The organism is Microbacterium schleiferi (genome assembly GCF_020781975.1).
GTDB lineage: Bacteria > Actinomycetota > Actinomycetes > Actinomycetales > Microbacteriaceae > Microbacterium.
The window spans coordinates 1-57671 of record NZ_JAJGNI010000004.1 but is presented as its reverse complement, the minus strand read 5'-3'; the positions used below and the strand labels follow the sequence as shown (position 1 = coordinate 57671).

Annotated in this window: 52 protein-coding genes (1 of these 52 running past the window's edge); 17 read left to right on the top strand and 35 right to left on the bottom strand. The window is 67.7% G+C overall.

Annotated features, from left to right (window positions below; all coding sequences use genetic code 11):
- Positions 1-964, top strand: partial view of an isochorismate synthase gene (locus LL236_RS05935; RefSeq protein WP_228177881.1) — the 3' portion only. It extends 317 nt beyond the left edge of the window; only the last 964 of its 1281 coding nucleotides appear in the window; its start codon lies beyond the left edge, outside the window; its stop codon occupies positions 962-964.
- 15 nt (positions 965-979) lie between these two features.
- Here the strand turns inward: LL236_RS05935 and mgtE are convergent, their stop codons facing one another.
- The 4 genes from mgtE to LL236_RS05915 form a co-directional block, all read right to left on the bottom strand.
- Complete coding sequence (gene mgtE / locus LL236_RS05930; protein WP_228177880.1) at positions 980-2329, bottom strand: magnesium transporter; 1350 nt, start codon at positions 2327-2329, stop codon at positions 980-982.
- Positions 2330-2492: 163 nt separating this feature from the next.
- Positions 2493-3356: a PPK2 family polyphosphate kinase gene (locus LL236_RS05925; protein WP_228177879.1), complete on the bottom strand. Its 864-nt coding sequence runs from the start codon at positions 3354-3356 to the stop codon at positions 2493-2495.
- Between the two features lie 27 nt (positions 3357-3383).
- Entirely contained in the window at positions 3384-5246 is a 1863-nt protein-coding gene (menD, locus tag LL236_RS05920; protein ID WP_228177878.1) for a 2-succinyl-5-enolpyruvyl-6-hydroxy-3-cyclohexene-1-carboxylic-acid synthase, read from the bottom strand.
- The gene (locus tag LL236_RS05915; protein WP_228177877.1) at positions 5206-5625 is read right to left on the bottom strand and encodes a PLD nuclease N-terminal domain-containing protein; all 420 of its coding nucleotides are present in this window, start codon (positions 5623-5625) and stop codon (positions 5206-5208) included. The genes menD and LL236_RS05915 overlap by 41 nt, the downstream gene beginning before the upstream one ends.
- A 94-nt stretch (positions 5626-5719) precedes the next feature.
- Between LL236_RS05915 and LL236_RS05910 the strand changes: the two genes are divergently transcribed.
- Positions 5720-6061 (top strand): DUF4229 domain-containing protein, encoded by a 342-nt coding sequence (locus LL236_RS05910; RefSeq protein WP_228177876.1) that lies wholly within the window; start codon positions 5720-5722, stop codon positions 6059-6061.
- Here LL236_RS05910 and LL236_RS05905 read toward each other — a convergent pair.
- From LL236_RS05905 to LL236_RS05890, 4 genes are all read right to left on the bottom strand, one after another.
- A complete protein-coding gene (locus LL236_RS05905) occupies positions 6008-6988 on the bottom strand; it encodes a 1,4-dihydroxy-2-naphthoate polyprenyltransferase (RefSeq protein ID WP_374198010.1) in 981 nt (326 codons plus the stop codon). The genes LL236_RS05910 and LL236_RS05905 overlap by 54 nt on opposite strands.
- 11 nt (positions 6989-6999) lie before the next feature.
- Positions 7000-8130: an AMP-binding protein gene (locus LL236_RS05900; protein ID WP_308017247.1), complete on the bottom strand. Its 1131-nt coding sequence runs from the start codon at positions 8128-8130 to the stop codon at positions 7000-7002.
- Positions 8131-8151: 21 nt separating this feature from the next.
- Complete coding sequence (locus tag LL236_RS05895) at positions 8152-9054, bottom strand: 1,4-dihydroxy-2-naphthoyl-CoA synthase (protein WP_228177875.1); 903 nt, start codon at positions 9052-9054, stop codon at positions 8152-8154.
- Positions 9055-9741: 687 nt separating this feature from the next.
- Positions 9742-10545: an LLM class F420-dependent oxidoreductase gene (locus tag LL236_RS05890; protein WP_228177874.1), complete on the bottom strand. Its 804-nt coding sequence runs from the start codon at positions 10543-10545 to the stop codon at positions 9742-9744.
- 81 nt (positions 10546-10626) lie between these two features.
- Here LL236_RS05890 and LL236_RS05885 point away from each other — a divergent pair, with 81 nt between their 5' ends.
- Complete coding sequence (locus tag LL236_RS05885) at positions 10627-11640, top strand: o-succinylbenzoate synthase (protein WP_228177873.1); 1014 nt, start codon at positions 10627-10629, stop codon at positions 11638-11640.
- A gap of 27 nt (positions 11641-11667) precedes the next feature.
- Here LL236_RS05885 and LL236_RS05880 read toward each other — a convergent pair whose 3' ends face one another.
- Complete coding sequence (locus tag LL236_RS05880; RefSeq protein ID WP_228177872.1) at positions 11668-12342, bottom strand: TetR/AcrR family transcriptional regulator; 675 nt, start codon at positions 12340-12342, stop codon at positions 11668-11670.
- A gap of 131 nt (positions 12343-12473) precedes the next feature.
- On the opposite strand from LL236_RS05880, the gene LL236_RS05875 reads away from it, so the two are divergent.
- Complete coding sequence (locus LL236_RS05875; protein WP_228177871.1) at positions 12474-15374, top strand: MMPL family transporter; 2901 nt, start codon at positions 12474-12476, stop codon at positions 15372-15374.
- The gene (locus LL236_RS05870) at positions 15371-17428 is read left to right on the top strand and encodes a YhgE/Pip domain-containing protein (RefSeq protein ID WP_228177870.1); all 2058 of its coding nucleotides are present in this window, start codon (positions 15371-15373) and stop codon (positions 17426-17428) included. The genes LL236_RS05875 and LL236_RS05870 overlap by 4 nt, the downstream gene beginning before the upstream one ends.
- A 346-nt stretch (positions 17429-17774) precedes the next feature.
- Here the strand turns inward: LL236_RS05870 and ccsB are convergent, their stop codons facing one another.
- From ccsB to LL236_RS05835, 7 genes are all read right to left on the bottom strand, one after another.
- Complete coding sequence (ccsB, locus tag LL236_RS05865) at positions 17775-18839, bottom strand: c-type cytochrome biogenesis protein CcsB (protein ID WP_228177869.1); 1065 nt, start codon at positions 18837-18839, stop codon at positions 17775-17777.
- A gap of 9 nt (positions 18840-18848) precedes the next feature.
- Positions 18849-20582, bottom strand: coding sequence for a cytochrome c biogenesis protein ResB (resB, locus tag LL236_RS05860; RefSeq protein WP_228177868.1), 1734 nt, complete (start codon positions 20580-20582; stop codon positions 18849-18851).
- A complete protein-coding gene (locus LL236_RS05855; protein WP_228177867.1) occupies positions 20563-21318 on the bottom strand; it encodes a cytochrome c biogenesis CcdA family protein in 756 nt (251 codons plus the stop codon). The genes resB and LL236_RS05855 overlap by 20 nt, the downstream gene beginning before the upstream one ends.
- Positions 21315-21935, bottom strand: coding sequence for a TlpA family protein disulfide reductase (locus LL236_RS05850; RefSeq protein WP_228177866.1), 621 nt, complete (start codon positions 21933-21935; stop codon positions 21315-21317). Before LL236_RS05850 ends, LL236_RS05855 begins: the two co-directional genes overlap by 4 nt.
- Before the next feature lies 1 nt (position 21936).
- Positions 21937-22566, bottom strand: a complete 630-nt coding sequence (locus tag LL236_RS05845; RefSeq protein ID WP_228177865.1) for a histidine phosphatase family protein — start codon at positions 22564-22566, stop codon at positions 21937-21939.
- A 67-nt stretch (positions 22567-22633) separates the two neighbouring features.
- Positions 22634-23242, bottom strand: a complete 609-nt coding sequence (locus LL236_RS05840) for a DedA family protein (protein ID WP_374198016.1) — start codon at positions 23240-23242, stop codon at positions 22634-22636.
- Positions 23243-23368: 126 nt separating this feature from the next.
- Positions 23369-23869 carry a DUF6264 family protein gene (locus LL236_RS05835; RefSeq protein ID WP_228177864.1) on the bottom strand — a complete coding sequence of 167 codons (501 nt, stop codon included), beginning with the start codon at positions 23867-23869 and terminating at the stop codon, positions 23369-23371.
- A 57-nt stretch (positions 23870-23926) separates the two neighbouring features.
- Between LL236_RS05835 and aspS the strand changes: the two genes are divergently transcribed.
- Positions 23927-25270 (top strand): aspartate--tRNA(Asn) ligase, encoded by a 1344-nt coding sequence (gene aspS, locus LL236_RS05830; RefSeq protein ID WP_228177863.1) that lies wholly within the window; start codon positions 23927-23929, stop codon positions 25268-25270.
- 31 nt (positions 25271-25301) lie between these two features.
- Entirely contained in the window at positions 25302-26120 is an 819-nt protein-coding gene (locus tag LL236_RS05825) for a tyrosine-protein phosphatase (protein ID WP_228177862.1), read from the top strand.
- Between the two features lie 17 nt (positions 26121-26137).
- Here LL236_RS05825 and LL236_RS05820 read toward each other — a convergent pair whose 3' ends face one another.
- Both LL236_RS05820 and LL236_RS05815 read right to left on the bottom strand, forming a co-directional pair.
- Complete coding sequence (locus LL236_RS05820) at positions 26138-26440, bottom strand: Dabb family protein (protein WP_228177861.1); 303 nt, start codon at positions 26438-26440, stop codon at positions 26138-26140.
- Positions 26437-26727, bottom strand: coding sequence for a glutaredoxin family protein (locus LL236_RS05815; protein WP_228177860.1), 291 nt, complete (start codon positions 26725-26727; stop codon positions 26437-26439). Before LL236_RS05815 ends, LL236_RS05820 begins: the two co-directional genes overlap by 4 nt.
- 113 nt (positions 26728-26840) lie before the next feature.
- Between LL236_RS05815 and LL236_RS05810 the strand changes: the two genes are divergently transcribed.
- Positions 26841-28127 carry a mechanosensitive ion channel family protein gene (locus tag LL236_RS05810; RefSeq protein ID WP_228177859.1) on the top strand — a complete coding sequence of 429 codons (1287 nt, stop codon included), beginning with the start codon at positions 26841-26843 and terminating at the stop codon, positions 28125-28127.
- A gap of 175 nt (positions 28128-28302) precedes the next feature.
- Here the strand turns inward: LL236_RS05810 and LL236_RS05805 are convergent, their stop codons facing one another.
- The 3 genes from LL236_RS05805 to LL236_RS05795 all read right to left on the bottom strand — a co-directional run bounded on the left by LL236_RS05805 (position 28303) and on the right by LL236_RS05795 (position 29204).
- Entirely contained in the window at positions 28303-28401 is a 99-nt protein-coding gene (locus LL236_RS05805; RefSeq protein WP_003792170.1) for a 30S ribosomal protein bS22, read from the bottom strand.
- A gap of 92 nt (positions 28402-28493) precedes the next feature.
- Entirely contained in the window at positions 28494-28685 is a 192-nt protein-coding gene (locus LL236_RS05800) for a helix-turn-helix domain-containing protein (protein WP_195692293.1), read from the bottom strand.
- Positions 28686-28796: 111 nt separating this feature from the next.
- Positions 28797-29204, bottom strand: a complete 408-nt coding sequence (locus LL236_RS05795; RefSeq protein WP_228177858.1) for an ArsR/SmtB family transcription factor — start codon at positions 29202-29204, stop codon at positions 28797-28799.
- A gap of 104 nt (positions 29205-29308) precedes the next feature.
- Here LL236_RS05795 and LL236_RS05790 point away from each other — a divergent pair, with 104 nt between their 5' ends.
- Positions 29309-30745, top strand: coding sequence for a TrkH family potassium uptake protein (locus LL236_RS05790; protein WP_228177857.1), 1437 nt, complete (start codon positions 29309-29311; stop codon positions 30743-30745).
- Positions 30738-31409, top strand: a complete 672-nt coding sequence (locus LL236_RS05785) for a potassium channel family protein (protein ID WP_195692296.1) — start codon at positions 30738-30740, stop codon at positions 31407-31409. The genes LL236_RS05790 and LL236_RS05785 overlap by 8 nt, the downstream gene beginning before the upstream one ends.
- Before the next feature lie 39 nt (positions 31410-31448).
- Here LL236_RS05785 and LL236_RS05780 read toward each other — a convergent pair whose 3' ends face one another.
- From LL236_RS05780 to proC, 3 genes are all read right to left on the bottom strand, one after another.
- Positions 31449-32144, bottom strand: a complete 696-nt coding sequence (locus tag LL236_RS05780) for a potassium channel family protein (RefSeq protein ID WP_228177856.1) — start codon at positions 32142-32144, stop codon at positions 31449-31451.
- Positions 32137-33504, bottom strand: a complete 1368-nt coding sequence (locus LL236_RS05775) for a TrkH family potassium uptake protein (protein ID WP_228177855.1) — start codon at positions 33502-33504, stop codon at positions 32137-32139. Before LL236_RS05775 ends, LL236_RS05780 begins: the two co-directional genes overlap by 8 nt.
- 78 nt (positions 33505-33582) lie before the next feature.
- On the bottom strand, positions 33583-34422 hold the full coding sequence (gene proC, locus LL236_RS05770) for a pyrroline-5-carboxylate reductase (RefSeq protein ID WP_228177852.1): 840 nt from the start codon (positions 34420-34422) through the stop codon (positions 33583-33585).
- A 159-nt stretch (positions 34423-34581) separates the two neighbouring features.
- Here proC and LL236_RS05765 point away from each other — a divergent pair, with 159 nt between their 5' ends.
- From LL236_RS05765 to LL236_RS05755, 3 genes are read left to right on the top strand one after another with little or no spacing between them, the layout of a single operon-like run.
- The gene (locus LL236_RS05765; protein WP_228177851.1) at positions 34582-35694 is read left to right on the top strand and encodes an alpha/beta fold hydrolase; all 1113 of its coding nucleotides are present in this window, start codon (positions 34582-34584) and stop codon (positions 35692-35694) included.
- Between the two features lie 41 nt (positions 35695-35735).
- A complete protein-coding gene (locus LL236_RS05760; protein ID WP_228177850.1) occupies positions 35736-36719 on the top strand; it encodes a cation diffusion facilitator family transporter in 984 nt (327 codons plus the stop codon).
- Between the two features lie 11 nt (positions 36720-36730).
- The gene (locus LL236_RS05755; protein WP_228177849.1) at positions 36731-37660 is read left to right on the top strand and encodes an LLM class F420-dependent oxidoreductase; all 930 of its coding nucleotides are present in this window, start codon (positions 36731-36733) and stop codon (positions 37658-37660) included.
- A 94-nt stretch (positions 37661-37754) separates the two neighbouring features.
- Here the strand turns inward: LL236_RS05755 and LL236_RS05750 are convergent, their stop codons facing one another.
- Complete coding sequence (locus LL236_RS05750) at positions 37755-38222, bottom strand: nucleoside deaminase (RefSeq protein WP_308017246.1); 468 nt, start codon at positions 38220-38222, stop codon at positions 37755-37757.
- A 29-nt stretch (positions 38223-38251) separates the two neighbouring features.
- On the opposite strand from LL236_RS05750, the gene upp reads away from it, so the two are divergent.
- Positions 38252-38884, top strand: a complete 633-nt coding sequence (gene upp / locus LL236_RS05745) for a uracil phosphoribosyltransferase (RefSeq protein ID WP_228177848.1) — start codon at positions 38252-38254, stop codon at positions 38882-38884.
- A 40-nt stretch (positions 38885-38924) separates the two neighbouring features.
- On the opposite strand, the gene LL236_RS05740 is transcribed toward upp, so the two are convergent.
- Both LL236_RS05740 and LL236_RS05735 read right to left on the bottom strand, forming a co-directional pair.
- Complete coding sequence (locus LL236_RS05740; RefSeq protein WP_228177847.1) at positions 38925-39926, bottom strand: magnesium and cobalt transport protein CorA; 1002 nt, start codon at positions 39924-39926, stop codon at positions 38925-38927.
- Between the two features lie 45 nt (positions 39927-39971).
- The gene (locus LL236_RS05735) at positions 39972-43616 is read right to left on the bottom strand and encodes a TM0106 family RecB-like putative nuclease (protein WP_228177846.1); all 3645 of its coding nucleotides are present in this window, start codon (positions 43614-43616) and stop codon (positions 39972-39974) included.
- Positions 43617-43810: 194 nt separating this feature from the next.
- On the opposite strand from LL236_RS05735, the gene LL236_RS05730 reads away from it, so the two are divergent.
- On the top strand, positions 43811-45883 hold the full coding sequence (locus LL236_RS05730) for an NAD(+) synthase (RefSeq protein ID WP_228178026.1): 2073 nt from the start codon (positions 43811-43813) through the stop codon (positions 45881-45883).
- 20 nt (positions 45884-45903) lie between these two features.
- Here the strand turns inward: LL236_RS05730 and LL236_RS05725 are convergent, their stop codons facing one another.
- Positions 45904-46497: a hypothetical protein gene (locus tag LL236_RS05725; protein WP_228177845.1), complete on the bottom strand. Its 594-nt coding sequence runs from the start codon at positions 46495-46497 to the stop codon at positions 45904-45906.
- Positions 46498-46577: 80 nt separating this feature from the next.
- Here LL236_RS05725 and LL236_RS05720 point away from each other — a divergent pair, with 80 nt between their 5' ends.
- Positions 46578-47135, top strand: coding sequence for a phosphorylase family protein (locus LL236_RS05720; RefSeq protein ID WP_228177844.1), 558 nt, complete (start codon positions 46578-46580; stop codon positions 47133-47135).
- Between the two features lie 134 nt (positions 47136-47269).
- On the opposite strand, the gene LL236_RS05715 is transcribed toward LL236_RS05720, so the two are convergent.
- The 7 genes from LL236_RS05715 to LL236_RS05685 all read right to left on the bottom strand — a co-directional run bounded on the left by LL236_RS05715 (position 47270) and on the right by LL236_RS05685 (position 56467).
- Entirely contained in the window at positions 47270-48796 is a 1527-nt protein-coding gene (locus LL236_RS05715) for an MFS transporter (RefSeq protein WP_374198009.1), read from the bottom strand.
- Positions 48797-48852: 56 nt separating this feature from the next.
- Entirely contained in the window at positions 48853-51816 is a 2964-nt protein-coding gene (locus LL236_RS14985) for an AAA family ATPase (RefSeq protein ID WP_228177843.1), read from the bottom strand.
- Between the two features lie 11 nt (positions 51817-51827).
- Entirely contained in the window at positions 51828-52982 is a 1155-nt protein-coding gene (locus LL236_RS05705) for an exonuclease SbcCD subunit D (protein ID WP_228177842.1), read from the bottom strand.
- A 41-nt stretch (positions 52983-53023) separates the two neighbouring features.
- Entirely contained in the window at positions 53024-54133 is a 1110-nt protein-coding gene (locus LL236_RS05700; RefSeq protein ID WP_228177841.1) for a LacI family DNA-binding transcriptional regulator, read from the bottom strand.
- Between the two features lie 185 nt (positions 54134-54318).
- Positions 54319-54612 carry a GNAT family N-acetyltransferase gene (locus LL236_RS05695; protein ID WP_228177840.1) on the bottom strand — a complete coding sequence of 98 codons (294 nt, stop codon included), beginning with the start codon at positions 54610-54612 and terminating at the stop codon, positions 54319-54321.
- A gap of 65 nt (positions 54613-54677) precedes the next feature.
- Complete coding sequence (locus tag LL236_RS05690; RefSeq protein ID WP_228177839.1) at positions 54678-56105, bottom strand: GH1 family beta-glucosidase; 1428 nt, start codon at positions 56103-56105, stop codon at positions 54678-54680.
- Between the two features lie 17 nt (positions 56106-56122).
- A complete protein-coding gene (locus tag LL236_RS05685) occupies positions 56123-56467 on the bottom strand; it encodes a hypothetical protein (RefSeq protein WP_349675954.1) in 345 nt (114 codons plus the stop codon).
- A 365-nt stretch (positions 56468-56832) separates the two neighbouring features.
- Between LL236_RS05685 and LL236_RS05680 the strand changes: the two genes are divergently transcribed.
- On the top strand, positions 56833-57522 hold the full coding sequence (locus tag LL236_RS05680; protein WP_228177838.1) for a winged helix-turn-helix domain-containing protein: 690 nt from the start codon (positions 56833-56835) through the stop codon (positions 57520-57522).
- The last annotated feature ends 149 nt before the right edge of the window (positions 57523-57671 follow it).

Sequence of the window (57671 nt, the reverse complement as noted above, 5' to 3'; positions counted from 1 at the left end):
GGTCGTTCCGCAGACCATCACCGGCGTGCACGACGGACGGGCGTGGGTCACAACGATCCGTCACGAGAGCGATCCTGAGCCGCCGCAGCCTACGTCCGTTCCCCACGGCCCCCACTGGTCCGCAACGCTCGGACCCGGCTCGCTCGACCCCGACGGTTACCAACACGCTGTGCGCTCCGGGATCGAGGCGATCACGGCGGGCGAGGTCGAGAAGGTCGTTCTCGCACGGGACCTCGTCGGGACGATTCCGGCGGGCGCAGATCTGCGTCGGCTGGTGCGCGCGCTTGCCACGAATTACCCCGACACCTGGACCTTCGCCGTCGACGGCCTCATCGGCGCGAGTCCCGAAACCCTCATCACGGTGAACCAGGGCGCCGTGACCGCGCGCGTGCTCGCCGGAACCACGGCGCGCGGCGCCGATGCCGACGAGGACGTCGCCGCAGCGAAGGCACTCGGGACGAGCCGCAAAGACCTCGACGAGCACCGGTTCGCGGTCACGAGCGTGGTTGACGCACTGGCACCGCTCACCCGTGACCTCGTCGCTCCCGGCGAGCCGCACCTGCTCGAGCTTCCGAATCTGTGGCACTTGGCAACCGATGTCTCCGGACGACTGTCGAACGGGGCTTCCGCGCTCGACCTCGTCACGGTGCTGCATCCGACGGCTGCGGTCGCGGGCACCCCGACGGATGCCGCACTCGACGTCATCCGTCGACTCGAGCCGTTCGACAGGGGCCGGTACGCCGGACCCGTCGGCTGGATCGACGCCAACGGCGACGGCGAGTGGGCGATCGCCCTGCGCTGCGCCCAGATCGGCGCCGAGCCGCAGCGGGACGCCGCCAGATACAGCGACACGATTCCGGTCATCGCGCACGCCGGCGCCGGCATCGTGGCAGCAAGCGACCCCGAGGCCGAGCTTCTCGAGACGCGCGTGAAGTTCCGGCCCATCGTCGACGCCCTCGCCTGAGCTCCGCTGGCAGACTCAGCCCAGCTGCAGGATCCAGGTCGCGACGGCGAAGTAGATGATCAGGCTCGTCGCGTCACAGAACGTCGAGATGAACGGTGTGCTGAACACCGCCGGATCGGCGCGGACCGCCATCGCGAGGATCGGCATGAGCCCGCCCACTGTCGCTGCCAGCGTGCAGATGAACAGCAGCGTCAGGCCGATCACGGCCCCCAGGGCGAGATCGAACACGAGGCTCGCCAAAGCGAAGCCGAGGACGCCCAGAAGGCCTCCGAGGAAGGCGCCGACCCGCACCTCGCGCCACATCACCGTGAGTGCATCCCGTTTTCGCACCTCCCCCATCGCGAGGGCGCGGGTGACGGTGGTCGCCGCCTGCGAACCGGTGTTACCCGCTGTGCCGGTCAGCAGCGGAATGAACAGGGCGAGGGTCACGACCTGCTCGAGTGTTGCCTCGAAGATCCCGAGCACCTGAACCGTGAGCAGCGCCGAGACGGCGAGCACCAGGAGCCACACCACACGGGCGCGCACAATCCGCAGCACGGGCGTTGTGAGGTAGGGGCGCCCCAGCGGCTCGGAGGCACCTTGGCGTGCGGCATCCGTGTCTTCTGCCTCCTCGAGGATGCGGGCCGCGTCGTCGACGGTGAGGATGCCGAGCAGGCGGTCTTCGCTGTCGACGATCGGCATGGCGAGCAGTCCGGAGTCGACCAGCGATCGCGCGGCGGTCTCTGCGGCATCCGTTGCCCGAGCAGTCCGCGCCTCGGTCATGAGCTCCTCGACCGTGACGTCGGAGCGCCCCATCACGAGCTCCCGCAAACCGACGACGCCCAGCAAGCGACGGTGCGGTGAGGTCACCGGGAGCATGTAGACGGTCTCGGCATCCACACCGCGGTGACGCACGTGGCTGAGCGCGTCCCCGACCGTGAGCTGGGGCGAAAGCCGGACATACTCCGTGCTCATGAAGCGGCCCACGCTGTTCTTCGGGTACCCGAGCATCGGGGCCGTCAGCTCGCGCTCGGCGGGTGAGAGGCCCCGCATGAGCTGCCGTGCGACGCCCGCCGGGAGTTCGTCGATCAGCTGCGCACGATCGTCGGGGTCGAGTTCCTCGAAGACCTTCGCGACGTCGTCCTCCCGCAGGCCGCCGATGAGCTCAGCCCGCATCCCCGGATCGAGCAGTTCGAAGGCCTCGAGCGCCTGGTCGCGGCGCAGCAGTCGATACAGCACCGCGCGGTCGCGCGCATCCTCCCGCTCCAGGAGCTGAGCGATATCGGCGGCATCCTGCTCGGCCAGCAACTCGCGCAGCTCATCGAGCCGGCGGTCCCGCAGAAGCGGAGTCACTGTCTCGAGGAATCCCTCAAACTCGTCATCCATGGAGCGCATCCTTGCAGACGGTGGGCGCGCGTCAGTTAACACTCACCGCGCGGTCGACGGGGAGGACAACTCGGCTAAACCAAGGACAACTCGGCTGAACCAGGGACAACTCGGCTGAACCAGGGACAACTCGGCTGAGGGAAGGACAACTCGGCGGAGGGGGTCAGGTTGCGGCGAGGCGTTCGCGTTCGAGGGCGACGTCGTAGCTGGCGGTGGGCCACTGGGGATCAATGTTCTCCAGCGCCTCCAGCAGCAGGTGCTGGATCGCCAGTCGGGCATACCACTTGCGATTGGCGGGCACCACGTACCACGGTGCATGCTCGGTGGACGTCCGCTCGAAGACCGTCTGATACGCGGCCATGTAGTGCGGCCAGCGCATCCGCTCGTCGACATCACTGGGCGTGAACTTCCAGTGCTTCTCGGGGCGATCCAAGCGCTCCATGAGCCGCGCCTTCTGCTCGGCGTACGAGATGTGCAGCATGACCTTGATGATCCGCGTTCCGGATGCCGCGACCTGACGCTCGAACTCGTTGATCGCTCCATACCTGCGCTCGATCTCATCGGCATCCGCGAGCTCCCGGACCCGTCCGATCAGAACGTCCTCGTAGTGCGACCGGTCGAACACACCGATCCGGCCGGCGGCCGGCAGCTTGCGCTGGATGCGCCACAGGAAGTCTTGCGAGCGCTCCTCCTCGGTCGGCGCGGCGAAGGATGCGAGCGAAACACCCTGCGGGTCGACCGAGCCGACGACGTGACGCACGATCCCGCCCTTGCCCGACGAGTCCATCCCTTGCAGGACAAGTAGCACCGAAGCGTCCGTGGCGCCCACCCGGCTCTGGGCGAAAAGCTTCTCTTGCAAGAGGTCGAGCTCCGCAACGCCCGCAGCAAGGTCCTGCGCTGCCTGCTGCTTGTCGCTGCCATAGCCGGGTGTCGAGCCGGGGTCGACCCCCGAAAGGACGAAGCCCTCCCGGACTCGCAGCAGTTCGGCAACGTCGCCGGTCCAATAGGTCTGACTTCTCGCGGTCACCCGTCCATCATGGACCCGGCCCGTCGCTCAGCGCGGGAGCGGCACTTCGATCAGTTGCGGGCCCACCACCGGCGAGGTGAGCGCTTGGTCGAGCGCGGCTCGGGTCTCGATGCGCGCATAGGTCCAGCCGTAGGCGGTCGCCAGCGCCTCGAGATCGGCATCCTGGGGTGTGTAGAGCACGCGATCGCGCTGCTGCGAGGAGCCGAGCGCGGCGACCTCAAGGCCGTCGAAGATCGTGCCGCCGGAATCGTTCCCGACGATCACCTGGATCCGCGGCGCCGTCTCCCCCGGCACGAGCAACAGGGCTCCGACGTCGTGCAGCAAGGCCAGATCACCCAGCAGCACGCGGGTCACTCCTGCCGCACCCTCGGCCTGGCTCGCGATGGCGACCCCGAAGGCCGTCGCCACTGTTCCGTCGATTCCAGCCAAACCCCGATTGGCGTGCACGGTCACCTTCTTGCCCGGCAGCACGGCGTCGGCCACCCGAACCAGGCGCGAAGAGCCGAACACGAGCCGGTCGTGTGGCCACGTCGCCCGCCACGCCGCATCGACGAGGGCCACGCGGTCGAGCTTTTCTCGCAGCACCGCAAGCTCCGCCGAGATCGCCCCCAGCCGCGTCTGCGGGTCGGCCGACGCGAGCGCCTCACCGTCGGGAGCCGGCACTGACAGGTCGACGGATGCCGCACGCGAGGCCCGCATCCATTCTCCGAGCCATGCGCGATCAGCCGCGATCGCCTCTGTCGTCGACGCGGCGGTTGGGGCCGGGGCCACGGCTGCAACGGCGACTGTCGCGCCGTTGAGGTTGACCGTCTCTCCGGGACCGCGCAGCGCAATCACCTCGACGTCGTCGCGGGAGAGAAGCGCGCTGGTCTCGCGCGCGAGCGTGGGGTGACCCAGCACGACGACGCGCTCGATCGGGTCGCTGAGCTCCGGCCGACGCAGCAGCTCCCGGTAGGAATGGACGAGCTGACGGCCGAAACGGGCGCCACTGACGATCTCAGCGACAAGCGGCCATCCGCCCTCCCACGCCAGCGCCTCGGCGCGTGGCCCCGCTCCTTCGCCTGCCAGAACGATCGTCCGGATGCCGCGAGGCAGCACGAGCGGCTCCTCGTCGGCTGCGAGAGCCTCGTCGGCATCACCGATGCCGCCCCCGCCCTGATACAGCGCGCCCGACTGGTCGTTCTCGAGCGGCGCATCGACCGTGTGGGCTCCCTCTCCGGCATCCGCGCCCCACCACGGCGGGAGCGATCCGGCCAGCGGCTCGCGAAACGGCAGGTTGAGATGGACGGGACCGGCCGGACGCACCGCGTCACCGAGCGCCGCGCTCACTGCCTGGTCGGCGATATCGCGCAGCATCACGGATTGGTCGCCCTCACCGGTGTCGTCGATCTCGGTCGGCGTCGGCACGTCGAGCTCGAACCGCGTGTTGGGGGCGAAGATGCCAGGTTGACGCGTCGTCTGGTTCGCCCCGACTCCCCGCAGCTCCGGGGGTCGGTCGGCGGTCAGCAGAAGCAGGGGCACCCCGGAGTGGTGGGCCTCAAGGACGGCGGGCGCGAGGTTTGCCACCGCAGTGCCGGAGGTGCAGACGATAGCTGCCGGCATCCGTGTCTCGCGACCGATTCCCAGGGCGGTGAACCCGGCGACCCGCTCGTCGATGCGCACGTGCAACCGCAGGAGGCCCCGTTCCTCGGCGTCGGCAACGGCGAGCGCCAGAGCCTGCGAGCGCGAACCCGGGCTGAGAACGACATCGCGCACTCCCCGCGCGATCAGCTGATCGAGCAGGGCCGCTGCAGCATCCGTCGCGGGCGAACGGGTGCCCCCACCGACCAGGTCGCTCACGGGATGCCCGTCAGGCGGCGCCGCGAGACCCGCGGGGCTCGTCGTCGTCATCGCGGGGCGCGGATGCCGCTTCGTGATCGGTCACGGTGTCAGCATCCGTCGGACCGTCCAACGCATCTTCGGCATCCAGCAGTGCGAGCTCTTCCTCGAGCCGGCGAATTCGTTCGTCTTGATCCGAGATCGTGCCGATGCGGCCCAGGAACTCGGGGTCATCATCCGGGGCGCGCGTGGCGTGAACCGCGGACCGTCGTGCGCGACCGACCAGCAACCACAGCACCCCGCCGATCACGGGAAGCACGAGGACGATGACGATCCACAGCGGCTTGCTCACGCCGCGGTGCCGCGTCGGCGGCTGCACAGCGCAATCGACGATGGTGTAGACCCAGAACGCGGTCGCCACCAACGCCAGAATCAACAGCACGCGGGGCACACCTCCATCCTAGGTCGGTTCGACACGCCGGGGCTGGTTGCGGGCGCTGACCGGGGCGGACGGCGGCAGGGCGCCCGACGCCTACGATGGAGGGGTGAACGCGCGCTCCTTCTGGCTCTATACGGTGCTGCGCATCCTGTTCTTCCTCGTCCCGTTCGGCATCCTGATGCTGTTGCCCATCGGCCGCGAGTTCTACTGGCTGTCGGCGATCTTCGCCGCGCTCATCGGACTGAGCCTCTCGGTGATCTTCCTGCGCCGCCCCCTCGATGAGGTGTCGGCATCGCTTGCCGAGCGCAGGGCGCGCCGTACTGACCCGACCGACGAGCAGGTTGAGGATGCCACCCTCGAAGACGCACCGGCTGCCGACGAAGCACCCGCGCCGTCAGCCGGCGAAGGCCCAGAAGAGGAAAGCTCCGAAAGCGAGCGACGTTCCTGACGTCAACGCCAGGGCGATGACGAGCTCGCGCGGCTGCCGGTAGGTCCACACGATGAGGATCGCGGGAAGCGCGAGCAGCAACGCCATCGCGGTCAACCACGCGATCGGGTAGAAGACCGCAAGGTAGCCCGCGATCCCGAACGGGACCAGCACGAACACGGTGTACAGCACCTGCGTGGCGCGGCGCCCGATCAGAACACTGAGCGTGCGCTTACCGGCGACGCGATCCTGATCGATGTCGCGCAGGTTGTTTGCGAGCAGCACGGCGCACGCGAGCAGGCCCGCCCCGACCGCACCGAACCAGGCCTCCTGCGGCAGCGCGAACACCTGCACCCACGTCGTGCCGAGCGTTGCTACGAGGCCGAAGAAGACGAACACGAACAGTTCACCGAGGCCCGCATAGCCATAGGGGCGCTTGCCGCCCGTGTAGAACCAAGCAGCGAGGATGCAGGCGGTACCGACCGCGAGGAACCACCACTGTTCGGTGCGGATCGTGATGGCGAGGCCCGCAAGACCGGCAATCGCGAAGTACACGAGCGCGACGATCAGCACCGTCCGGGGCTTCGCCTTGCCGGCTCCGGTCAGGCGAGCCGGCCCCACCCGGTAGGCATCCGTGCCGCGCACGCCATCGCTGTAGTCATTGGCGTAGTTCACCCCGATCTGCAGGCTCACCGACACCACGAGGCACGCCAGAGCGATGACCCAGTGCATCGGACGCTCGATCAGAAGTGCTGCTCCTGTGCCGATGAGGATCGGGGTGACTGCCAGCGGGAGCGTCCGCAGGCGGGCTGCACCGATCCAGTCACGCAGCGTCGCAGGCTTGGGGGCGGCGACGGGCGAACGGTGGTCGCGACGAGCGTGATTGGTCGAACCCGGATGCGGCTTCGTGCGAGACCGCGAGCGCTTCTTCTTGGAGGGTGCTGCCACGGGGAGCAATCCTAGAGCGTCGTGATCTGCTCGCGGAGCCGGACGCGGTCAGGCTTGCCCGAGGGCAGGAGCGGCATCCGTTCGACCCTGACGATGGCGCGGGGCCGCGCCGGGGCACCGATCTCGCACTCCACCCGCGTGCGTGCCTCGGCGAGCGCGTCATCCACGGCCGCGCCGCTCCCTTCGACGACGATGACGGAGGCCTGTCCCCAGCGGGCATCCGTCACGGGAACCACCACCGCAGCTTCGAGTCCCGGGACTGTGCGCACGACGCGCTCCACGCGGTCGAGCGACACGTTGATGCCACCGCTGACAATGACGTTGTCGCGGCGCCCGGTCACCCGGAGGGTGCCGTCGAACGTGCCCGTATCGCCGGTGCGGTACCAGCGGGTGCCGTCGGCATCCGTGACGAAGGCCTTCGCGGTTCGCTCGTCATCGTCGAGGTACCCGGACGCGAGAACCGGTCCCGCGATCTGCACCTCGCCGCCCTCGACACGTATGCTCACTCCGGCCAGCGGCACGCCGTCGTACACACATCCGCCGCTGGTCTCGCTGGAGCCGTACGTGCGCACGATCCGGATGCCGAGAGCGGCGCTACGCTGCAACTCCGCCGCTGGCAGCGCTTGGCCGCCGACGAGGATCGCTTCGAACCCGCGCAGGCAGTCTGCGACCGCGGGATCGCGGGCTGCGGCATCCAGGAGCCGGGTGAGTTGGGCGGGCACGAGCGACGTGTACCGGGGAGCGTCGAGTCCCGCGGCGGCCTCGAAGAACTGCTCGGGCGTGAACGAGGCAGGGATGACGGCCGGGTCGGTCCCCGCCAGGATGCTGCGCACGAGCACCTGGAGACCGGCGACATACGTCGGTTCGAGCGCGAGCACCCAGGACCCGGACCCGATCCGTTCTGCCGTCGCTGTGGCGCTGGCGCGCAGCGCGCCGATCGGAAGCACGACCGACTTGGGGTAGCCCGACGAGCCGGAGGTCTCGACGATCACCGCCGGCTCGAGATCTGACCCCGGAACCTCGGCGAGCGCGTCGCGCACTGTTTCCACGAGCGCCTGCGCGTCCCGATTGCAGGAGGAACTCAGCCGGATGAGCCGCCAGAGCGTCGGCTGCGGCGTGTCATCCTGCAATCGGTTCGTCACGACGGCGGTCCGGGCCCGGGTTCAGTAGTGCCAGGGATACGGCGACCAGTCGGGGTCACGCTTCTGCAGGAACGCGTCCTTGCCCTCGACGGCCTCATCGGTGCCGTATGCGAGCCGGGTCGCTTCCCCCGCGAACACCTGCTGGCCCACGAGCCCGTCATCGACGGCGTTGAACGCGAACTTCAGCATCCGGATCGCGGTCGGCGACTTGGTGAGGATCGTGCGGGCCATCGCGATGGCCTCGCGCTCGAGCTGCGCATGCTCGACGACGCGGTTGACCGCGCCCATCTCGTACGCCCGCTGCGCCGCGTACTCCTCCGCGAGGAAGAACACCTCGCGCGCGAACTTCTGGCCGATCTGGCGGGCGAAGTACGCCGAGCCGTAGCCCGCGTCGAAGGAGCCGACGTCGGCATCCGTCTGTTTGAACCTGCCGTGCTCGCGGCTCGCGATCGACAGGTCGCACACGACGTGCAGCGAGTGTCCGCCGCCCGCAGCCCAGCCCGGGATCACCGCGATCACGACCTTCGGCATGAACCGGATGAGCCGTTGCACCTCAAGGATGTGCAGGCGCCCCGAGCGGGCCGGGTCCGGTGCCGTCGCGTCGTCGGCCGCATAGGTGTAGCCATCGCGACCACGGATGCGCTGGTCGCCGCCGGAGCAGAACGCCCAGCCGCCGTCCTTCGGACTCGGGCCGTTGCCGGTCAGGAGCACGACGCCGATCTTCGAGTCCTGCCGTGCGATGTCGAGGGCGCGGTACAGCTCGTCGACGGTGTGTGGGCGGAACGCGTTGCGAACCTCGGGCCGGTCGAACGCGATCCGGGCGATCCGGCCGTCCGGCGAGACGTGGGAGGTGATGTCGGTGTACCCCTCAGCACCGGGGGCAAGAACCCAGGCATCCGGATCGAACAGCTCGGAAACGCTCACGGCACCAGCCTACGCGGGCGCTTAGCCCGTCTGGCGGGCCACACCTTCACGCGAGTTGTCCCTCCTTCACGCGAGTTGTCCTTGCCCGGCGCGAGTTGTCCTTGCCTAGCGCAAGGGACAACTCGACGCAGCAAGGGACAACTCAGCACAGCGAAGGACAACTCGGCGGGGAGAGGGACAACTCGGCGGGAGGAAGGACAACTCGGCGGAGAGAGGGACAACTCGGCGCGGGTAGCCTGGAGGAGAGGACAGGGAGATATACGGATGCAGATCAGGACATCGTCTGACTGGCGGGACGCGCTCCCGTTCGAGACCCCCGTCCTGGCCTCCGAGGCGATGCCCGGTGAGGCGAGTCGCTGCGCCCGATGCCCTGCAGACGAGCCGCTGAAAGAGCGGACCGAGCTGTGGGCGGTCAAGCACCGGCACCCTAACAACCACGCCGGGTTCGTGCGCCTCTACTGCCTCGAACACCGCCCGGCCGTCGCACCGCTCCCTCCGGTCTCGGCTCCCCCGGCTGCCCGGGCACGCAAGAGCACGACGCCCCGCGCACCCCGTACATCCCGCCCAACGCCGTCGAAGCCCGAGCGGGTCGCAGCGGTGTGCCCGAACTGCTTCGTCGAGGTCCCGACGAGCGGCATCTGCGGCGTCTGCGGCGAATCGGTCAGCTGACCGGTCCGCGCGCGACCATCACGCCGCGTTCTTGGCGTCGCGCCACGCCACCCACTGCTTGACGGCGTCGAAGTTCCAGTCGGGGCCATCGATCCCCAGCGTGAACAGCCGCACTCCCGCGCCATAGAGCGCCTCGACCTCGTCGACGTTTCGCGCCCCGATCTCGTTCGAGACCACGAGGTTCGACAGGTCCCGCTCTTCCTTCTGCGCCCACCGCTCGAGAACGTCGAGCTTGCTGGTGACGGCATCCGGCTTCACGAAGCTGTGCCAGATGTCGGCGTGGCGGGCAACCAGACGCAGGGTCTTCTGTTCGCCCGCGCCGCCGATCATGACGGGGATCTTGCGCGTCGGCGCCGGATTGAGCTGCTCCCACCGGGCCTCGACCCGGCGGAGCCCTTCGGCCAGGTCATCCAGCCGAGAACCCGCGGTACCGAACTCATAGCCGTATTCGACGTAGTCCTTCTCGAACCACCCCGAGCCGGTGCCGAAGATGAACCGGCCGGCAGCGCCGCCCTTGGCGCTGATGTGGTCGACCGTCCGCGCCATATCTGCCTGCAGGTCGGCGTTGCGGTAGCTGTTGCAGTTGACAAGAGCGCCGAACTCGATGCGCTCGGTCTGCTCAGCCCACGCGCCGAGCATCGTCCACGACTCGAAGTGCGCGCCATCCGGGTCACCGCTGAGCGGGTAGAAATGATCCCAGTTGAAGGCGATGTCGACGCCGAAGTCCTCGAGCCAGAGCACTGCCTCACGGATCTGGGGATAGCTCACGTGCTGGGGGCGCACCTGCACGCCGAGTCGGACGGGAGTATCGAGAAGAACCATGTCTTCAGCCTACGGACGTCCACACCCCCAGGGCCCGCGCGCCGGGATGCCGAGCGGCAGTGCGGCGGGCAGGATGAGAGCATGGTCGCCGCCTTGCACCTGCCGTCACTCCCGCCCCTGGACGAACTCCTCGAGAGCGCCCACGTTGTCGCACTACCGCTCGCAACACGGTTCCGCGGCATCGAGCACCGAGAAGCGATGCTGCTGCGCGGGCCCGCGGGATGGACGGAGTTCTCACCGTTCCTCGAGTACGACGACGCCGAGGCGAGCACCTGGCTTGCCGCAACCATCGACTTCGGCTGGCACAGCACCCCCGCGGCCCGTCGCAGCGAGATCCGCGTGAATGCGACAGTTCCCGCGGTTGCACCGGATGCCGTATCCGACGTGCTCGCCCGTTTCGATGGATGCCGCACGGTGAAGGTCAAGGTGGCAGAGTCCGGCGGGACACTCGCCGATGATGTGGCCCGCGTGCGAGCGGTCCGGGAGGCCATGGGGCCGCTCGGCCGCATCCGGGTCGACGCAAACGGAGCGTGGAACCTGGACGAGGCGGAGCACGCGGTGCGTGCGCTCGCCGAGTTCGATCTGGAGTACGTCGAACAACCCTGCGGAAGCCTGGAGGAGCTCCGGGAGCTGCGGCGCCGCATCCGGTACATGGGTGTTCCGGTTGCCGCCGACGAGAGTGTACGCAAGGCCGAAGACCCGCTCGCTGTGGCACGTTCCGGCGCCGCAGATCTGCTGGTGATCAAGGCGCAGCCCCTGGGCGGCGTCCACCGGGCTCTCGCGATCGTCGCCGAGGCGGGGCTGCCCGTCGTCGTCTCGAGCGCGCTTGACACTTCGGTGGGGCTGGCAATGGGCGCTGCGCTGGCCGCGGCCCTTCCCGATCTCGACTACGACTGCGGCCTGGGCACCGCTTCTTTGCTGGCTGCCGACGTCACGACGCAGCCGGTGCGGCCGGAGCACGGCACCATTCCTGTTCGCAGACCCGCGGTCGACGAGTCAGCGCTTGAATTCCAGGCAGCACCGCCGGACCGCAGACGGTGGTGGCGCGAGCGACTAACCAGGTGCCACGCCCTCCTGGCGGTGTCCCAGGGCTGAAACGGTCGCGCTGGGCCTAGCGCGCGATCAGGATGCCGCGTCGACGAGCGCGAGCGCGAGCTGTTGCGTCTGCGACTCTGCGCGTCGACGCAGCCCGTCGTCATCGATCCGCTCGATCGCTGCCGTGATGAGCGCGTCTTCCCAGACTGTCAAGACGAGGCGAGCTACGTCGCGGGCTGGGAGGCGCAGCCGCAGACCGTAGGAGGTGACAAGCGATTCGATCATCCGCTGCACCCGATCGATGAGGCTCGAAGCCCACGCAAGGTACGCCCGCGCCGTCTCGTCGTCGCGCATCGCGCGCAACCGGATCTCGCTCATGAGGACGACATCGAGGAGCCCTTCGACGGTGCCATCGAGCACGCTCTGCACCAGCTCGTTGGGCGTCAACGCGGCATCCTGGGCACGCAAGCCGTCCACGCGTTCGGAGACAGCTTCAAGCTTGCGGTCGGTCACCGCGCGCACCAGCTCGAAGAACAGCTCTTCCTTTGTGGAGAAGTTGGAATAGAACGCACCGCGCGTGTATCCGGCGCGTTCGCAGATCGCCTCGACCGAGGCTCCGTCGAGCCCGACTTCGGCAAACACTTCGTAGGCGGCGCGCATCAGCCGCGCTTTGGTGCGCTCGCGACCACGCGCCCCGTCAGGGGTGATGCCGTCGATCGCCTGCAGCACATGCCGGGTGGCGTCAGCGTCATCTGCCGACATCGCGCCCTCCCCTCACCGGTGTTCACAACGAACCTTCAGCCTGCTGGTCTCAGCAATCGTCTACGATACACATGCGTATCGGATACACCGGTGTATCGAGACTCCCCTTGACGACTCCCGGAGGAAGACCCGTGTCCACCGTTCTCTATGCCCTCGGACGATGGGCGTATCGGCACCCGTGGCGGGTGCTCGCGTCTTGGCTTCTCGTGCTGGTCCTCGCGGGCGGCGGAGCTGTGCTCTTCCAGCAGGGCACCGACAACACCTTCTCGATTCCCGGAACCGAGTCACAGGCGGGCCTCGAGGAGCTGCAGCGGACCTTTCCTGAAGTCTCGGGAACCAGTGCGCAGTTCATCGTCGTCGCCCCCGAGGGCATGACTGTTGAGGACGCACCGTTCCCCGAAGACATCGCCCAGACGATCGACGAGATCGAGGGCATTGACGGGGTCCTCGCCGTCAGCGACCCGTACGACGAGTCGATTTCGGGCCTGATCTCCGACGGCGGGTCGGCGGCCCTTGTGCGCTTCCAGTTCGAAGGGCAGGCCTCGTCGGTCTCGTCCGAAACGAAGGATGAGCTTTTCGAGATCACCGATGCCCTGCAGGCCGAGCTTCCCGCCGGAACGACGGTGGCGCTCGGCGGAGACCTCTTCTCCCAGTCACTGCCGACGCTGTCGATCGTCGAACTGTTCGGCGTGGTCCTCGCTCTGGCGGTTCTCATCGTGACGTTCCGATCGTTCGTCGTCGCGGGCCTCCCTCTCATCACTGCCCTCGTCGGCGTCGGCCTGTCGATGGCGCTCATCTTCATCTCGACGGCCTTTGCGACGATCTCGTCGACGACGCCGATGCTCGCGCTCATGCTGGGGCTCGCAGTCGGCATCGACTACGCGCTGTTCATCATCTCCCGCCAGCAGGATGCCGTCCGTGACGGCGTCGACCCCGAAGAGGCTGCAGCCCGAGCGACAGGAACGGCCGGCTCCGCTGTCGTGTTCGCCGGCGCGACAGTGCTGATCGCGCTCATCGGCCTCTCTTTTGCCAACATCCCCTTCCTCACCACCATGGGGATCGCCGCATCGGTCGCGGTCGCCATCGCCGTTGCCATTGCCGTGACCCTCACGCCCGCCTTCCTCGGCTTCGTCAAAGGCCGGGTTGCCGGATGGCCCCGACGCCGAAAGGTCACCAGACGACGGCGTGGCACATCTGCACGCGAGGATGCCGCGGCACTGGCTGAGGCCGCATCCGAGGCTGATGCCGAACCCGAGGCTGAGCCCGCACCTGCAACCGCACACCGCAAGAAGACGAACCCGTGGGTGAAGCTCGTGACCCGGCATCCGGTCGTCACCACGGTGTCGGTCGTGGCGCTTCTCGGGGCGCTCGCGATCCCCGCCGGCAGCCTCCCGTTGGCTCTTCCCAACGCCGGGATGCTGCCCGAAGACAACGAGGCAAGGCAGAGCTACGACCTCGTGGCCGAGCACTTCGGGGCCGGCGCTAACGGGCCGCTCATCATGACTGGCACGATCGTCACCTCGACCGATCCGCTGACCCTCATGCAGGACCTCGGCGATGACATCGCGACGATACCCGGCGTGAAAGAGGTAGCACTCGCAACCCCCAACCGCACGGCCGATACCGGAATCGTGCAGATCGTGCCCGAGACCGCACCGGATGACCCCGCCACGGCCGAACTCGTGCGCGAACTGCGCTCACAACACGACAGGCTGCTCGACGAGTACGGCGTCGACCTCAAAGTGACCGGCTTCACCGCCGTCGCCATCGACATCTCCGACAGGCTGGGCGGCGCACTCCTGCCGTTCGGCATCTTCGTGGTCGGGCTTTCGCTCGTGCTGCTCACGATCGTCTTCCGATCCATCTGGGTTCCCCTCAAGGCAGCCGCCGGCTACCTCCTCTCGGTCGCCGCAGCATTCGGGATCGTCGCCCTCGTCTTCGAGTGGGGAGTGTTCGCCGACGCGCTCCACGTGTCCAAGACCGGCCCCGTCATCAGCTTCATGCCGATCATCCTCATGGGAGTCCTCTTCGGCCTCGCGATGGACTACGAGGTCTTCCTGGTCTCACGCATGCGCGAGGACTACGTCCACCTGCGGCGTGCCCGCGGGGGCCGCGCCGACCGCGCGACGGCGATCAGCGCCGTCCGGTCGGGGTTCACGGCATCCGCCCGGGTCGTCACCGCAGCCGCGGTCATCATGTTTGCGGTGTTCGCGGCGTTCGTTCCGGAGGGTGACATCAACATCAAACCCATAGCACTGGGGCTTGCGGCGGGAATCGCAATCGATGCGTTCCTCGTGCGTATGACGCTGGTTCCCGCCGTGATGACTCTTCTGGGTCAGCACGCGTGGTGGATGCCGCGGTGGATGCACCGTGTGCTGCCGCACTTCGACGTCGAGGGCGAAGCCGTGGAGCGAGAGCTCTCGCTCAAGGACTGGCCTAAGTCCGACCGCATCGCAGCCGTGGCCGCCGAGGATCTCGATCTGCTGGCCTACGGGTCGACGCACGGCGGTGATGTCGACGTATTCGCCGGGGTGACAACCCGCGTCGAGTTCGGCGACACGGTCATCGTCACCGGCGACCCGCGCGCCTCACGCGCCCTGCTGTTGACGATCGCCGGCCGCCTCGCCCCGACCGGCGGCCGCCTGCGAGTTGCCGGGCACCTGCTTCCCGAGCGTGCCGCATGGGTGCGTTCACAGGTCGGAGTTGCACTCCTCGCGGATGCCGACGATCCCCTCGCGGAGCTCGCGCGCGCCCTGCGCGGATCCGCGCTGATCGTCGTCATCGATGGTCTCGGCCGACTCGAAGGCCAAGCTACGCGAGATCAGGCGGCGGCGCTCCTGCGTGATGCGGCAGTCGCACGTCGCGAGCGTTTCGATGACGCGCACTCGCCACTCACGATCCTGGCCTCGACCCAGCATGAGGGCTCGGCGCTCAGCCTCATGGCCGACGCCCACCGTGCGGGCGTGCACTCACTGGCGCTTCCCACACGTCTTCACACACCCGTTCCCGCTTCCGCTGAGGAGCACGCATGAGCATTTCTGTCGAACGAGCTCGCACCCGCCGGCCCATCACATGGCTGACGATTCTTGGCGTCATTCTGTTGCCCGCCGTCATCGGCGGCATCCTGGTGGTCGCCCTGTACAACCCCGCGTCGCGGCTTGACACGATGAACGCCGCGATTGTGAACAACGATCAGGCTGTCACGATCGATGGTCAGTACGTCCCACTCGGACGCCAGCTCACAGCGGGCCTCGTGGAAGGCTCCGGGGATAGCGAGCGCAACCTGACCTGGACGATCTCGAACGCCGACGACGCGGCCACGGGCCTCGCCGACGGCACCTACGCCGCAGTCGTGACGATTCCCGAGAATTTCTCGGCCGCAGCGACATCGACCCGCCCCGGCGAAACTCCGGAGCGCGCCACCATCGAGGTCACGACGCCGCCCGACAGCCTCATCGTCGACGACGCCATTACCGCTCAGATCACCTCGACCGCGGCAACGCTGACCGGCGAGCAGATCTCGACGGCCTACCTCGAGAACGTGTTCCTCGGCTTCACGACCCTCGGTGACCAACTCGGCGAGGCAGCCGATGGCGCCGACCAGCTCGCCGACGGGATGAAGCAATCGGCTGACGGGTCGGCAGAACTTGCGAGCGGGCTGCAGGACGCTGCATCGGGAGCTTCGCAACTCTCCGCCGGAACGAGCCGACTCAGTGGCGGCCTGACCGCCTGGTCAGCCGGGGCGACGAACGCCGCGAACGGCCTGGACTCGTGGGCCGCGGGAGCCGGAGCCGTAGCCAGCGGTTCACAGCAGGTCACCGACGGCCTGAATCAGCTGGCGGCGCAGACCGCCCAAATTCCAACCCTCCCGCAAGACGTTGTCGATGCCGCATACGAGCTCGCTGCCAACAGCGATCAGATCAGCGCCTCGGTGAATGGAGCTGTCGACGACCTCAACCAGCTCGTCGCGACGTGTACGGATCTTGGCCTCCCGGGCCCGGTCTGTCAGACACTCACCCAGATCGCCGATGAGGCCAACGCCGCCTTGCCTGCGGTCAACGACATTCTCGACAACGCCGATACGATCGCTGCCGGGGTCGACGACCTGTCAACGCTCGGACCCGACCTGACAGCCGGCGTGACTCAACTCGCGGGCGGGAGCTCACAGGTCACTTCCGGCATCACGGGACTGGCCGGTGGTGCGAACGAGGCGGCCGCGGGCGTCCATCAGCTCGCAGCGAGCGCAAACGACCTCGCTGCCGGCAGCGCACAGCTCGCGTCGGGCGCATCGGGTCTCGCCACCGGTGTCGGTGACGCCGCTACCGGTGCCACGACCCTGAGCGACGGGCTGAGACAGCTCGCCGATGGCACGACCTCCCTCGCGGATGGGCTCCACACGGCGGTCGAGCAGCTCCCGTCGTATACGGATGCCGAGGCCGCGAGCCTCGCGGAAGTCGTGGCCGATCCCGTGGCGGCGGAAGGTGTCGGCTCCGACCTGTTCGGCGCGTCAGCGATTCCGCTGTTGACCGCGCTCGCCCTGTGGTTCGGCGCACTTGGTTCGTTCGTCGTGCTCCGGGCCTTCCCGGCTCGCACGCTCGCCTCCCGGTCGCCGTCCGTGCTGCTCGCCCTGCGCTCGCTGGCCCCCGCCGCGGCGATCGGCGCCGTCCAGGGTCTGCTCGTGGCTGGGATCGTCCAGATCTCTGCTGGCTATGACTGGGGAGACTGGTCGATCTTCGCCGGGGTCAGCATCCTGGCCGGTATCGCGTTCGCTGCAGTGAACCAGGCACTCGTTGCCGTCTTCGGTGGCGCCGGCCGCTGGGCGGCCGCCCTGATCGGCGTACTCGCCGTTGCAACCGGAATTGTGTCCACGGTTCCCGGTGTGCTGACGGCGATCGACGAGGTCATGCCGGTCTCGCCCGCGTACAACGCGATGCTCGGCGCCCTGACCGGGTCGGGCGGCGTCAGCGCGGGGATCGCGGGTCTCCTGATCTGGAGCGGCCTCGCCTTCATCGCGACCATCCTCGCGGTGGCCGCCAAGCGGACGACCACGGCCCGCGCCATCCTCGCCGCCCCCGCCACAAACTAGCCGCCCTGACGCGCACATCCCCTTCGGTCGCGCCCTCGCGCGGGTCTCACGGCCCCACACCCACGTCAAGGCGCGACCGAAGGATGACGAGCCGTGTGCACGCCGCAGCATCCGTCGCGCCCTCGCACCCGTACCGAGCAGCTCAGTCGCGCCTTGGTGTGGGTCTTCCCCGCCTCCACCCGCATCTAGGCGCGACCGAGATCTTTCGTCAGACCCAGAGCGTCCCTGAAGAGCAGCTCGGTCGCGCCTTGGCGTGGGTATGGGTGCCTGCAGCCCGCAGGAAGGCGCGACCGAAAGATGGGGCCAGACGCGGAACCGGCCCGGATGACGAGAGCCGGCCAAAGCCTCAGCTGAGGCCGCTGTAGGCGTGCAGTCCCTTGAAGAACATGTTCACGATCGTGAAGTTGAAGATCACTGCCGCGAATCCGACGATCGACAGCCACGCTGAGCGGGCGCCGCGCCACCCGCGCGTCGCCCGGGCGTGGATGTAACCGGCGTAGAGGACCCAGATCACGAAGGTCCAGACTTCCTTCGTGTCAAAGCCCCAGTAGCGGCCCCACGCGTCGTTGGCCCAGATCGATCCGGCGATCAGCGTGAAGGTCCAGAAGACGAAGCCCATGATCGCGAAGCGGTAGGCCAGCGATTCGAGTGCTTCCGCGCCGGGAAGGGTACGCAGGAAGCCCGGGCCGGATCGCATCGTCGCACCGGTGCCGACGGCGGCAATCGCCCGCTGTTCGCGGCGCGCCTGCATGAGCTGGAGCACCGACAGGCCGAACGCGATAGCGAACAGCGCGGTAGCCAGCGAGGCGACGAACACGTGGATGACGAGCCAGACGCTCTTGAGCGGGTCGGCCAGCGGCACGACCTCGACATAGAACGTGAACGGCAGCGAGGCGCCGCCGAGCATGAGGACGACCATGCCTGTGATGAGCGATCCGAGGAAACGGAGGTCGTAGCGGAAGAGCACCCCGAGGTAGACGGCGACGATCAGCACCGTGCCCGTGAGGGCGAACTCGTACATGTTCGACCACGGCACGTGACCGGCGACGATGCCGCGCGTGATGACGCCCCCGAGGTGGAAGAGGAAGGCGAGCCACGTCAGGCTCGTGCCGATACGCGCCCACAGTAGACGCGTGCGGCGACCCGGCGCTGCGTTGAGGTTCTCTTCGGCAGCCCGACCCTCGGCGCGAAGCTCCTCGACAGCGGATGCAGGACCCGCCGCGCCACCGACGGATGCCGCTCCTGCACCGACCGACACGAGCTCCCGCTGAGCGGAGCGGTCGACCGCTACCGCCGAACGGCGTGAGAGGTCGACGACGTAGGCGATGAACGCGAGTGCGTAGATCGCGATGGCGGTCCACACCAGCAGAAACGAGACCGACTCGAGGGACAGCGCGGAATCGACGGGCATGGGGCCAGTTTACGTGGGCTTGCTGGCGCCGCGCCCCGCGAGGGAGGCGCCGTGGTCGCCGGCGAAGCGCTCGACCGTGGCATCCAGCGTCGGATCCTCACCACGGGCGAGTCCCGCGTACTCGATCCTCACGTTGGGGCCTTGAACTGTCGCCTTCACCCACATGCGGCGGCGGGGCACGAACAGGGCAGCGAGCAGCCCCGCGACGGCGATCGAAGCGAACACGAGAACCCACGTCGCGGCGGCGTCTCGGTGGATCGACAGCGAGACGAACCGCTTGACCGGCTCGCCCGTGGGGGTCACGGCGGAATCGTCTTCGAAGGTGACGGTTCCGCGGCCGCCGGGGATCTCTGCGGTTTCGCCCGGCAGCAGCCGGATCGAGTCGACACCGGTGGTTCCGCCGGTGAGCTGTGTCATGTCCGTCGTGTCGAGGGCGTACACCGAGCGCGGGATGCCGCCGTCGATGCCGAGATCCCCCTCGAACACGTTGAGGGTCAACTCCGGGTAGACCAGTGCTGGCCATCCCGAGGTGAGGGCCCCGGTCTCGAGCTCCGCGACCGTCGGGTAGAAGAAGCCGACGAGCCCGAGCTGCTCAGGTAGTCCGTCGGGCACCTTGACGACGCCGAGCGAGGTGAGGTTCCGGTCCTGCGGCAGGAAGGGAACGGATGCCGAGTAGACGACCTCGCCGTCGGGAGCGCGAACCGTGATGGTCGGCGCGTAACCGTTGCCCATGAGGAAGATTCGATCGCCCGCGACATCGAGCGGATGGTTCACCCGCACCTCTCCGGCTGTCGGGTCCTCGCCTGCGCGTTGGGTGGTGAGTCGCGCGACGAAGTCTCCGGCCTGACCGGCGCCGCTTTCGTCGGGAGCGACGTAGCTGACGCTGAACTCGTCGAGCGTTATCGCATAGGGAACGAGGGAGTTCTCGTCGACGAAGCGGCCGGGGTTGAACGAGGAGTAATCAACGAGCGCGTTCGTGAACGTGTCGCCCTGGATGATGACGGTCTGGCCGGTGTAGGTGAAGCCTCCGCCGACTCCGACCGCGATGAGAACGCCCACGAGCGCGCCGTGGAAGATGAGGTTCCCGGTCTCTTTCAGGTAGCCGCGCTCTGCCGAGACACTGAAGCTCGGGGCGCCCCGACGGTCGGTGTCGTACCGCTCGGTGCGGTAACCACCGCGGCGCAGCTGCTGCTCGGCGAGAGCCACAGCGTCGGCCGCATAGGCTGCGGGGTCGGCATCCGCCCCTTCGATCAACGTCTCGCGATACGTCGAGAGCCGCTCGAGACGTGCAGGAGTGCGCGGGGGCCGGGCCCGCAGCGCCTTCCAGTGGTGCTGCGTGCGCGGGATGACACATCCGATGAGCGAGATGAACAACAGGATGTAGATCGCCGAGAACCAGGCCGACGTGTACACGTCGAACAGTTGGAGCCCGTCAAGGATCGGCGCGAGGTCGGGATTGTCAGTGAAGTACCGCGTGACGCCGTTGGGATCGGCACTGCGCTGGGGTACGAGCGACCCCGGGATCGCCGCGATCGCGAGCAGCAGAAGCAGGAGCAGGGCGGTGCGCATGCTGGTGAGCTGGCGCCATCCCCACCGCGCCCATCCGACGACGCCGAGCGCGGGCGAGTTGACCGTGTCGTCGGGGGATGAGCCACCGGCATCCATGCTGTCGGCCGCAGCATCGGCGTGATCGGCGGGGCGAAGCGGATCGACGGTCACGTCATCAGAGCGGGAGGGGGACATTGATGAGCACCCCCTGGAGCGAGATCATGAGCGTCGTCCAGACGCCGGTGAGCATGAGGATGCCGAGCAGCACGAGCAGGATGCCGCCGGCGATGTTGATCGCGCGGATGTGGCGTCGCAGGAACGTGACGGCCGTGGTTGCCCAGCCGAGGCCGAGTGCGAGCAGCACGAAGGGGATGCCGAGTCCGAGCGAGTACGTGAGGCCGAGGAGGGCTGCGCGCCCGGGGTCGCCGAAATTCCAGGACAGCGCGGTGATCGCGGCCAGGGTCGGGCCGATGCACGGAGCCCAGCCGAGGCCGAGCGCGAGACCCAGCAGGGGGGCGCCGATGAGGCCGACGTTACCGCGCACCTGCGGTTTGATCGTGCGCTGCGCGAAGCCGAACAGCCCGATGAAGACGAGGCCGAGCAGGATGATGACACCACCAAGGATGCGGGTGATGAGGTCGCCATACCGGAGGAAGAACTGGCCGAGCGCACCACCGAGGATCGTGATCGCCATGAACACGACGGTGAATCCGGCGATGAAGAGAGCAACGCCCCCAAGCAGCCGAGCCCGGCTCGGGACCGCGATCCCCTGATCGTTGCGGGTCGAGGTGACTGAGCCACCGATGAACCCGAGGTAGCCGGGCACCAGAGGCAGCACGCACGGCGAGAGGAACGACAGGAGGCCGGCCGCCAACGCGATCGGGACGGCAACCCAGAGGGCTCCCCCTCCGATCAGGTCGGTGACGTTCATCCGTTCTCCGCGAGCGTTTCCTTCACGAGAGTCGTGAGGATGGACGAGCTCGAGAGCGCGCCGATGACCCGAGCAGCGACGCGGCCTTCGGGGTCGATGACAAGCGTGACGGGGGTCGCGTTCAAGGGGGTCGCGTCCGCGAACGCGAGCTTGAGTTCGCGGTCGCCGACCGAGATGAGGCTCGGATAGCTGACGCCGTTGTCTTCGGCGAACGATCGCGCCGTCGGCGCCTCGTCGGCAGTGTTCAGACCGAGGAACGCGACATCGGCCCCGCCGACCTCCTCGTAGGCGGCCTCGAGTTCGGGCGCCTCGACGATGCACGGCGCGCATGCGGCGTACCAGAAGTTCACCACGAGCACCTGACCGCGGTAGTCATCGCTCGTCACCGTCTCGCCGGTATCGGTGACGCCCGAGAAGTTCAGCGGCGCGGAGCGTTGGTCGATGGGAATCGCGACGGCTTCCATTCCGTTCTGCGCGATGAAGCCCTTGTTGTCACCCGCCCGGTACTGGTCGGCGAGCGGATCGGCGGTGCACCCGGCGAGCACTCCGCCCACCGCGAGGGCGCCAACCAGCGCGAGAGCGACGGATGCCGACCTGCGGCCACGGCGAATCGTCACGTCACACCGCCCCGACGTCGATGGCGCCCGATGTCGCTGCGGGCTCGACATAGTCGACCTCGACCCACCCGTCGGCTGACCGCTCGAAACTCGTCACGCTCGACAGCGCGCACCGGCGGTGCCGCGGATCGTGCTGCGTCGGAAGCCCGGCAACTGCAAGGTGGGTCACCCAGATAGGGAGCTGATGGGAGACCACGACCACGTCGCCGTCGTCTGCCTCACCCCAGGCATCCGTCATCGCGGCATCCATGCGGGCGACGACCTGCGCGTAGGGCTCACCCCAGCTGGGCACCGCGGGGCGAGCGAGGTACCGCCAGTTCAGCGGGTTCATCAGGGCGCGCTTCATGCGCTTGCCCTCGAAGACGTTGGTCGGCTCGATGACGCGCTCGTCGGTGGTGGCCCGCAGACCGAAACGGTCGATGAAGGGCTGGGCCGACTCCTGCGCCCGCTGCAGCGGGGACACGATGAGGGATGCCAGCGGGCGCTCGAGCCCGCCGATCCAGGCCGCCGCTTGTTGCGCCATACGCCGTCCGTCTTCGCTCAGCCCGTAGCCGGGGAGCCGTCCGTACAGGACCCGATTCGGGTTGAAGACCTCCCCGTGACGCACGAGATGGACACGGTCAGCGGGCACTCCCCCAGTCTACGTGGGGGTTCGCTTTGCGCGGGCTGAGAGCGCTCGCTGCTCTGCGACCGAGGGCTCAGTCCGCGGAGGGCTTGGGATCCCCTGCGCGCCGGTCGGCCACAAGCGTACGGATGCGAACGACGAGGAACCACGCAATCCCGACCACTACGGCGGCGATGACGACGTACTGGAGGATGTCGGCGTACCGCTCGATGACAGGCCAGGCCTCGCCGAGGAGGAAACCGGCAAGCACGAAGATGGTGTTCCACAGCGCGCTACCGGCGAACGTCAGCAGGCCGAACTTCCACAGCGGCATGCGGGTCACGCCCGCCGGGATCGAGATCAGACTGCGGAAGATCGGCACCATCCGCCCGAAGAAGACCGCCTTGCCACCGTGACGGTGAAACCACGCGACAGTGCGATCAATGTCATCCGGACGCAGTAGCGGGACCTTGGCCGCGATCGTGCGCAGTCTGTCCACGCCGAGCCAGGCGCCGATCCCGTAGAGCAGGAAGGCCCCCACTACCGAGCCGAGGGTCGTCCAGATCAGGGCCTCCGCAAGAGAGAACGACCCGCGGCTGGCCGAGAGACCCGCCATCGGCAGGATCACCTCGCTCGGCAGCGGCGGGAAGATGTTCTCGAGCGCGATCGCAAGACCTGCACCTGCGGGCCCGATGATCTCCATGAGCGAGACCGACCAGTCGATGAGGTGCGTCATCCAGGAGCCGTCTGGTGTCGCGGTGTGCACCCCACCACGGTACGGCCGCGAGGTTACAGCGGGCTGGACGCCGCCTGTGTAGGGCGGCTCGGGTCAGGTGCCCGCCCAGACCAGAACGGCACCGATCAGCCACAGCGCAACGATCAGGACGAACGCCGTGATCGGAATCCAGACCGAGATCCGGCGCAGCACGATCATGACGATCGAGCCGGCGAGCGCGACGAGGAAGACGACCCACGGGGAGAGCACCGCGACCCAGATACCGATGGTCATGACGTTGAAATTGCACCCGGTCGCCGAGCACGAGTCCGACGCAAAGGTCAGGAACGCCCCGAAAATGGATGCCGTCACCGCCGCTGCTGCCAAGAGAAGAAACAGCACGATCGAGACGATCAGATCCGCCCAGCGCAGGGGGCGGCGCGGCTTGCGGGGGCGAGGCGCGACCGGCGCCTCGGACTCTGCCGCGTCGCCCTCCGGGGCCTCGGACGCGGTGTCCGTCTCACCCGGCACGTCGGCGTGCTCTGCCCGCGGGGGCTCCTGCACGCGGAACGTGCTGGGATCCATGCGGAAGACGGGATCTTTCGGGTCGCTCACGGGCCCATCCTAGGGCGCAGGGGGTTCCGGCCGCACCGGCCCGTAGACTGGGCGCTCGTGAGTGAACGCGTCCTGGTGAACCAGCTGAAGCAACTGCCCGCGGGCTCCGTCTCCGTTTCCGGATGGGTCGAGACGGTGCGCGACCAGAAGAAGGTGCAGTTCGTCATCCTGCGCGATGAGACAGGCGCCGTCCAGTTGGTCAATCCCGCGACCCGCGAACTTCCCGAGGATGCCGACGATACGGCTCACGCGGCGCTTGCGTTGACGGAGACCATCTCGGCTCTCTCGACCGGCACCTTCCTCACCGTCACCGGGGAACTCAAGCACGACGAACGCGTCAAGCTCGGAGGTGTCGAGATCAAGATCCACGCTCTCGAGATCGCCGCGGCATCCGACCCCGAGACACCCATCGCCGCCGACAGCGGACTCGACAAGCGCATGGACTGGCGCTTCATCGATCTGCGTCAGGCCCGCAACAACCTGATCTTCCGCGTGCAGACCACCCTCGAGCACGCGATGCGCAGCTACTGGATCGAGCGCGACTACATCGAGATCCACTCCCCCAAGCTCATGTCGAGCCCCGCCGAATCGCGTGCGGAGCTGTTCCAGCTGGAGTACTTCGGAGACCAGACCGCCTACCTCGCGCAGAGCCCCCAACACTTCAAGCAGATGGCGCAGGCCGCGGGCTTTGGCAAGGTGTTCGAGATCGCCGACGCCTTCCGCGCCGACCCCAGCTTCACGAGCCGCCACGCCACCGAGTTCACCTCCATCGACGCGGAGATCAGCTGGGTCGAGTCCCACGAAGACGTCGCGCGGATGCAAGAAGAGCTGCTTCAGACCGCGATCGCCGCCGTCAAAGAGAAGCACGGCGCCGAGATCGAGGAGCTCTTCGGACTCGAGGTCACGGTTCCGACCCTGCCGTTCCCACGCATTCCGCTTGCCGAGGCCCGGTCGATCGTCGCATCCCGCGGCTACGAGATCCCCCGCGCTGACGGCGACCTCGACCCCGAGGGCGAACGCCAGCTGTCGGCGTACGTGAAGGAAACGTACGACCACGACTTCGTGTTCGTCACCGACTACCACCCCGAGATCCGGCCGTTCTACCACATGCGCGATCCCAGGACCGGGATGACCAAGAGCTACGACCTGCTCTACCGCGGCACCGAGATCACCACCGGCGCGCAGCGCGAGCACCGCGTCGAGGTCCTCGAGGCGCAGGCCACCGAGAAGGGCCTGGATGTCGCGGGGCTCGAGCACTATCTCGACTTCTTCCGCTACGGCGTTCCCCCGCACGGTGGTTTCGGGATGGGGCTCGCGCGCCTTCTCATGCTGCTGCTGGGCGAATCCTCCATCCGCGAAGTGACCTTCCTCTTCCGCGGCCCCACGCGCCTCGCGCCCTGAGCCGGTCACCGGTCACGCCTACGCTGGAGACATGACCGCGGCTTCGGCATCCGAGCTCACTCCCTCGAGCCCCGAGGGGACCCACAACTTTCGCGACGTCGGCGGTCTGCCCGTCGTGTCGGGCGATCGTACGCGCGTCGGGGTTCTCTACAGGTCGGATGCCCTGAGCGACCTGACGCCTCGCGGCCTGGATCAACTGGCCGCGAGCGACATCGAGGTCGTCATCGACTTCCGTACCGACACCGAGAGGCAGATGGCGCCCGACCGGCTTCCCGCATCGCCGCCGCCGCGCGTTGTGCAACTGGGCGTGCTCGAAGGCGCAATGGCCGGGATGGCTCAAGAGGTCATGAAGTCCGCCTCGCAAGCGAGCGACCCGGAGGCGGTATCCCGCATCATCGAACGAGCGCTAGCCCAGATCCCCTCGCTGCCGGAACTGTACGTCTCGATGCTGCAACACGGCGCGAGCGCTTTCGCCGAGACTGCCCGGGCGGTAGCGCAGTCTGAGGCAGCAGTCCTCGTCCACTGCACCGCCGGCAAGGATCGCACCGGCGTCGCGATCGCGCTGATCCTCGAGGCGGTCGGAGTCGAGCGCCCGGCGATCGTCGAGGACTATGCGTCGTCGGAGCGTAACCTCGCCGGCCCCTGGACCGAGCGCATGTTCGGGATGCTGCAGGCGATGGGCATTCCGCGCACGCCGGCTCTCGACGATCTCGTCGCCGCGACACCGCCCGCAGCGATCGTCACCGCCCTGGAGTGGGTGGATTCCACCCATGGCGGCGCGGCAGGCTACCTACGCTCAGGGGGGCTGACTGATGCCGAACTCGACGCCCTGCGGCGGCGCCTGGTCTGAGGCCGTGAGCGCCGCGCCTAGATGACGAAGTCGACGGCGTGGCGGGAAGCCACGACGCTGCGGATGTAGGCTGCCACCTCCTGGTGCGCCGGATGCACCTGGTAGGCCTCGAGTGAGTCGAGATCATCGACATCCATGATGAGCACGACGTCCGCGTTGACGTCCGGATACTCGCTGTTGGCACCGGCCGATAGCGAGCGGATCTCGGGAACGACACCGACTAGGGCGCTCAGCCGCCGCGCGACCTCGCCGGCGTGCTCGGCGCGCGTGGCAGCGTCGCCTGCAGCCATCGTCCACATGACCACGTGGCGCAGGGTCATCGTGACACCTCCTGGGCTCGCGATGCGGCATCCGCATCGCGCAGCGCGGCGGACAGCCGTGCAGCGTCCAGACGCCAATGCGCGTGCAGGTCGCCGTCGATGAGCACGACCGGGATCTTCTCCCACCACAGCTCTGAGAGGGCCGGATCGTCTTGGATCGAGAGCTCCTCGACAGTTACCGCGTCGGCCTGGTCGTCGGGGAGGTCGGCGAGGACGTGGTCGATGACGCCACGCGCGACATCGCACAGGTGGCACCCGTCGCGGCCGATGAGAGTCACTGTCGTCACGGTGCCATCGTACGGGGGCGGGATCCTCCGAGGCTCCTGTGCGCTTCGCTCCCGGTTTGCGGGCGCACCCGGTGCTCCCCGTAGCGTGGAGGAAGGCCCCGGAGGGAGAACGGATGCTTGACCTACGCCCGCACGACTGGCGGCGCGCGACGGACGTTGTCGATGCGACGACAGCGACCCTTGGACCGTGGATGACATTCGCGATCGCCGTGGTCGTCGCGGTCGTGTCAGCCCTGGTGCTGACCACGATCGTTTCGGGGATCGTCAAGCTCGCGCTTCGGCGGCGCTCATGGGGTCAGAGTTTCGTTCGCCATGCGCGGCGGCCGTTTCGCACCATCGTCCTGATCATCGCCCTGTGGATAGCGATCGATAGATTCTTCCCCCTGGGACTTGCCGGCGGGGACGCGGCAACCAACACAGCCTGGGATGCCGTCATCGACCGCGTCGCGGCGATCGGTTCTATCGCGGCTGCAGCATGGCTGCTGATCGAACTCGTGCGATTCGCCACCGAGATGGCGCTCGGCCACTACCGGATCGATGTGCCCGACAACCGCATCGCTCGACGCATCCGCACCCAGGTGCTGATCCTGCGCCGCGTGGCCGTGGTGATCATCGTCATCATCGCGATCGGGGCGGCGCTGCTCACCTTCCCCGCGATCCAGACGTTCGGCGCGAGCGTGCTGGCATCCGCCGGGATCGCCTCCATCGTCGCCGGTCTTGCCGCTCAGTCGGTGCTCGCGAACATGTTCGCCGGCATCCAGTTGGTCTTCAGCGAGGCCCTGCGGGTCGATGATGTCGTCGTCGCCGAGGGCCAGTGGGGCCGCGTCGGCGAGATCACCCTGAGCTACGTCGTGCTCGACCTGTGGGATGATCGCCGCCTCGTGCTGCCGTGCACGTACTTCACCACGACGCCGTTCGAGAACTGGACACGCAAGGGCAGCGAGCTGCTGGGAGCTGTCGAGCTCGACGTGGACTGGCGCATCTCCACCGCCCGCATGCGCGAGCACCTGCAGCGCGTCGTCGGCGAGACCGAGTTGTGGGACGGGCGCACGGCAGTGCTTCAGGTGACAGAAGCCACCGGCGGAATGGTGCGGGTCCGCATCCTGGTCACCGCTGCGAACGCGGGAACGCTCTTCGACCTGCGGTGCCTGGTGCGCGAAGAGATGGTCGCCTGGGTGCGCCGCACGAATCCCGACGCCCTTCCGGTGCAGCGCGTCTTGGTCACGCAGCCTGCCGAGGAGACCGAAGCCGAGGGAACGAACACCGGCGCCGTGGAAGGTCTGTTCTCGGGGAGCGCGCAGGGAGAGGCCCGTGCCGCCCGGTACACCAACGCGATTCCGGTGCAGGATGACGGTCCCGACGAGGACTCGGAGGACGCCCGCAGCGGGTCGCCGAAGTAGGAGAAATCAGCAAGGTAGGACGATTCAGCCGCGAATCGGCCGACCTCGACGAAAAGTCCTACCTCGGTGCGGTCCTCAGCGCGGGCGTGCGCGGGCGAACGGATGCCGTCAGCGGCGTGAGCACAAACACGAAGCGCCCGTCCAGTGGACAGGCGCTTGGTGTGGCTGCCGCAACTTACTTCTTGTTGCGGCGCTGGTGGCGAGTCTTGCGAAGCAGCTTGCGGTGCTTCTTCTTCGCCATGCGCTTGCGGCGCTTCTTGATGACAGAACCCACGGAAAACCTCACAATGTCGGGGTCTGGGCGTCGAACGCGGCGTGCGTTCTCGCCCGGGAACGGGCATGAATGGAAAAATGCCTCGGATCAGTCTAGCCGACGTCGGCGATGGGCCGCTGAAGGGCGGCTGTCACCGCGGACTCCGGCACGCGATAGCTGCGTCCGAACCGAACAGCCGGCAGCTCGCCACTGTGCACCAGCCGGTAGACGGTCATCTTCGACACCCGCATCAGGTCGGCGACTTCCGCGACCGTCAGGAAGCGCACATCTGGCAGCTCTGCCATGGCCTCCCCTTCCAATGCCCAGCCCGCCGGCATCACAAACCGGCGGTAGCGAACACTCTAGAGCCTGCGCGAGACGCGTGTAAACCGGTGTGACCCGTGTGACGTGAGTGGTTACCGGCCAGGAAGCTTCCGCCAGGCGTTGGTGACGGCGTACCGGGCGGATGCCGCGGCGCGGCCCACCGCCTCGGCCGCGTGCGCCGCCGACTCCGACAGCGCCGCCGGCAGCTCGATCTCGAGGTCATCTTCGGTCGTCAGGAACGGCACCAGCCAATCGTCGACTTCGTCGAGGGGTTCGGGTGACAGGCTGTAGTAGCGGTGCTGCCCCTCCTCCCGAACCGACACGAGGTGGGCATCCCGCAGCACCTTGAGGTGCTTGGAGACCGTGGGTTGGCTGACCCCGAGCTCGCTCACGATCTGGGACACACTCGTGCCCGAGTCGGACTCGGACTCGCGGTCGAGCAACAGCCGCAGGATGTCGCGCCGAGTACCGTCTGCGATCACGTCGAAGATGTCCGCCATGTGTTCAGGGTAGTCGCGTGCGCGCCCGGCAGTAGCATGAGGGAGCGATCCGGCCGACAGGGCCGCCGGGATAGCCACCGAGCGAGACACCAGGGAGGGTGGGGATGTCCGAAGGCGTACGTGCGACGCCGCATCCCCTGCGCACCCTCGGGCACCGCCTGTTCGAGCTGTTTCGCACCGTCGCACAGAACTCGCCGTCGCGGTTCGCGATCTTCGTGTTCGTGGGCCTGATCCTCATCTTCACGGGGCTCTTCTCGCTGCCGATCGCCTCGGCGACAGGTGAGGTCACAGCGTTCGCTGACGCCCTGTTCACAGCGGTCTCCACGATCTGCGTGACCGGGCTTTCCACAGTGAACATGGCCACACAGTGGTCTCCGTTCGGACACGTGGTGATCTTCATCGGCGTTCAGATCGGCGCGATGGGAGTCCTCACCCTGGCCTCGATCCTCGGGCTCGTGATCTCGCGGCGGCTCGGACTGCGCGCGAAACTGCTCGCCGCCGGTGACACGAACCCACTCCGCAGCCACGGCGGACCGGTCAACGAGAGCCAAACGGTGCGGCTGGGCGAGATCGGATCGCTGCTGCGGGTTGTCGCGCTGTCGACCCTGGTCATCGAACTCGTCGTCGCCATCCTGCTCTATCCCGGGATGCTTGCATCGGGCATCGAATGGAACGTTGCGCTCTGGGAGGCTCCGTTCTACGCGGCCATGGCGTTCACGAACACCGGCTTCACCCCCAACGTCGAGGGTGTCGGCGCATTCGCCGACAACTACTGGGTCCTCACCGTCCTGATGGGTGGGGTCTTCCTCGGATCGATCGGGTTTCCGGTCATCTTCGCGCTGCGCCGCGAGCTCTGGCACATCCGCCGGTGGCCTCTCCACACCAAGCTCACGCTGATCACGACGACGACGCTCTTCTTTCTGGGCGGATTCGTGTTCCTCGGGTTGGAGTTCAACAACCCGGCGACGCTCGGAAGCCTGGATGCCGCTGATACGACGATGCAGTCGTTCTTCCTCTCGGCCATGACCCGTTCAGGCGGGTTCGCGGTTCTCGACATGTCGGAGCTGAACGGCTCGAGCCAGATCGTGGCGATGATGCTGATGTTCGTCGGCGGCGGCTCCGCCTCCACGGCAGGCGGGATCAAGGTGACCACCCTGGCGGTCATTGCGCTGGCCGTATGGTCGGAAGCCAAGGGCCGCAGTTCGACCCAGGTGTTCCGCCGCCGCATCCCGAGCGACGTGCTGCGGGTCGCGCTGTCGGTTCTCGCGTGGGGATCGACGATCGTCGCCCTCTCGACGGTGATCATCCTGCAGATCACGAAGGCTGACGTCGCCTCCGTGCTCTTCGACGTCATCTCGGGCTTTGCAACGGTCGGCCTGTCGACCGGACTCACCGAACAGCTGCCCGACTCCGCGAAATACGTGTTGGCCGTGACGATCGTCATGGGGCGCGTTGGTACAGTGACACTCGCCGCGGCCGTGGCCGCGACATCCCGTTCGCAGCTGTATTCGCTGCCCGTGGAAAGGCCCATTGTTGGTTGAGCGCATCCGAAGCGACTCCCCCGTTCTCGTCATCGGGCTCGGACGGTTCGGCGCCGCCTGCGCCGGCGAGCTCGACCGTCTCGAGCGCGAGGTTCTCGCGATCGACGAGAGCCTCGAGCTCGTCCAGAAGTGGTCGGAGCGGGTCACACACACCGTGCAGGCAGATGCGCGCAACATCGACGCACTCAAGCAGATCGGCGCCCAGGAGTTTCAGGTGGCGGTCGTCGCCGTGGGTTCCTCGATCGAGGCGTCAGTGCTCATCACCGCTAACCTCGTCGACCTGAAGGTGCCGCAGATCTGGGCGAAAGCGGTATCCCAGTCGCACGGCAAGATCCTCGCTCGTGTGGGAGCGAACCACGTCATCTATCCCGAGCGGGAGGCCGGCGAGCGCGTCGCCCACCTCGTGAGCGGACGGATGCTGGACTTCATCCGTTTCGACGACGATTTCGTGCTCGCCAAGATGTACCCGCCGAAGTTCATCCGCGGCGTAGGTCTCAACGAGTCGGGAGTGCGCTCGAAGTACAACGTCACGGTGGTCGGCGTGAAGAGCCCCGGCAAGCCCTTCCGTTACGCGGAGGCGAACACGGTGGTGACCAACCACGACCTCATCATCGTGTCGGGCACGAACAGCGACATCGAGCGCTTCGCCGCCCTCGACCGCTAGACCTGCGCATCCGCACCAGAACACTGCGCGCCCGAGGACTTAGCGCAGCTGGGCGAAGGCCTCGACCCGGTCGGTCGGTCCGACGATCAGGATGCTGTCTCCGTGAGCGAGCACCGTCTCGTTGTCGGCGTTGAGCCACGTTTCCCCGGCGTGCTTGAAGGCGGTCACGGTTACGCCGTGCTTGCGACGAAGAACTGTCTGGCCGAGCGGGATGCCCACGATCAGATCGGGCGTCGTGATCTTGGCGAGTGAATAGCCCGGCTCGATTTCGAGGTAGTCCTTGGCGGCTCCGCGAACGAGGTGGGCCACGCGCCTGCCCATGTCCTTTTCGGGATAGATGACCCGGTGCACGCCGAGTTGCTCCAGGATGCGGCCGTGCTGGTCGTCAACGGCCTTGGCCCAGATCACCGGGACCTTGAGCTGGATGAGTAGGGATGCCGTGAGGATGGATGCCTTGAGGTCCTGACCGATCGCGATCACAACGCGATCGAACTCGTCGACGGCAAGCTGGCGCAGCACCTCCTCTTTGGTCGAGTCAGCACGCACGACCTGGGTGAGCTCACCGTTGTGGGATTGGACGAGATCCTCATCCGTGTCGATGCCGAGTACCTCGGTTCCGGCCGCCATCAGTTCCTTCGCGAGCGAGCTGCCGAAACGACCGAGGCCGATGACCGCCACCGAGTCTGCCTCGGCGATGCGGCGGGACGAATCGGCGAACAGAGCGAACCTAGCCAATTGCAGGCCTTTCCTTGGGGAGTTCGTACAGGATGCGCCGCTCGCGCAGCGCGAGCGCCGATCCGAGGGTGAGCGGGCCGAGGCGACCGAGGAACATGAGGATGATGAGGACGATATCGCCGCCGGGCGGGAGGTCGGCGGTGATCCCGGTACTGAGCCCCACCGTGGCGAAAGCGGAGATCGATTCGAAGAGGACCTCATCGAGGCCGTCGCCCGTCATGATCATGAGGGTGATGGTGCCGGTCATGACAGCACCGAGCGCGACGAGCACCACCGTGATCGCCTGCCGGTGCACGGCGCGCGAGAGGCGCTTGCCGAAGATGTTGACTGCCGCCTCGCCGCGCAGCTCGGTCCACATGATGAAGAACAACACCGCGAAGGTCGTCACCTTGATGCCACCCGCGGTGCCGGCAGGCCCGCCTCCGATGAACATCAAGACGTCCATCCCGAGCCAGGTCTCATCGTGCATCTGGCCGATGTCCACGGAGTTGAATCCGGCGGTGCGGGTTTGAACGGCGTGGAAGAACCCCATGAGGATGCGATCGGCCGGCGGGTAGGTGCCGAAGGTTCGGTCGTTGGACCATTCCAGCGCGGTGATGTAGACGGTCCCCGCCACGAGAAGGACGACGGTGCCCCACAGCATGATCCGCGTGTTCATGCTCCAGTGCAGGGGCTTTCGGAATTCCTTGCGCAGCTGCAGCAGAACGGGGAAGCCGAGACCCCCCAGGATCACGGCGCCGCAGATCGGCAGCACGATGAAAGGGTCAGCGGCGAACGGGATCAGATTGTCACTGTAGAGGGCGAATCCGGCGTTGTTGAACGATGAGACCGAGTGGAAAAGGGCGTGCCAGGCTGCCTCCCCGATTCCGTAGTCGTACTCGAACAGAAACCGCGGGAACAGGAACGCGAACACAACGGCTTCGATCGTCAGGGACATGAGCACGATCCCGCGGACCAGCCCCTTCACGTCCCGGGTCGAGAGGGCTCGCGCTTCGACCGCCGCCGTCATCCGCGCGCGCATGCTGAATCTCCGCGCGATGAGCAGTCCGACGAGCGAGGCGAAGATCATGATCCCGAGGCCACCCAGCTGGATGAGCAGCATGATCACGGCGAGGCCGAAGCCGCTCCAATGTGTGGCGGTGTCGAGGACGGTGAGTCCGGTCACACACACCGCTGAGGTGGCGGTGAACAGGGCGTCGACGATGCCCGTGGACCGGCCGTCAGCCGCCGAGAACGGCAGAAGCAGCAGAGCCGTGCCGGCAAGGATCGCACCGGCAAAGCCGAACACGATCGCCTGGGCCGGGTGGGGTCGCCACCAGCCTCGTCGCGTCGACGACGTCAACGCCGCGCGGGAAGTCACGAACGAGAAGCATACGCCGGTGCCACACCCGCCGCGCGGGATTGCCCCGGTACACCCGTTCTTGTCGGGACCGCGGTGTCAGGAAGCTCCGGCGGCGAGTTCCCGCGAGCGCACGAGCGCGGCATCCGTCGCCCGTCCGAAGAGCGCACCCAGGTCGGCATCCTGGAGCACGGCGATCGCCCGCTCTGTCGTGCCATTCGGGCTGGTCACCTGGCGGCGCAACTCCCTCGGGTCCTCGCCGGATGCCTCGAGCAGCGCGCACGCGCCGATGAAGGTCTGCTCGACGAGCAGCCGCGCCTGGTCGGAAGAGAAGCCCTTGCTCTCGGCTGCACGGGCGAGTTCCTCGATGAGGAGGTACACGTACGCCGGCCCCGACCCTGAGATGGTGCCCAGCGCATCGATCTGCTCCTCGTCGAGGTCTACGACGACGCCGACGGTTTCGAACAGGGCACGCACTGTCGCGCGGTCCGCGTCGCTCGCGCGCGAGCCGACTGCGAGTCCCGTGACGGCCTGACCCACCAGTGCCGGCGTGTTCGGCATGGATCGCAGCACAGCAACCCCTTCGGGAAGAAGCGCCTCGTAGGTCGCTGTCGTCACCCCTGCCGCCAGACTCACGACGATCGCCCCGGGGCGCAGCGAGGGAGCGATCTCGCGGAGCAGGTCGGGGACCATCGCGGGCTTGACGCCGATGAGGATCACGTCGGCTTCGGCGGCCGACAGGCGGTTGCGCTCCGGGTACTCATCAAGCGCGTAGCTGCGGATACCCGGGATGTCGGAGAGGAGGGCGGCTTTCTGCCCCGAGCGGTTGGTCGCGATGACGCCTGCTGTGCCGGATGCGGCGACGCCGCGCGCGACCGCACCCCCCATCGAACCAGCTCCGAGGACGGCGACGACGAGAGAAGGTGTAGAGGAGGCCATGGCGTCATCCTAGGCGCGCACGTTCTGCCAATTTTCACGCTCGGCGTATCCCTCCCCGTGGTGAGAGCGAGCTATCGTCGGAGGAGTCGGCGCAACGTCCGCGTCCCACCGGCCTGGGTCACTCCCGAACCAGAGTCACTCGAGAACCAAGGATCCGATATGACCCTTTTCGACGGCATCGTCTCCCGCACGATCGAGACTCCCCGACTCGCCGTGAACATCCTGGAACGCAGCGGGGACGACCCCGCGACACCCACCGATCGAACCGTCGTGTTCGTGCACGGCAATGTGTCTTCGGCCCTGTTCTGGCAGGAGATCATGCAGGATCTGCCGTCTGACCTCCGCGTCATCGCCATCGATCTGCGCGGCTTCGGGGGCACCGAGAACCTGCCGGTGGATGCCACCCGCGGCGTCCGCGATTTCAGCGACGACGTCTTCGCGACGATGGAGGCTCTGGGTCTTCCGACCGCACACTTCGTGGGCTGGTCGATGGGCGGCGGGGTCGTGATGCAATACGCGCTAGACCACCCTGTCCTCAGTCTCACGCTGCAGGCCCCGGTCTCGCCCTACGGCTTCGGCGGCACCCGCCGCGATGGCAGCCGCCTGACCGACGACGACGCCGGCACCGGCGGCGGAGGGGGCAACCCGGACTTCGTCGAGCGGCTCAACGCGGGCGACACGAGCGACGAGGCACAGACCTCGCCCCGCAGCGTCTTCCGCTCGGGCTACGTCGCCCCCGGGTACAGCAGCGAGAACGAGGATGTCTGGGTTGCCTCGATGCTCACGACATCCACGGCATCCGGCAACTACCCCGGCGACGGCGTGCCGAGCGAGAACTGGCCCGGCTTCGCCGCTGGAACCGTGGGCGTTCTCAACACGATGGCACCGAAGTACTTCAACACCGCGTCGATCGTGGAGCTCGAACCCAAACCGCCGATCCTCTGGGTGCACGGCACCGCTGACGCCATCGTGTCGGATGCCTCGTTCTACGACCTCAACCACCTCGGCGCTCTCGGCATCATCCCGGGATGGCCCGGGGAGGATGTCGCCCCCGCCCAACAGATGGTCTCGCAGACCCGGGACGTGCTCGAGGCTTACGCCGCAGCCGGCGGCCACGTCGAAGAGCTGAGCCTGGAGGGCGTGGGCCACTCGCCCCACCTGGAGCGTCCGGTGGAGTTCCGCCATGCACTGCTGCAGGTCATCGGCTACATCGGGCAGCCCCCGACCTCGCTCCCTGCAACCGAGACGATCATCCTGCGCTCGGCCGACTGAGCCGCGCTAACCCGACACCGAGCGGGCCTAGACTCCCGCTCATGAGTGCATCGGGCGGCAATCGCGCCATCATTGCGGCGTTCCTCGCGAACATGGGGATCGCCCTGTCGAAGTTCGCGGCGTGGTTCTTCTCGGGATCGGCCTCGATGCTCGCCGAAGCGATCCACTCGGTAGCCGATTCGGGCAACCAACTCTTGCTCCTGCTCGGGGGTCGCCAGTCCCGACGAGCAGCCGACGCCGAGCATCCGTTCGGCTACGGCCGCGAGCGCTACGTGTACGCCTTCGTCGTCTCGATCATCCTGTTCTCGGTCGGTGGACTCTTCTCGATCTACGAAGGCGTCGACAAGCTCACGCATCCCCACGAACTCGAGAACGTCTGGCTGCCCGTTCTCGTTCTGTTCATCGCAATCGGCCTCGAGTCGTACTCGCTGCGCACGGCGATTCACGAGAGCAACCTCGTGCGCACCAAGGGGCAGTCCTGGGTCTCGTTCGTTCGCCATGCGAAGGCTCCGGAGCTGCCGGTCGTGCTGCTCGAGGACGTGGCGGCATTGACCGGCCTCGTCTTCGCCCTCTTCGGAGTCGGGATGTCATGGCTGACCGGCAATCCGGTCTACGACGCCATCGGCACGCTCATGATCGGCACGCTCCTGATCCTGGTCGCTGTCACGCTCGGCATCGAGACGAAGAGCCTGCTCGTCGGCGAAGGCGCCACGCGCGCGGATCGAGACCGCATCGTCACCGCGATCGAGGGCGGCGACGAGATCGAACGGCTCATCCACCTGAAAACCCTCTACCTCGGCCCCGATGAACTCATGGTCGCGGGCAAGCTCGGGTTCGCCTCCGACAAGACGCTCGGCGAGGTAACTGCCGACATCGACGCTATTGAGGCTCGGATCCGCGACGTCGTCCCGATCGCTCGGGTGATCTACCTCGAGCCCGACATCTACCATGCCCCGACCGAAACCGACACGGATGCCGGGACGGCAGGGGTGTCCGCATCCGACGCGAACGACGCCCGCCGTTGAGAAAGGACACCATGGAGTACTGCGTCTTCACCGAACCACAACAGGGCTTCTCGTATGCGCAGCAGCTGGCGAGCGCCCAGGCCACAGAGCGGCTCGGATTCGCCGGGTGGTTCCGCTCCGACCACTACCTCGCGATGGGCGCCGGCGACCCGCTTCCCGGCCCGACGGATGCCTGGACTACCCTTGCTGGGCTCGCTCGGGAGACCGAGAGGGTACGCCTGGGCACGCTCGTCTCGCCGGTGACCTTCCGTCACCCCGGCATCCTCGCCATTCAGGTCGCACAGGTCGACGAGATGTCGGGAGGCCGCGCCGAGCTCGGACTCGGAGCCGGATGGTTCGAGCGCGAGCACGAGGCCTACGGCATCCCGTTCCCACCGAGGCGCTTCGACCTGTTCGAAGAGCAACTCGAGGTGATGACCGGCCTGTGGGCAACAGCCGAGGGGCAGACGTTCGACCACCAGGGCACCGCCTACCGTCTGACCCAGTCGCCGGCACTTCCCAAGCCCGTGCAACCGCAGGTGCCCGTGATCATCGGCGGTGGCGGGCAACGGCGCACCCCCGCCCTGGCCGCACGGTTCGCCACCGAGTTCAACATCGGTTTCCAACCCGAGGATAAGGTTGCCGACGCGTTCGAACGCGTGCGTCAGGCGTGCGTCGACGCCGGGCGGCAGCCGGATTCACTCAAGCTCTCGGTGGCACTTCCCACCGTGGTCGGCCGCGACGACGCCACTCTCGACCGACGTCTGGCCGCGATCGGCCGGGAGAGGGACGGCAACGAGGGCGCGGCGATGTTCTTCGGCGGTGCGGAAGAGATCATCCCGAAAGTCGAGCGCCTTGCCGCACTGGGGGCAAGCCGCATCTACTTCCAGCAGGTCGATCTGACCGACCTCGACCAGCTCGACGAGCTCGGAACCGAGATCCTCCCTCACCTGCCCCGCTAGCCTCGCCCGCGCCCACCGTCGCGAACTGCTCAAAGAACGGTCTGCTTCGGGCGAGCCCGACCAAAATTGAGGAGTTAGCGACGCCGAAGCCGGGTCAGGAGTCGCGGCGAACGGCGAAGAAGTCGCGCAGCACGGATGCCGCCGCATCAGCCTCGACCCCCGCGATCACTTCCGCGCGAACCGGGAGCCGACGATCCCGCACGACGTCGTAGAGCGATCCGGCAGCTCCCGCCTTGTCGTCCCACGCACCGTAGACCAGCCGAGAAACGTGCGCCTGGAGCAGGGCGCCGGCACACATGAGACATGGCTCGAGCGTGACGACCAGGGTGCATCCCTCCAGGTTCCAGGACCCGCGTGCCCGGGCTGCAGCGCGCAACGCGACGACCTCGGCATGAGCTGTCGGATCGGTCGTCGCCTCGCGGCGATTTCGACCCTCCCCGATGATCGCCCCGGTCTCGTCGATGACCACCGCACCGACCGGAACCTCGCCCGTGTGCCCGGCCTCCCGGGCCAGCTCGAGCGCGCGGCCCATCGCGGAGCGGTCGGTGTCAGCGTGGGTCACGCCACGAGCCTAGGACTACTCTGAGGCGTATGCGCTTGCACGTCGCCGATCACCCGCTCATCACGCACAAGCTCACCGTCCTCCGGGACGAGCGCACACCCTCCCCGGTCTTCCGGCAATTGACCGAAGAGCTTGTGACTCTGCTGGCCTACGAAGCGACCCGCAACGTCCGGGTGTCCGAGATCAGCATCCGAACCCCCGTGACCGAGACGACCGGTGTGAAGATCAGCGAGCCGCGCCCGATCGTCGTTCCGATCCTGCGCGCGGGCCTGGGGATGCTCGACGGGATGGTGAAGCTCCTCCCCACCGCTGAAGTCGGGTTCCTCGGCATGGTGCGCAACGAAGAGACCCTGGAGCCCACGACATACGCCGAGCGCCTGCCGGCTGATCTGAGCGACCGGCAGTGCTTCGTGCTGGACCCGATGCTCGCGACCGGCGGCTCCCTGGGGATGGCTATCGATTTCCTCTTCGACCGCGGCGCCCAGGACGTCACCGCGATCTGCCTGCTCGGAGCCCCTGAAGGGGTGGCAGCGATCGAGAAGCAGGTCGACGGTCGAGATGTGACGCTTGTGCTCGGCGCCGTGGACGAGCGTCTCAACGAGCGCGGTTACATCGTGCCGGGCCTCGGCGACGCCGGCGACCGCCTCTACGGCACGGTCTGATAGCCCCGGACAGTACCGTCGTGGGCGGGGCGATGCGCCCCTAAAGCCACTTGCGCGCGCGGAAGATCGCGTACAGACCGCCCGCAAAGGCGAGCATCATCCCGATCGCCATGGGGTAACCCCACGGCCAGTGAAGCTCGGGCATGTCGTCGAAGTTCATCCCGTAGATGCCGGCGATAAGACTCGGCGCGAAGATGATCGCCGCCCATCCCGAGATCTTCTTGACCTGCTCGTCCTGACGCATCGATACTTCGGTGTGGTGACGGGCGACGAGCGCCGAGTGAACCGTCAGTGCCTTGTCGAGCAGCGCTTGCGACGCCTGCACCCGCTCGCTCACCCGGGTGACATTGTCGAGGACGTCCCGCATATGGCGTCGCAGTTCCAGATCGACGTCGAACTTCTCGTAGCCCCGCCGCAGGCGCTCGATCATTCCGATCAGCGGGTGGACCGCTCGGCCGAACGCGGCGGCCTCACCGTATAGCTCGTAGATGCGCCGGGAGAGAAACTCGTCGTTGGCGTCTCCGAAGAGCTGGTCTTCGATCTCATCGATGTCGTTCTCGATTCCCGCGATGACCGGCTCATAGTCATCGACGACCCGGTCGAGGACCGCGTAGAGAACCGCCTCTGACCCAAGCCGTAGCAGCTCGGGTGTGCTCTCGAGGCGCTGCCGCACTGCGGCAAGGTCGGGAGACTCGGCGAGGCGGATGCTGATCACGAAGCCGTGTCCCACGAAGAGGTGAACCTCGCCGAACTCCACCCGTTCTCGAGCATCGTCGTAGCGGGCGGGCCGCAGCACGACGAACAGCGTGCGGTCGTATCGTTCCACTTTCGCCCGCTGGTGCCCTGTCGAGCCGTCCTCCACCGCGAGCGGGTGGAGGTCGAACTCTCGCGACACCGAGTCCCACTCTTCGGGCGTGGGGCGGTACAGCCCGATCCAGGCGAAGCCATGGAGCTCTTGCCGCAGCCGGTATGCCTCCTCCAGCGATGTCGGGCTCTCGACCCGAACCCCGTCGACATAGATGGCGTTGTCGATGACCGGCATGATGTACTCCCGAGATCCGAGGCGCGAGCGAGCCTCGGCCGGATACTAGCCGACGGGGGTATCCCCGCCGGGAACCACCGCACTCATCGCACGGACCGCCGAACCGGCATCCGTCGTTCTGCCCGGCTCGGCGGGTACGGCGCCGACCAAGCGCGCGAATCCGCTGAGGCGGGCCACTCCGTCGGGCGTGCGCGGAAGATCGTCGAGCAGCCCCGGCGAGTAGACGATGTAGGCGGTGTGCATCGCCCGCGAGATGGCGACGTTCAGGCGGTTGCGCAGCAGCAGGAACTCCAGTCCTCGAGGCGCGTCTCGACCCGAGGATGCCGCGAGCGACACGATCGCGACAGCCGCCTCCTGGCCCTGAAAGCGGTCGACCGTCCCGACCGGAACCTCGGGAAAGCCTGCGGCCGAGAGCGCTGACTCCACGAGAACCTGCTGCGCGTTGTAGGGCGTCACGACGATGATGTCGGAAGCCTGCAGCGGCCGGGTTGTCGCGCTGGTTGCCGAGCCGTCGCTGTCGTCAACAACGACATCCGTCCACGAGCGCCCGACGAGATCGCGCACGAGCGCGACGACGGCATCTGCCTCTTCAGGCGACTGGGTAGCCCGGCCGTGATGACGGACCGGGAGAGGAATGACGCCGCCTTCCACACCCTCGAGGCGCCGGAGCGCGGTACTGGGGTGAGCGCGCAGCGCGCCACGGTACGACAGGTCAGAGACGGGGGCCGTGACCGCCGGATGCATCCGCCGCGACGCCGCGAGGAAGCGCCCGAAGCTCGGCGGGATGACGTCTTCGCCGTCCATGATCCACCCGAGAGCCGACGTGTCGACCGGCTCCGGATGCGTCCCCTGACTCACCTGCGGAAGCTGCTGGGGGTCGCCGATGAGCAGCAGCCGGGGCGCTGCGAGCGCGACAGCGATCGTCGAGGCGAGCGAAAACTGACCGGCCTCGTCGATCACGAGCAGGTCGAGGCTCCCCCGCGGCACCCGCCCTTCGTGGCTGAAGTCCCACGCCGTCCCGCCGACGACGAATCCCGTTGCAGCGTTCTCGGCCGCGAACGCCGCAACGCCGTTCTTGGGGATCACTGTGAACGGCACCTCGGCGTCAGCGTCCTTCGGCGCCTTGCCGACGCGGGAAGCGGGCACCCCCGCCGCAATGACACGACCGAGCATGTGCTCGACCACCGCGTGCGATTGGGCGACGACTCCCACGCGGAACCCGTGATCGGTGACGAGCCGCTGAATCACGTGCGAACCGACGTAGGTCTTTCCGGTACCCGGCGGACCCTGCACCGACAGCGCACTGTGGTCGAGCCGCAGCACGGCATCGACGAGCGCCTCAACGTCGTCCGAGTTCTCAGCGGTTGCAACCGGTTCGCTCGCAAGCAACCGAGCGGGGCGCCGCCGCAGAATGTCGGATGCCGGGTCCTTCGGGAGATCCGGATGGGCCTCGATGACCCCAGCCGCCCACGCGTCGATGGCGGTCTGCTGGCTTGCGGCGCGGGGCGGGGCGGCGGGCGTCAACGCGATCGGCAGCTCCTGCCATGTGAAGCCTTCGACCGCTCGCTCTTCGATGACCACGCCGTCCTCGAGCTCCTCGATCACGGTGACCCGATGATCGGCGTGGATCCATCGCGGGGAAGCGTCGAACGGGAAGGGCGCGGGCAGTTCGTAGATCGCGAAGGGATCCGCGCCGGGGCGCAGTCGCGTGCCGGGAGCGAGCTCACCCCGCACCTCGACGACGCGTCGATCGGCTCGGGAGCCCTCGGGCCTGTGCCAGTCCTCACGGATGCGCGAACGCGCCGGATCCACCGCGATGACGTCTCGCGTGTCTTCCCAGAGAGACATCGGCTCACGAAGCCGCAGATAGTGAGTGGCCCAGAACGACTTCGCCTCACGCGGGTAATAGTCGATCGCGGCGGCGGCCAGGCGCAGCGCCTGCGCGTCGGCAGCATCGGGCGTCTCGCCGGCAAGGCGCAGCAGAGTCGTCGCCTGCGGCGAGGGTTCATAGCCGGTTTCGCTCGGTTCCGGATTCGCTGCCGGGCGCCGACCCGTCTCGCGGGCGCGGTCCACGAGCCAGTCACGCAGGCGCCGGGTCGAGACGCAGTCGTAGCGGTTGTAGTCGGCGATGTCATCGAGGATGAGCTGTGCGGCATCCGCGTCACCGTCTTCGGCGAGCGCCCGCGCCTCGACGTAACGCACGATCGAGTCATCGCCGCGCTGCACGTCACTCGTGCGGACCTCGTCGCCCATGTAGAGCGGCTCGAGCTTCTTGATCGAATAGGACCGCGACCCTACCCGCAGGGCGCGCCTGACCACGGGGTAAAGGTCAACGAAGACGCCGTCGCGCAGCAGGCGGTCGACCTCCGCCTCACGCACGCCGTACCGCGCGGCCATTTGCAACAGGTGGGTGGGCTCATAGGGCGCGTAGTGGTAGATGTGCATCCCAGGGTGGGCCCGCCGGCGTACCGCGACCATGTCGAGAAAGGTCTCGAGGGCAGCGCGCTCGTCGGCAAAGGAGTGGGCCCACAGCGCGTTGTACTGTTCGCGGTCATCGACCCAGCCGAATAGATAATCCAAGCCCCACGAGATCGTCTGTTCGCGCCCGCTCGCGTCGCCAGCGACCGACTCGGTGTAGAGCGGGTCGCCCTCGAAGTCGAAGAACAGGTCACCGTGGTCGGGCCTCGGCAGAGCGGCCAGGGCAGCCGGTGCGACGACCTCGAACGGCGGTGGCTGTGGCGCGGCAGGGGCACCGGGTACGGCATCCACCGCGGCCGACGAGTCGAAGGCGCCCACCCCGGCGGCCGTTCGCAGCTGCAGTCTCGCCTGGGTCTGCAACATCGCGAAGGTATCGGGGTTCATCCCCGCCGGTGTCGCGCTCGCGCCGACCAGATCATCGATTGTGCGGACGCCGGCTGCCTGCATCCGCTCGCGCTGGACGGGACGGATGCCTGCTACCAGCAGCAGATCCCGGGTCGCGACGACCTCGATCTCGCACGTCGGGCACCTGCCGCACGCGACGACGCCAAGCTCGCCGCGCGGGTCATCCCACGCGATCGGCACGGATGCCGAGAGCCGGTCTTCCAGAAGCGCACGCAGCCGCTGGCGGCGCAGGGCATAGACCGGAAGGAGGTCGTCGACGCGGTGAGTGCTGGTCGATCCATCGCCGAGCAGCAGCTGGACCTCGTCCGCCCGGGGCACTCCGAGCTGGTCGAGGCGATCGACGTATGCCGCCAGCTGCATGAGGGCGGTGACACGCGCGTGACGGGCGAGCTTCGTGTCCTGAACGATCCAGCGCCCGTCCGAATCCCGCAGAAGGAAGTCCGCGAAGCCCACGAACTCGTCGTCGGCGAAGCTGGCCTGATAGATCACGACCGCGTCAGCCGACAGCAGTGCTTGGTTGGTGAGCGCGACGGCACGGGCAAGGGCTTCGGCATCCGAGGAGGCGGTCTCGGGAATCTCGACGACCGCGCCGCCGAAGCGTTCGCGGTAAGCCTCGAGAGTTCGGCGTTCGTGCACGCCACCCAAGCGTCCGGCACGTTCCAGGGTGAGATCTACCGGATCCTCGACCGGATCGATACGACCGAGCTTCGCGTCGATGGCGCGCACCCAGGCGAACTCGCACTCGGCGGCGGCCTTGAGGTCGCTCGCACTCCAGACGAACCGACGCTCGCTCTCGATGTATCGCATGATGCCTTTCCGCTCCCGACGATAGCCGGGGCATCCGACACGACCCAGCCGGGATGCGCGGTTATCGCCGATACCTCGACGAGACCGCATCGTGCCCGCGAGCCTGCGTCTGCTTCGCGCTGCCTCCCGGGCACGATGCAGTCTCGGACTTCTCGGCGTGCGCACACGCGAAGTGCGAGACTGGAGGCGTGAGCATGAGCCTGCCGTTCGAAAGCGCCTACCGTCACGGGTTCGCGCGCGTCGCGGCGTGCACGATCCCCGTCGCGGTAGCCGACCCCGCCACGAACGCCGAAGCGGTCCTCGCGGCAGCGCGCGAATGCGATGCGGATGCCGTCGCTATCGCCGTGTTCCCCGAGCTCTGCCTGTCGGGCTACGCCATCGATGACCTCGTCATGCAGGACGCGCTTTTGGACGGTGTGGCCAGCGCGATCGAGCGGATCGTGGCAGCATCCGTCGACCTCTTCCCCGTGCTCGTGGTCGGCGCCCCGCTGCACCACCGCAACCGGCTCTACAACTGCGCGGTCGTCATCCACCGTGGTGAGGTGCTCGGCGTCGTGCCGAAGGCGTACCTGCCCACCTACCGCGAATTCTACGAGCGGCGCTGGTATGCACCGGGCGAGGCGTGGTCGGGCGAGGCGATCCGGATCGGCGCGCTCGAGACCGTCATCGGCACGAACCTGCTCTTCGAGGCGCGCGATGTCGAGGGCCTCACCCTGCACGTCGAGGTGTGCGAGGACATGTGGGTGCCCGTCCCGCCGTCGTCCCGAGCAGCGCTGGCCGGCGCGAGCGTGATCGCGAACCTCTCGGGAAGTCCGATCACCATTGCGCGCGCCGACGATCGCCGCATCCTCGTGCAATCCCAGTCGCTGCGGTGCCTGAGCGCATACGTCTACGCGGCAGCGGGCCTCGGCGAATCGACCAACGATGTGTCGTGGGACGGCCAGACGATGATCTACGAGGCCGGCACCCTGCTGGCCGAGACCGAACGGTTCCCCGACGGCCCCCGCCGCAGCATCGCCGATGTCGATCTCGATCGGCTGCGGCAAGACCGGATCCGTCAGGGGACGTTCGACGACAACCGCGGCGCGCTCGGAGGAGAGGACTTCCTCACTATCGAGTTCGTCCTGGATCCGCCGGCCACGGATATCGGTCTTCGCCGGCACCTCGATCGGTTCCCGTTCGTGCCCGACGACCCCGCCCGCCTCGCCCAGGACTGCTACGAGGCTTTCAACATCCAGGTCGAGGGCCTCGTGCAGCGGATGCGGGCGATCGGCGACCCGAAACCCGTCATCGGCGTCAGCGGCGGGCTGGACTCGACGCACGCCCTGCTGGTCGTCGCACGGGCAATGGACAGGATGGGGCGGCCGCGCTCCGACATCCTGGCGTACACCCTCCCCGGCTTCGCGACCAGCGACCACACGAAGTCGAACGCGGTAGCCCTGGCGACAGCGATCGGCGCCTCGATCGAGACGATCGACATCCGCGCCACGGCATCCGAGATCCTCCGTAGCATCGGACACGCGTTCAGCCAGGGCCAGCCGATCTACGACGTGACGTTCGAGAACGTGCAGGCGGGGGTGCGCACCGATCTGCTGTTCCGTCTCGCGAACCAGAACGGCGGCATCGTCATCGGAACCTCCGACATGTCGGAGCTCGCGCTCGGCTGGGCGACCTACGGCGTCGGCGACCACATGAGCCACTACGCCGTGAACACCGGGGTTCCCAAGACCCTCATTCAGCACCTCATCCGGTGGGTCATCGCGCACGGCGAGGATCAGGGAGCCGCTGCCCTCACATCCGAAGCGAACACCGTGCTGCAGTCGGTGCTCGACACCGAGATCAGCCCCGAGCTGGTTCCCGCCGACGAGGAAGGCAAGATCCAATCGACGCAGGATCGGATCGGACCCTACGCGCTGCACGACTTCACCCTCTTCCACGTGCTGCGCTACGGCATCCGTCCCTCGAAGATCGCCTTCCTCGCCGAGCGGGCGTGGCGAGATGCTGACGCCGGCGCGTGGCCCCCCGGATTCCCCCTCGATGAGCGCTACGCGTACGACCGCGAGACCGTCGTGCGCTGGCTGCGGGTATTCCTGCAGCGCTTCTTCGGGTTCGCACAGTTCAAGCGGTCTGCCATCCCGAACGGTCCCAAGGTGTCTCCGGCGGGGTCCCTCTCGCCGCGCGGAGACTGGCGCGCGCCATCGGATGGCAACGCCAGAGCCTGGCTCGCCGAGCTGGATGCCGCGCTCAGCCCAGCATCCGACGCCTGATCCGTCTCACGGGGTCAGCGTCACACCGGCGTGCGGGCGTCTTCGGCGTCAGCGAAGGCAAGCGTCACGACGAAGCCGTCGCGGGAGAGGTCGAGGATCGTGTACTGCGCCCTGCGGTCAGGCACCCACCCGCGCTGCCGGGTCGCGTCGAGTTTGACCATATCCGGCACGACGCGCGCCCCGCGACCGTCGGCTTCGCGCACGGCCTGCACGCGGGTCCAGTGGTCGATGAGGTTCAGGATGTTGGTCTCATCGAACAGGTGCGAGTGACGCTGCATCTCGTGGATCGTTGCGTCATCGGGATGCAGGTCGCGGATGTCGAGCCCGATCGTGTACGGCCGATCGGTCAGCGCCACGACGGTTGCCGCGCGGAAGCTCGCATTGCGGATCTGCAACGAGAGCTCCTTTCCATCGACGCTGGCGAACAGCTGCGTGTGGAACCCGAATTGCGCGGGAGCCTCGCGCTCGACCCTGACGTCTTTCGGGTCGAGCTTGAGCTTGGCGGCGACGAGTTCCTTGGCCAGTACCCGCTTCCGGTCGTGCTCGCTCATCGACGGGTCCCAGCCGAGTCTCACGTCGATCCCGTCGGGCGTATCCAGCACCACAGACTTCACTCACGTCCTCCTGTCGTCGCCTCCATCTTCGCCGCTCAGCACGAACCCTTCCACCTGACGACGCCGGGCAAAATGAAGGCATGAGACTTCTCGTTGCTGCCCTCGACCGCGAGCTCGTTGCCTTTCCCGACGATCTCCCGGGTTTCGACCGTCTCGTCACGGGCCCCGGCAAGCTCCAGGCGACTCATGCACTGACCCGCGCCCTCGAACGCAGCAGCTACGACGAGATCGTTGTTGTCGGAACCGCCGGTGCCATCCACGAGGATGTCGAGGCCACCGTGCACGAAGTCACTGCCGCGATCCAGCACGACGTCACCGACCTCGACAACGTCGTGGGGCAGCACGTCTCGCTGCCGGCGATGCTCTCCTTTGGCGGGAGCGGCCACACGATCGCGACCGGCGACCACTTCGTCGACGACGCAGACGTCGCCGCAGGCATCCGTGACCTCGGCGCAACCCTCGTCGACATGGAGGTGTACGCCTACGTGTGGGTAGCGCAGCAGTACGACGTGCCCATTCGCGTTCTCAAGGCGGTCTCGGATCGCGCGCAGGACGGTGCCCTCAGCGACTGGGGCGAGGCGACGGATGCCTGCAGCGTGCTGCTCTTGGAACGCGTGCGCAGCGACTACGGACTGTAGCTACCCGGACTGGACAACTCGGCTGAACGAAGGACAACTCGGCGCGAGAAAGGACAACTGGGCTGAAGCAGGGACAACTCGGCGCGAGGAAGGACAACTGGGCTGAAGCAGGGACAACTCGCGTGAAAGGCGGGTCAGGTGGGGCCGGCGCGATATTCGTCGGACTCGTCGGATTCGGCATCGCGCGCTGCGGCCCGGCGCCGCGAAAGGTCGACGATCGACACGATGAACGACAGCGCGATGAACACGGCAACCGACGACATCCCGATCAGATAGGCGTCGTGGTAGACGACGAGCGAATCTCGGCTGCCTGTTTCGCGATAGATCGTGGCGTAGAACAGGGCAAGAGCTACCGCCGTCCCGACCGCCGTGCCGATTCGTTGACCGAGCTGGCCGACCGACCCCGCAAGACCGCCTTCTGACACCGGCACGTCCGCAAGGGCGAGGGTCTGGTTCGGCGAGATCACCAGCCCACCACCCAGGCCTCCGAGGATCATGACGGTTCCCATCAACCACGGGGTCAGCTCCGGGCTCGCGAAGACGGCGACGAGCACGAGACCGACCGCCGAAACCAAGACCAGGATGAGTCCGCCAACGACCAAGGGGCGACCGATGCGGGTCACGAGGTTGCCGCCCACCCAGGAGGCCACGGCGCTCGGTAGCGCGAAGCCGATGGTGACCATTCCGGCGAAAACTGGCTCGAGCTCGAGCCCCGTCTGCAGGTACAGGGTGGTCAGCAGGAACAGGGCCGGGAGGGCCGCGAAGTACGAGGTAGCGAGCAGGGTGCCGTTGCGATAGGACGCGATGCGAAAGAGCGAGAACGGGATCAGTGGCGCGTGCCCGCGGGCAGCGTAGCGCCGTTCCCAGGCGACGAAGAGGACCGCGAACAGGACGAAGACGGTCAGCAACCACCACCGCCGTGGGTCGTCGTCGGGTGAGCCCGTGGTGAACAGGAACGGCCACATCAGGGCGAGCACCGTCACGCCGAACAGAACCACACCGATCGGGTCGAGAGCGATGCGGCGGCCGGTGTGGATCCGAGTGGTCGGAAGCACCCAGACCGCCGCGGCGATCGCGGCGATTCCCAGCGGAACGTTCATCCAGAAGATCCAGCGCCAGCCGTCATCCGGACCGCCGAGGGCGATCATGAGCCCACCGAGCGTCGGTCCGAATGCCGTGGCGAGCCCGATCGTTGCTCCGAACAGACCGAACGCGCGCCCCCGCTCCGCCCCCCGAAAGATCTGCTGAATCAAGCCGAGGACCTGCGGCATCTGGATGCCGGCAGCAACACCCTGTAGCAACCGGAAGACCATGAGAACCACGATGTTCGGAGCCAGCGCGCACCCAAGGCTTGCGAGAGTGAACAGGATCAGGCCCACCAGAAACAGCGCGCGGCGGGAACGCTGGTCGCCCAGGCGCCCCATGGGGACCAGGAACAGACCGAAGGTCAGGACGTAGCCCGAGACGATCAGCTGGAGTTCTGTGGAACCAGCGCCCAGCGCATGCTCGATCGAGGGCAGCGCAACATTGACCTTCGACAGGTCGAGGATCGTGATCGCCGCGACGGATGCCGCGACGGCAAACGCTCGCCACCGCGCGGCGTTGGTGAGCGGGATCGTGGTGGTTCGTGGCTGCGACGACGCTCCCGAATCCGAACTCACCCTGCCAGCGTATGCCCCTGCCGATCGGGCAAGGCCCGTGACGGTGTCACTCGCGATCAGAGCCGGCTGGGCGCGGCCTCGGTGATGACGCTCGACCCGTAGGGCGTCGCTTCGACAAGGATGCCGATCGGAAGCTGCTCCTTCATCGCCTCGACGTGACTGATCACGCCGATCGTGCGGCCGCCCGAGCGCAGGTCATCGAGGGTGCGAAGCGCCAGCTCGAGAGTCTCAGCATCCAGCGACCCGAACCCTTCGTCGATGAAGAGCGTGTCGAGCCGGATGCCGCCGGCACGGCTCGTGACGGCCTCTGCGAGGCCCAGGGCGAGAGCGAGGGAGGCAAGGAAGGTCTCGCCGCCGGACAGCGACTGGGGAGGACGGGTACGGCCCGTATACGCATCGTGGACATGGAGCCCGAGGCCCGACGCGGCGCCTCGCCGCGCCAGAGTGTCGGTGTGTTCCAGACGGTAGCGCCCGTCGGACATGTCGGCGAGACGCAGGTTCGCGGCAGCGACGATCTCTTCGAGTTCGGCGGCCAAGACGAAGGTCTCGAGCGTCATGCGCATGGTGTTCGGGGCGCGCCCGGCGAGTGTGTCGGCCAGACGCACGATGGTCTGGTGTTGCTCGCGCCGCTCATGTCCGTCGCGATCGAGCTTCTCGATTGCCTGTCGCAGGTCACCGAAACGCGCGACGCGCTCACGCACCGCTGCCAGTTCGGCGACGGCATGCTGCCAGGTGTCGCGAGCGAGCGTCGCCTCGCCAAGCGAGGCGTCTGTGTCGACGAGGTCATCGGGCGCGTCGGCGAGCTGCAGCTCGAGTTCGAGCAGCCGCTCCTTCGCGATGCGTCTCGCGGCGTCGTGATCGCTCAGCCGCGACGACAGGTCTTCGAGCTGGGTGGGTGTGAGCAGCGCGGCGCGCGCTGACGGGGCATCGGGGAACGAGGATGCCGCGACTTCCGCGTCGAGCTTGCGATCGGCATCCTGCCGCCGTTCGAGCGCGACCTCATGAGCGCGGCGAGCCTCGGCGAGCCGCTGCGCGGTTCGCCGCCGAGCCTCGGCGTCGACGATCCGCGCGTGGACGCTCGGGAAAGCACCGCACGCGGTTGCGACAGCTTCCTCAGCCTCGGCAATCCGACCGCTCAGGACAGTGCTGGCGGTGTCGAGTTCTGCCAGGCGAGCGGCAGCAACGTCCAGCTCTCCCCGCAGTTCGTGCTCACGGGCCTCGAGATCACCGCGCAGACGGCGGGCGTGATCGAGTGCCTCGGTTGCGCGCTCAGCGACGTCCAGCCGGGACTGACTTTCACCCTGACGCGCCTGAAGTTCTTCGACCGAGCCTTGCGCCCGAGCGCGGGCGGCATCGACGCGCGCGGTGATCGCGGTTAGGCGCGCGGCGCTCTCGCGATCCACCGCCAGGGCACGGTCGCGATCTTCTTCGGCGGCCGCGAGGACAGCATCAGTGACGGGATCATGGTTGCTCGGAGCGGGCTGGGGGTGATCGAGCGAACCGCACACGGGGCAAGGGTCATCATCGGTCAGCCCGTCGGCAAGCTCAGCGGCAAACCCGGCCAGGCGCCGACGCACAAGCTGTCCCCACCCGGCCACAGCCTCTTCGACGGCGCGCGACGCCTCGAGCCGGTCGGCGCTCGCCTGGGCAAGCTCGACAGCCGCCGCTTCGGCCTCTCGCGCGGCGATCAGGCGTGCGACAAGGTCCTCGCTCTCGGCGCGGGCTGCATCGAGTCCCGCCGCAGCGATGGACAGTTTCTCGATCTCATCCCCGAGCCGCCCGCGCTCCTGTTCGGCCAGGGTGAGCGCGGCGCGGGTCACGGCGAGAACCGCCCGAACCGCATCCACTTGCGTTGCCACTCGGGTCAGGTCGGCGCGGTCTGCGGCGAGTTGCTGCTCAGCTTTCTCGGCATCCTGCCATCGCGCGATGTCCCCCGTGAGCGCCTGGGCCACGGCAAGCAGATCGTCGACATCGAGGGCGGCGTCTACCCCCGCCGCAGCGTCAGCGAGCACCGCCGCCTCGACTGCGCCCGCCGCCTCGACATCGGCACGGGCGCGGGCCGCCTCGTCGATCGCGGCGCGCAGCGGCTCGGCAGAGCGAGCGCCCTCGAGGAGCGCTCGATCCAGCGCGAGCGACGCAGACTCGATCTCGATCGCCGCCATACGCTCGCGCGCGGCGTTGCGCTGCTGTTGCTGCTCGCGCAGCTGGCGCACGCGGGTGTGCGCGGCTTCTGCGGCAGCCAGGGCCGCGTCGGCCCGCTCGACGGCGTCAGCGCGGGTCTGCAGATCGTATCCCGCGCGGGCAGCCACGCGTTCCAGGTCGATTGTCTCGTCCGAGACGTGCCATCCGGCCTCTCGTGCGAGCGCTTCGACGTCACTCTGCAGGCGCTGCAGGTGCCCCGCATCGCGCTCCTGTTCACGCTCGGACTCGCGTCGGCGTTCGTCGAGGCGCTTCTCGTAGTCCTCGTAGATCTGGGTGCCGAACAGCGTTCGCAGCACCCGCTGCCGATCGGTGTTTCCTGCCAGCAGGAACTGCGAGAACCGGTTCTGGGCGAGCAGGATCACCTGCAGGAACTGCTGGTGGGAGAGCCCGACGACCTGGTGGATCGCGTGGCCCACGTCCCGCGGCCCGGCGGCGTACCCCACCCAGTGCTCGCTGCCGTCCGCAGCCGGTTCCAGCCGCTCGAGCAGAGCGTCGGCCGCGACGATTGTCATGCCGGTGCCGCGACGCTTGGGGCGTTCGTAGTCCGGCGAGCGCGAGATGCGCCACCGATCGCTTCCGGTGCTGAACTCCAGGGTGACCTGCGTCGGATCGTCGGGGCCGCAATGATCGCTGCGCAGGCGCCGATCGACTCCGTCATAGCGGGGGACCGTGCCGTAGAGGGCGAAGCAGATGGCATCGAGGATGCTGGACTTGCCCGCTCCGGTGCGGCCGGCGATCACGAACACCCCCGAGGGGGCGAGAGCGTCGAGGTCGACATCCTGCCGTTCTCGGAAGGGGCCGAACCCTTCGATCTGCACCCGGTGGATCCTCACGCGACGGCCTCCGCTACCGTACGACCCTCGATCACCTCGGAGATCAGCTCCGCCTCCGCCGGGCTGGCACCCTCACCCTCGCGGACGTGAGCAAGGAAGGCGCCGATGAGTTCGACGTCGGTCCGAGCCGTCCGCACGCGGCCGGCGTAGGTCTGATCGTCGCGCTCGTGCTGACGCTCAGGGGCGTGGACCACTGCCGCGCAGAAGGGGAAGCGCTCTTGCAGTCGGCGCAGCGGATCGCGCTGCGGTGTGGCATCCGTGTATTCGGCTCGCACCCACGCTGCCGCGGCGTGCTCGTGGTCAGCAGCGGAGCACAGGTCATCGAGCGTCCCGCGAATCGTGACGAGGCGGCGCGGGATCGGCAGGTCGAGCCAGGTGACAGAGGCTTCGCCGGTAGCCGAGAGATCGACAAGCCATGAGCCGCGCGGCTTGTCGGCCTCGCCGAAGCTGTAGTGCAGCGGCGCGCCCGCGTACCGCACGGTGGGCGCGAGCTGCTGACGACCGTGGATGTGCCCGAGAGCGACATAATCGATGCCCGCGAACTCGGCGAGCGGGACGACGTCGAGTCCGCCCTGTTGGATGTCTCTCTCGAGGCCGGGAGTGGGATCGACGCCCGCGGTGAAACAGTGGGAGACGACGATCGAGCGACCACCGCGCGCGGCATGGTCTGCGCGGATGAGTCCCATGGCGTGCGCGATCGCGTCGTGCTGGGTGCGCAGCTTCTCGCCGGGCCAGGTCCGTCGCAGCAGCGCGGGCTCGAGGTAGGGGATGCCGTAGACGTGCACGGGCCCGTGTTCGTCGGTCAGCGTGATCGGCGCGTCCAGCGTCGCCGGATCGGTCAGGACGTGGATTCCCGCCCGCAGAAGGCCGGACTGGAATCCCAGGCGGGCAGCCGAATCGTGGTTGCCGCTGGTCACGACCACGGCGGCACCGGCATCAGCGAGCCCCGAGAGCATGTCGGTGAGCAGCGTGTAGCACTCCGCCGGCGGCGTCGATGAGTCGAAGACGTCTCCCGCGACGATCACCACATCGACGGAGTTCTCCCGAACCTGCTCGATCAGCGCGTCGAGCACCTCCCGGAGCGCAGGCAGCGTCGAGTGCCCGTGGAAGGACCTCCCGATGTGCCAGTCGGAGGTGTGGAGGATGCGCATGCCCTCACGCTACGGCGGGCTCCCGACATCCGCCCCGAGGCTCACGGGGATACGGCGGCCTCGCGTGGAGCGGATGCCGCCGCGGGAGCTCCAGCACCTGCCCGCCCCGAGCCTGGAGGCGCCACCGACTCGCGCATCCGCAATGGCATCGGAACCCGCCGGATTCTGCCCCCGTCGGAGGCATCATCTTCCAGCAGCACCTGAAGCGCCAGCGCCCCCAGTTCGTAGTGGGGCAGCGCGAAGGTCGTCAGTCGCGGACGTAACCAACTCGCGAGCTGATGGTCGTCGAACGAAACGATCGAGAAGTCGCCGGGAATCGACAGTCCCGCCTCTTGAATCGCCTGGTAGGCGCCGAAGGCCAGGCGGTCGTTGAAGGTGATGATGGCCTCACCGCGCACGCCGGTGTCCAACAGTGAACGCGTGGCAGCCCATCCGTCCTCAGGCAGCCACACGGAGCACAGCCGTGCACTGGCGGGCTGCAGCCCGTCTTCGGCGAGGGCATCGAGAATGCCGCGCAACCGCTCGGACCCCGCGACGGTCTGCACCGGAACGTCATCGGGTCCCGGGCCCGCGCCCAGGAGGTGGATGCGGGAGTGCCCCGCGGCACGGAGCACTTCGACCGCCGCGCGCCCCGCGGAGTACTCATCGGGCACGATCGAGGGTACGGTTCCGACCGCACTGTCTTCGGGGAGCGCGTTCAGCAGCACGACGCTGCGAGGATCGATTCCCGCGGGCACCGCACGCACACGCGTGAACATCGACGCGATGATGAGCCCGTCGACCTGGCGGTCGATCATGCCCTGCACGAGGCGCCGCTCTTCGTCGGGGGCACCTTCGGTCTCACCGATGAAGAGCATGTACCCGTTGCGATGTGCGTGTTCGAGGGCACCCTTGATGAGGTCTCCGGCCAGCTGCGAGGTCGCCACCGTGTCGGAGACGAAACCGATCGTCCGGCTCGATCCGCGGCGCAACGCTGACGAGAGGATGTTCGGGCGATACGCGAGTTCGGCGGCCACGCGACGCACGCGTTGCTGCGCCGCCTCCGAGATCCGCAGCTCGTCGCCTCGATCCGAGAGCACGAGTGAGGCGGTCGTCCGCGAGACACCGGCGGCAGCGGCGACATCGGCGAGGGTTACGCGCTTCGACTTCACGGCGTTCCTCCTTCGTTCGCAGCATCCTAGAGCGCGCCCGTTACGGACGCTTCGCCGCGGCGTTGCAAGCAAACTGCCGAATACTGCCGCGTTCGTCGAAAAAGATGGCGCATATGGTCGCCGCCTCTCGGCGAGACGACCGTATGCGCCAACAATCTGCGCCAGCATCCCGCTGACGCGGGTGCTCAGGCGCGAGCTTTGAGGATGCCGGCGTGCTCAGGATGCCGGTCGAACCATTCAGCGACGTACCAGCAGACCGGGATGATCTCGCGGTCGCCGCGCTCCTCTAGTTCCGCGACGGCGCGCGCGACGATCTCGGCCGCGTAGCCCTTGCCGCGAAACGGCGGCGGCGTGAAGGCCCGGGTCATCGCGACGGATCGACCGTCGTCGTTGTAGTCGAGCGCGCTGACCAGGTCATCCCCCACGTGCAGGGTGTACCGGGAGGCATCCTTCTGGTCGGTGAACCGCGTCTCGCTCATTCCTCCAGGGTACGCTCGCGCGCGAAAGACGGCTCCGGCGTTGCGGCGGATGTCGCGCCTGAGGGTTACGCGGGAATCCGGTGGGTTGCGACCAGCTGCTGGTACCACCTGCCACTGTCTTTGACGGTGCGTTCGAGCGTGTTGAAATCGACGCGAACGATACCGAAGCGTTTGGCGTACCCGTACCCCCATTCGAAATTATCGAGCAGGGACCAGACGAAGTAGCCGCGCAGGTCGACACCGCGAGCCATGGCACGGTGGGCCGCCGTGAAGTGCCGGCGCAGATAGTCCAGCCGCTCCGGGTCGGGGACCGAACCGTCGGCTGCCACGGTGTCGTCGAATGCTGCGCCGTTCTCGGTGACCATCAGCGCCTGGCCCGGGAACTGGTCGTGCAGCGATACGAGGAGTTCCTCGAGTCCTTCGGGCGCGATGTTCCACCCCATAGCCGTGTACGGGCCGGGCTGCTCCACGAACTCCACGACCTGGTCGCTGCCAGGCCACGCCGTGCCGCCCTCGGCGCCCTTGTGACCATCGTTCTGCTGTTTCGGAGAGACCCCGTCCCACATCCGCACCGTCGCGGTCGAGTAGTAGTTCACGCCCAGCACGTCGATCGGCTGATGGATGTCGGCAAGATCCCCGTCACGGATGAACGACCAGTCGGTCACCGATGCCGTGTCCTCCAGCAGGTCGGACGGGTACTCCCCCCGCAGCATCGGCCCCGTGAACGCGCGGTTCGCGAGCGCATCGATGCGGCGCATCGCCTCCGCTGCACCATCACCCTGACCGCGCAGCACGTGGAAGTTCAACGTCACCGAGTACTGCGGGTTCCCGGCTGATGTCGCCCGCAGCGCCTGCACCGCCCGGCCGTGCGCAAGATTCAGGTGGTGGACCGCCGCGAGCGCAGCAGCCGGCTCATGCCTGCCCGGCGCGTGACCGCCCTGGCCGTACCCGAGGTACGCGGAGCACCACGGCTCGTTCAGCGTCGTCCAGGTGTGGACCCGGTCACCGAACGCGGCGCCCACAATCCGCGCGTACTCCTCGAACGCATCCACGGTCGCGCGGTTCGCCCAACCGCCGGCATCCTCCAGCGGCTGCGGCAGATCCCAGTGATACAGCGTCGCTACCGGCTTGATGCCTCGCGCGAGCAGACCGTCGATGAGTCGCGAGTAGAAGTCGAGCCCCGCCTGGTTCACCGCGCCGCGGCCCGCTGGCACGATGCGGGGCCACGCGATCGAGAACCGATAGGCGTCCAGACCCAACTCCGCCATGAGGTCGAGATCGCTCTCCCAGCGGTGGTAGTGGTCGCACGCCACATCCCCCGTGTCACCGTTCCACACCTTGCCGGGCGTCTTGCTGAACGTGTCCCAGATCGAGGGTCCACGCCCGTCCTCATCAAACGCGCCCTCCACCTGATACGACGCGGTCGCCGAACCGAACGTGAAGTCGTCGGGAAAGACGAGGCCGGAATCACGGTAATCAGGCGAACCGGTCATTGCTCACTCACTCTGGATCATTCCTTTTCGGTTACCGCGGCGCGGTCGACCTCGAAGGTATCGACTCGCCCGTCGGGGGTGGTCACCGTGACGCTAGCAATCCCCGCTCCCCCCGGGAAGACACGCAGCGCGAGTTCGTCGAGATAGTCGTAGTCGGGGCGGTCCTCGCGCGCACCCCAGGGGAGCACGGCTCCGGGCCGGACGTACAGCGGCAGACTGTCGAACCCGTGGACCTCGGTCCGCCATGCGCCGCCCGCGACGCGCTCCCCCGTCAGAAGGTGCGTCCACGTGCCGGGCGGGAGATAGAACGCCACCTCGCCGGTAGCCGTGAAGACCGGAGCGAGTGGCTGAAGAAGTGGCAAGGCGACTCCTCTCCGACTGAGCAGATTGCGCGGCAGGAACCAGGGGTGTCGGGCGGGATGACCGTGATTTGACGCACTTCGACACGGTCGGTCATAATCGGCCGCATGACTGACAACGCGCATGTCCTGTCCGCCTGGGAGGCGAACGGAACTGCCGGCATGATGATGGCCGGCCGCTCAGTCACGTGTTGTCGAATGTGTCGCTGACGACACCTCAGCGGGGCTCGTTCTGCGATCCAGATCGCACTGCCCCTAGCCCTCTCGCAGAGCGCTCCTATCCGAATCGCGCTCGACACCGACCGTCAGGTCACCGCAACACACCTCTGCCCGAACCATCCGGGCCCTCCGCAAGGACCATCATCCCCATGTCGAACACCGCTCTTCTTAGCCGCCCCACTCCCACCCGTCACCTGCACGCCGTGCCCCCGATTGTCGAGGAGCCCGCGGCCCGCACCCCGCGCGGCTTCGCGCTGTACGTCGGACTCGATGAGGCCAAGGCCGCCGCTGCAGGCGTCTCACTCCCTGTTCTGGTCGATGCTCTGCGCCGGACCCTTGCCGAGCTCGCACCGGATGCCGAAACCTACGCCACCGTCGCACTCGCGCCTCGCGGCGCCGGCGGGCGCGACGTCGATGTCGTGCGCCGTGCGCTACGTGAGCCCTCGGCCATCGCTGCGGTGACCGCGGCATCCGAGCCCGAAGACACCGACCGCTCGGCACGCGGCGTCGTCTTCGACATCTCACGCAAGCGCGTCGTCATCGACGGTGAGACGGCTCCGTTCACGTTCACCGAGTTCGAGCTGCTGCAGTACCTCGTGCTGCGCGAGGGTCGCACCATCGAGCGGTCCGAGCTCGTCACCTCGCTGTGGCAGAGCGACGATGACGGTGAGGTTCCCGGCGAGCGCACGATCGATGTGCACGTGCGCCGCCTGCGCTCGAAGCTCGGCCGCTACGAAGACATCGTGCGCACGGTGCGCGGCGTCGGCTACCGGTTCGACCGTCACGCCGACGTCGTCATCCGTTACGGCCACGGCACCCCCTCGCCCGACCGGTTCTGAGCTCGTAGGGTCGCCTTTTTCTCGGCATCCTGCGGCGTGCGACCCGACTCTCCCCGATTCAGTCGCGCCTTAATGCGGGTCGCCCCACTCTGCACCGACACAACGGCGCGACCGAACCCCCGGGATGCCGCACGAGGTGTCAGCGGGCG

Coding starts and splice junctions, on each gene's coding strand:
- LL236_RS05825 (WP_228177862.1), top strand. CDS start 25,302: ATGACCGCGGCTTCGGCATCCGAGCTCACTCCCTCGAGCCCCGAGGGG.
- LL236_RS05840 (WP_374198016.1), bottom strand. CDS start 23,242: ATGGAGATCATCGGGCCCGCAGGTGCAGGTCTTGCGATCGCGCTCGAG.
- LL236_RS05760 (WP_228177850.1), top strand. CDS start 35,736: ATGAGTGCATCGGGCGGCAATCGCGCCATCATTGCGGCGTTCCTCGCG.
- upp (WP_228177848.1), top strand. CDS start 38,252: ATGCGCTTGCACGTCGCCGATCACCCGCTCATCACGCACAAGCTCACC.
- LL236_RS05870 (WP_228177870.1), top strand. CDS start 15,371: ATGAGCATTTCTGTCGAACGAGCTCGCACCCGCCGGCCCATCACATGG.
- LL236_RS05705 (WP_228177842.1), bottom strand. CDS start 52,982: ATGCGCATCCTCCACACCTCCGACTGGCACATCGGGAGGTCCTTCCAC.
- resB (WP_228177868.1), bottom strand. CDS start 20,582: ATGTCCCCCTCCCGCTCTGATGACGTGACCGTCGATCCGCTTCGCCCC.
- LL236_RS05755 (WP_228177849.1), top strand. CDS start 36,731: ATGGAGTACTGCGTCTTCACCGAACCACAACAGGGCTTCTCGTATGCG.
- proC (WP_228177852.1), bottom strand. CDS start 34,422: ATGGCCTCCTCTACACCTTCTCTCGTCGTCGCCGTCCTCGGAGCTGGT.
- LL236_RS05695 (WP_228177840.1), bottom strand. CDS start 54,612: ATGAGCGAGACGCGGTTCACCGACCAGAAGGATGCCTCCCGGTACACC.
- LL236_RS05810 (WP_228177859.1), top strand. CDS start 26,841: ATGCTTGACCTACGCCCGCACGACTGGCGGCGCGCGACGGACGTTGTC.
- LL236_RS05680 (WP_228177838.1), top strand. CDS start 56,833: ATGTCGAACACCGCTCTTCTTAGCCGCCCCACTCCCACCCGTCACCTG.
- LL236_RS05765 (WP_228177851.1), top strand. CDS start 34,582: ATGACCCTTTTCGACGGCATCGTCTCCCGCACGATCGAGACTCCCCGA.
- LL236_RS05690 (WP_228177839.1), bottom strand. CDS start 56,105: ATGACCGGTTCGCCTGATTACCGTGATTCCGGCCTCGTCTTTCCCGAC.
- ccsB (WP_228177869.1), bottom strand. CDS start 18,839: ATGCCCGTCGATTCCGCGCTGTCCCTCGAGTCGGTCTCGTTTCTGCTG.
- menD (WP_228177878.1), bottom strand. CDS start 5,246: ATGACGACGACGAGCCCCGCGGGTCTCGCGGCGCCGCCTGACGGGCAT.
- LL236_RS05890 (WP_228177874.1), bottom strand. CDS start 10,545: ATGGTTCTTCTCGATACTCCCGTCCGACTCGGCGTGCAGGTGCGCCCC.
- LL236_RS05795 (WP_228177858.1), bottom strand. CDS start 29,204: ATGGCGGACATCTTCGACGTGATCGCAGACGGTACTCGGCGCGACATC.
- LL236_RS05885 (WP_228177873.1), top strand. CDS start 10,627: ATGGTCGCCGCCTTGCACCTGCCGTCACTCCCGCCCCTGGACGAACTC.
- LL236_RS05800 (WP_195692293.1), bottom strand. CDS start 28,685: ATGGCAGAGCTGCCAGATGTGCGCTTCCTGACGGTCGCGGAAGTCGCC.
- LL236_RS05730 (WP_228178026.1), top strand. CDS start 43,811: ATGAGCCTGCCGTTCGAAAGCGCCTACCGTCACGGGTTCGCGCGCGTC.
- LL236_RS05735 (WP_228177846.1), bottom strand. CDS start 43,616: ATGCGATACATCGAGAGCGAGCGTCGGTTCGTCTGGAGTGCGAGCGAC.
- LL236_RS05740 (WP_228177847.1), bottom strand. CDS start 39,926: ATGCCGGTCATCGACAACGCCATCTATGTCGACGGGGTTCGGGTCGAG.
- LL236_RS05790 (WP_228177857.1), top strand. CDS start 29,309: ATGTCCGAAGGCGTACGTGCGACGCCGCATCCCCTGCGCACCCTCGGG.
- LL236_RS05880 (WP_228177872.1), bottom strand. CDS start 12,342: ATGTCGGCAGATGACGCTGACGCCACCCGGCATGTGCTGCAGGCGATC.
- mgtE (WP_228177880.1), bottom strand. CDS start 2,329: ATGGATGACGAGTTTGAGGGATTCCTCGAGACAGTGACTCCGCTTCTG.
- LL236_RS05855 (WP_228177867.1), bottom strand. CDS start 21,318: ATGAACGTCACCGACCTGATCGGAGGGGGAGCCCTCTGGGTTGCCGTC.
- LL236_RS05820 (WP_228177861.1), bottom strand. CDS start 26,440: ATGACCCTGCGCCACGTGGTCATGTGGACGATGGCTGCAGGCGACGCT.
- LL236_RS05720 (WP_228177844.1), top strand. CDS start 46,578: ATGAGACTTCTCGTTGCTGCCCTCGACCGCGAGCTCGTTGCCTTTCCC.